55 protein-coding genes are annotated in these 51040 nt (G+C 68.3%); 23 read left to right on the forward strand and 32 right to left on the reverse strand.

Features of this window, described 5'->3' with window-relative positions:
- The 4 genes from B4E30_RS04825 to B4E30_RS04840 form a co-directional block, all read right to left on the reverse strand.
- A partial coding sequence (locus tag B4E30_RS04825) for an ABC transporter ATP-binding protein (protein ID WP_286793754.1) occupies window positions 1-692 on the reverse strand: 692 nt, incomplete at its 3' end.
- Between the two features lies 1 nt (window position 693).
- A complete protein-coding gene (locus tag B4E30_RS04830; protein WP_194383242.1) occupies window positions 694-1680 on the reverse strand; it encodes an iron chelate uptake ABC transporter family permease subunit in 987 nt (328 codons plus the stop codon).
- Complete coding sequence (locus B4E30_RS04835) at window positions 1677-2642, reverse strand: ABC transporter permease (protein WP_286793756.1); 966 nt, start codon at window positions 2640-2642, stop codon at window positions 1677-1679. The genes B4E30_RS04830 and B4E30_RS04835 overlap by 4 nt, the downstream gene beginning before the upstream one ends.
- 80 nt (window positions 2643-2722) lie before the next feature.
- Complete coding sequence (locus B4E30_RS04840; protein ID WP_286793758.1) at window positions 2723-3751, reverse strand: siderophore ABC transporter substrate-binding protein; 1029 nt, start codon at window positions 3749-3751, stop codon at window positions 2723-2725.
- 147 nt (window positions 3752-3898) lie between these two features.
- Here B4E30_RS04840 and msrB point away from each other — a divergent pair, with 147 nt between their 5' ends.
- Both msrB and msrA read left to right on the forward strand, forming a co-directional pair.
- A complete protein-coding gene (msrB, locus tag B4E30_RS04845) occupies window positions 3899-4375 on the forward strand; it encodes a peptide-methionine (R)-S-oxide reductase MsrB (protein ID WP_286793760.1) in 477 nt (158 codons plus the stop codon).
- A complete protein-coding gene (gene msrA, locus B4E30_RS04850) occupies window positions 4372-4917 on the forward strand; it encodes a peptide-methionine (S)-S-oxide reductase MsrA (RefSeq protein ID WP_286717617.1) in 546 nt (181 codons plus the stop codon). Before msrB ends, msrA begins: the two co-directional genes overlap by 4 nt.
- A gap of 58 nt (window positions 4918-4975) precedes the next feature.
- Here msrA and B4E30_RS04855 read toward each other — a convergent pair whose 3' ends face one another.
- On the reverse strand, window positions 4976-5140 hold the full coding sequence (locus tag B4E30_RS04855) for a hypothetical protein (protein ID WP_176759373.1): 165 nt from the start codon (window positions 5138-5140) through the stop codon (window positions 4976-4978).
- Window positions 5141-5261: 121 nt separating this feature from the next.
- On the opposite strand from B4E30_RS04855, the gene B4E30_RS04860 reads away from it, so the two are divergent.
- Entirely contained in the window at window positions 5262-6452 is a 1191-nt protein-coding gene (locus tag B4E30_RS04860) for a MalY/PatB family protein (RefSeq protein ID WP_286793761.1), read from the forward strand.
- Window positions 6453-6471: 19 nt separating this feature from the next.
- Here the strand turns inward: B4E30_RS04860 and B4E30_RS04865 are convergent, their stop codons facing one another.
- Genes B4E30_RS04865 through B4E30_RS04880 form a run of 4 tightly spaced genes read right to left on the reverse strand, consistent with a single transcriptional unit; the run spans window position 6472 to window position 9310 of the window.
- Complete coding sequence (locus B4E30_RS04865; RefSeq protein ID WP_286717613.1) at window positions 6472-6699, reverse strand: RNA-binding S4 domain-containing protein; 228 nt, start codon at window positions 6697-6699, stop codon at window positions 6472-6474.
- Between the two features lie 27 nt (window positions 6700-6726).
- Window positions 6727-8169, reverse strand: coding sequence for a cryptochrome/photolyase family protein (locus B4E30_RS04870; RefSeq protein WP_286717611.1), 1443 nt, complete (start codon window positions 8167-8169; stop codon window positions 6727-6729).
- Entirely contained in the window at window positions 8166-8786 is a 621-nt protein-coding gene (locus B4E30_RS04875; protein WP_286717609.1) for a GyrI-like domain-containing protein, read from the reverse strand. Before B4E30_RS04875 ends, B4E30_RS04870 begins: the two co-directional genes overlap by 4 nt.
- 26 nt (window positions 8787-8812) lie before the next feature.
- Entirely contained in the window at window positions 8813-9310 is a 498-nt protein-coding gene (locus tag B4E30_RS04880) for a DUF427 domain-containing protein (protein WP_286793763.1), read from the reverse strand.
- 67 nt (window positions 9311-9377) lie between these two features.
- Here B4E30_RS04880 and B4E30_RS04885 point away from each other — a divergent pair, with 67 nt between their 5' ends.
- Window positions 9378-10292, forward strand: coding sequence for an FAD-dependent oxidoreductase (locus B4E30_RS04885; RefSeq protein ID WP_286793765.1), 915 nt, complete (start codon window positions 9378-9380; stop codon window positions 10290-10292).
- On the opposite strand, the gene B4E30_RS04890 is transcribed toward B4E30_RS04885, so the two are convergent.
- Window positions 10289-11020 (reverse strand): sulfurtransferase, encoded by a 732-nt coding sequence (locus B4E30_RS04890; protein ID WP_286793767.1) that lies wholly within the window; start codon window positions 11018-11020, stop codon window positions 10289-10291. The genes B4E30_RS04885 and B4E30_RS04890 overlap by 4 nt on opposite strands.
- A gap of 89 nt (window positions 11021-11109) precedes the next feature.
- Between B4E30_RS04890 and B4E30_RS04895 the strand changes: the two genes are divergently transcribed.
- The 5 genes from B4E30_RS04895 to B4E30_RS04915 all read left to right on the forward strand — a co-directional run bounded on the left by B4E30_RS04895 (window position 11110) and on the right by B4E30_RS04915 (window position 14334).
- A complete protein-coding gene (locus B4E30_RS04895; RefSeq protein ID WP_228480750.1) occupies window positions 11110-11550 on the forward strand; it encodes a MarR family winged helix-turn-helix transcriptional regulator in 441 nt (146 codons plus the stop codon).
- A gap of 20 nt (window positions 11551-11570) precedes the next feature.
- Complete coding sequence (locus B4E30_RS04900; RefSeq protein WP_194383252.1) at window positions 11571-11993, forward strand: organic hydroperoxide resistance protein; 423 nt, start codon at window positions 11571-11573, stop codon at window positions 11991-11993.
- Window positions 11994-12119: 126 nt separating this feature from the next.
- Window positions 12120-12926 (forward strand): glycosyltransferase family A protein, encoded by an 807-nt coding sequence (locus B4E30_RS04905; protein ID WP_194383255.1) that lies wholly within the window; start codon window positions 12120-12122, stop codon window positions 12924-12926.
- Window positions 12926-13741 (forward strand): endonuclease/exonuclease/phosphatase family protein, encoded by an 816-nt coding sequence (locus B4E30_RS04910; protein WP_194383256.1) that lies wholly within the window; start codon window positions 12926-12928, stop codon window positions 13739-13741. The genes B4E30_RS04905 and B4E30_RS04910 overlap by 1 nt, the downstream gene beginning before the upstream one ends.
- Window positions 13738-14334, forward strand: coding sequence for a hypothetical protein (locus tag B4E30_RS04915; RefSeq protein WP_286793772.1), 597 nt, complete (start codon window positions 13738-13740; stop codon window positions 14332-14334). Before B4E30_RS04910 ends, B4E30_RS04915 begins: the two co-directional genes overlap by 4 nt.
- A gap of 9 nt (window positions 14335-14343) precedes the next feature.
- On the opposite strand, the gene B4E30_RS04920 is transcribed toward B4E30_RS04915, so the two are convergent.
- Window positions 14344-15579 carry an NAD(P)/FAD-dependent oxidoreductase gene (locus B4E30_RS04920; protein WP_194383257.1) on the reverse strand — a complete coding sequence of 412 codons (1236 nt, stop codon included), beginning with the start codon at window positions 15577-15579 and terminating at the stop codon, window positions 14344-14346.
- A gap of 228 nt (window positions 15580-15807) precedes the next feature.
- Here B4E30_RS04920 and B4E30_RS04925 point away from each other — a divergent pair, with 228 nt between their 5' ends.
- Entirely contained in the window at window positions 15808-16122 is a 315-nt protein-coding gene (locus B4E30_RS04925) for a hypothetical protein (protein WP_194383258.1), read from the forward strand.
- A gap of 24 nt (window positions 16123-16146) precedes the next feature.
- Here B4E30_RS04925 and B4E30_RS04930 read toward each other — a convergent pair whose 3' ends face one another.
- Window positions 16147-17697, reverse strand: coding sequence for an MFS transporter (locus B4E30_RS04930; RefSeq protein WP_194385510.1), 1551 nt, complete (start codon window positions 17695-17697; stop codon window positions 16147-16149).
- A gap of 65 nt (window positions 17698-17762) precedes the next feature.
- On the opposite strand from B4E30_RS04930, the gene B4E30_RS04935 reads away from it, so the two are divergent.
- Window positions 17763-18461 carry an LON peptidase substrate-binding domain-containing protein gene (locus B4E30_RS04935; protein WP_286793774.1) on the forward strand — a complete coding sequence of 233 codons (699 nt, stop codon included), beginning with the start codon at window positions 17763-17765 and terminating at the stop codon, window positions 18459-18461.
- Here B4E30_RS04935 and B4E30_RS04940 read toward each other — a convergent pair.
- The 4 genes from B4E30_RS04940 to B4E30_RS04955 are packed head-to-tail and all read right to left on the reverse strand — an operon-like array spanning window position 18458 to window position 22753.
- On the reverse strand, window positions 18458-19702 hold the full coding sequence (locus tag B4E30_RS04940) for a DUF6716 putative glycosyltransferase (protein WP_286793776.1): 1245 nt from the start codon (window positions 19700-19702) through the stop codon (window positions 18458-18460). The two genes, B4E30_RS04935 and B4E30_RS04940, sit on opposite strands and share 4 nt — an antisense overlap.
- Complete coding sequence (locus B4E30_RS04945; protein ID WP_286793778.1) at window positions 19699-20571, reverse strand: N-acetylneuraminate synthase family protein; 873 nt, start codon at window positions 20569-20571, stop codon at window positions 19699-19701. The genes B4E30_RS04940 and B4E30_RS04945 overlap by 4 nt, the downstream gene beginning before the upstream one ends.
- Window positions 20568-21836, reverse strand: a complete 1269-nt coding sequence (locus B4E30_RS04950) for an acylneuraminate cytidylyltransferase (protein ID WP_286793780.1) — start codon at window positions 21834-21836, stop codon at window positions 20568-20570. The genes B4E30_RS04945 and B4E30_RS04950 overlap by 4 nt, the downstream gene beginning before the upstream one ends.
- Window positions 21833-22753, reverse strand: coding sequence for a hypothetical protein (locus B4E30_RS04955; RefSeq protein ID WP_286793782.1), 921 nt, complete (start codon window positions 22751-22753; stop codon window positions 21833-21835). The genes B4E30_RS04950 and B4E30_RS04955 overlap by 4 nt, the downstream gene beginning before the upstream one ends.
- Before the next feature lie 180 nt (window positions 22754-22933).
- Here B4E30_RS04955 and B4E30_RS04960 point away from each other — a divergent pair, with 180 nt between their 5' ends.
- The 4 genes from B4E30_RS04960 (at window position 22934) to B4E30_RS04975 (ending at window position 26105) form a co-directional block, all read left to right on the forward strand.
- Entirely contained in the window at window positions 22934-23461 is a 528-nt protein-coding gene (locus tag B4E30_RS04960; protein ID WP_286793785.1) for a hypothetical protein, read from the forward strand.
- A gap of 254 nt (window positions 23462-23715) precedes the next feature.
- Window positions 23716-24243: a hypothetical protein gene (locus B4E30_RS04965; protein WP_286793787.1), complete on the forward strand. Its 528-nt coding sequence runs from the start codon at window positions 23716-23718 to the stop codon at window positions 24241-24243.
- Window positions 24244-24354: 111 nt separating this feature from the next.
- Window positions 24355-25941 carry a sodium-dependent transporter gene (locus tag B4E30_RS04970; RefSeq protein WP_286793789.1) on the forward strand — a complete coding sequence of 529 codons (1587 nt, stop codon included), beginning with the start codon at window positions 24355-24357 and terminating at the stop codon, window positions 25939-25941.
- Window positions 25938-26105 (forward strand): methionine/alanine import family NSS transporter small subunit, encoded by a 168-nt coding sequence (locus B4E30_RS04975; RefSeq protein ID WP_075807083.1) that lies wholly within the window; start codon window positions 25938-25940, stop codon window positions 26103-26105. Before B4E30_RS04970 ends, B4E30_RS04975 begins: the two co-directional genes overlap by 4 nt.
- 33 nt (window positions 26106-26138) lie before the next feature.
- Here the strand turns inward: B4E30_RS04975 and B4E30_RS04980 are convergent, their stop codons facing one another.
- Window positions 26139-26510, reverse strand: a complete 372-nt coding sequence (locus B4E30_RS04980) for a hypothetical protein (RefSeq protein ID WP_286793791.1) — start codon at window positions 26508-26510, stop codon at window positions 26139-26141.
- A gap of 60 nt (window positions 26511-26570) precedes the next feature.
- On the opposite strand from B4E30_RS04980, the gene B4E30_RS04985 reads away from it, so the two are divergent.
- The gene (locus tag B4E30_RS04985) at window positions 26571-27497 is read left to right on the forward strand and encodes a 5'-3' exonuclease (protein WP_194383265.1); all 927 of its coding nucleotides are present in this window, start codon (window positions 26571-26573) and stop codon (window positions 27495-27497) included.
- 8 nt (window positions 27498-27505) lie between these two features.
- Here B4E30_RS04985 and B4E30_RS04990 read toward each other — a convergent pair whose 3' ends face one another.
- Genes B4E30_RS04990 through trpD form a run of 3 tightly spaced genes read right to left on the reverse strand, consistent with a single transcriptional unit; the run spans window position 27506 to window position 30887 of the window.
- Window positions 27506-28777: a CynX/NimT family MFS transporter gene (locus tag B4E30_RS04990; protein ID WP_286793794.1), complete on the reverse strand. Its 1272-nt coding sequence runs from the start codon at window positions 28775-28777 to the stop codon at window positions 27506-27508.
- A gap of 50 nt (window positions 28778-28827) precedes the next feature.
- Window positions 28828-29817, reverse strand: a complete 990-nt coding sequence (locus B4E30_RS04995) for a PHP domain-containing protein (protein ID WP_194383267.1) — start codon at window positions 29815-29817, stop codon at window positions 28828-28830.
- Between the two features lie 8 nt (window positions 29818-29825).
- Complete coding sequence (gene trpD, locus B4E30_RS05000) at window positions 29826-30887, reverse strand: anthranilate phosphoribosyltransferase (RefSeq protein ID WP_286717321.1); 1062 nt, start codon at window positions 30885-30887, stop codon at window positions 29826-29828.
- A 178-nt stretch (window positions 30888-31065) separates the two neighbouring features.
- Here trpD and B4E30_RS05005 point away from each other — a divergent pair, with 178 nt between their 5' ends.
- The 5 genes from B4E30_RS05005 (at window position 31066) to B4E30_RS05025 (ending at window position 35944) form a co-directional block, all read left to right on the forward strand.
- Window positions 31066-31707, forward strand: a complete 642-nt coding sequence (locus tag B4E30_RS05005; protein WP_071043645.1) for a cytochrome c oxidase subunit 3 — start codon at window positions 31066-31068, stop codon at window positions 31705-31707.
- 19 nt (window positions 31708-31726) lie between these two features.
- The gene (locus B4E30_RS05010; RefSeq protein ID WP_071043646.1) at window positions 31727-32527 is read left to right on the forward strand and encodes a c-type cytochrome; all 801 of its coding nucleotides are present in this window, start codon (window positions 31727-31729) and stop codon (window positions 32525-32527) included.
- 37 nt (window positions 32528-32564) lie between these two features.
- The gene (locus B4E30_RS05015; protein WP_286793796.1) at window positions 32565-33644 is read left to right on the forward strand and encodes a ubiquinol-cytochrome c reductase iron-sulfur subunit; all 1080 of its coding nucleotides are present in this window, start codon (window positions 32565-32567) and stop codon (window positions 33642-33644) included.
- Window positions 33641-35461 (forward strand): cytochrome b, encoded by a 1821-nt coding sequence (locus B4E30_RS05020; RefSeq protein ID WP_414683065.1) that lies wholly within the window; start codon window positions 33641-33643, stop codon window positions 35459-35461. The genes B4E30_RS05015 and B4E30_RS05020 overlap by 4 nt, the downstream gene beginning before the upstream one ends.
- A gap of 72 nt (window positions 35462-35533) precedes the next feature.
- Window positions 35534-35944, forward strand: coding sequence for a rhodanese-like domain-containing protein (locus tag B4E30_RS05025; protein ID WP_194383271.1), 411 nt, complete (start codon window positions 35534-35536; stop codon window positions 35942-35944).
- A gap of 8 nt (window positions 35945-35952) precedes the next feature.
- Here the strand turns inward: B4E30_RS05025 and B4E30_RS05030 are convergent, their stop codons facing one another.
- The 6 genes from B4E30_RS05030 to B4E30_RS05055 all read right to left on the reverse strand — a co-directional run bounded on the left by B4E30_RS05030 (window position 35953) and on the right by B4E30_RS05055 (window position 41867).
- On the reverse strand, window positions 35953-36777 hold the full coding sequence (locus tag B4E30_RS05030; protein ID WP_194383272.1) for a PP2C family protein-serine/threonine phosphatase: 825 nt from the start codon (window positions 36775-36777) through the stop codon (window positions 35953-35955).
- Window positions 36778-36779: 2 nt separating this feature from the next.
- A complete protein-coding gene (locus B4E30_RS05035) occupies window positions 36780-37214 on the reverse strand; it encodes a cytochrome c oxidase subunit 4 (RefSeq protein WP_194383273.1) in 435 nt (144 codons plus the stop codon).
- Window positions 37215-38969, reverse strand: coding sequence for a cytochrome c oxidase subunit I (gene ctaD, locus B4E30_RS05040; protein WP_286793799.1), 1755 nt, complete (start codon window positions 38967-38969; stop codon window positions 37215-37217).
- A 2-nt stretch (window positions 38970-38971) separates the two neighbouring features.
- The gene (gene coxB / locus B4E30_RS05045) at window positions 38972-39865 is read right to left on the reverse strand and encodes a cytochrome c oxidase subunit II (RefSeq protein ID WP_286793801.1); all 894 of its coding nucleotides are present in this window, start codon (window positions 39863-39865) and stop codon (window positions 38972-38974) included.
- A gap of 160 nt (window positions 39866-40025) precedes the next feature.
- Window positions 40026-40391, reverse strand: coding sequence for an iron-sulfur cluster insertion protein ErpA (erpA, locus tag B4E30_RS05050; RefSeq protein WP_194383276.1), 366 nt, complete (start codon window positions 40389-40391; stop codon window positions 40026-40028).
- An 81-nt stretch (window positions 40392-40472) separates the two neighbouring features.
- Complete coding sequence (locus B4E30_RS05055; protein ID WP_194383277.1) at window positions 40473-41867, reverse strand: dipeptidase; 1395 nt, start codon at window positions 41865-41867, stop codon at window positions 40473-40475.
- 46 nt (window positions 41868-41913) lie between these two features.
- Here B4E30_RS05055 and B4E30_RS05060 point away from each other — a divergent pair, with 46 nt between their 5' ends.
- Complete coding sequence (locus tag B4E30_RS05060; RefSeq protein ID WP_228480754.1) at window positions 41914-42489, forward strand: DUF3043 domain-containing protein; 576 nt, start codon at window positions 41914-41916, stop codon at window positions 42487-42489.
- Here B4E30_RS05060 and B4E30_RS05065 read toward each other — a convergent pair.
- The 5 genes from B4E30_RS05065 to dnaE form a co-directional block, all read right to left on the reverse strand.
- On the reverse strand, window positions 42464-43510 hold the full coding sequence (locus B4E30_RS05065; RefSeq protein ID WP_194383279.1) for a quinone-dependent dihydroorotate dehydrogenase: 1047 nt from the start codon (window positions 43508-43510) through the stop codon (window positions 42464-42466). The two genes, B4E30_RS05060 and B4E30_RS05065, sit on opposite strands and share 26 nt — an antisense overlap.
- Window positions 43511-43552: 42 nt before the next feature.
- The gene (nrdR, locus tag B4E30_RS05070; protein ID WP_071043657.1) at window positions 43553-44050 is read right to left on the reverse strand and encodes a transcriptional regulator NrdR; all 498 of its coding nucleotides are present in this window, start codon (window positions 44048-44050) and stop codon (window positions 43553-43555) included.
- Between the two features lie 7 nt (window positions 44051-44057).
- A complete protein-coding gene (gene hisD / locus B4E30_RS05075; protein ID WP_194383280.1) occupies window positions 44058-45359 on the reverse strand; it encodes a histidinol dehydrogenase in 1302 nt (433 codons plus the stop codon).
- A 23-nt stretch (window positions 45360-45382) separates the two neighbouring features.
- Entirely contained in the window at window positions 45383-46354 is a 972-nt protein-coding gene (locus B4E30_RS05080; protein ID WP_194383281.1) for a hypothetical protein, read from the reverse strand.
- 94 nt (window positions 46355-46448) lie between these two features.
- Window positions 46449-49919: a DNA polymerase III subunit alpha gene (dnaE, locus tag B4E30_RS05085; RefSeq protein WP_237673331.1), complete on the reverse strand. Its 3471-nt coding sequence runs from the start codon at window positions 49917-49919 to the stop codon at window positions 46449-46451.
- A 116-nt stretch (window positions 49920-50035) separates the two neighbouring features.
- Here dnaE and B4E30_RS05090 point away from each other — a divergent pair, with 116 nt between their 5' ends.
- Entirely contained in the window at window positions 50036-50512 is a 477-nt protein-coding gene (locus B4E30_RS05090) for an NUDIX domain-containing protein (RefSeq protein ID WP_194383283.1), read from the forward strand.
- 24 nt (window positions 50513-50536) lie between these two features.
- Here the strand turns inward: B4E30_RS05090 and B4E30_RS05095 are convergent.
- Window positions 50537-51040 (reverse strand): RluA family pseudouridine synthase (locus tag B4E30_RS05095; protein ID WP_286793806.1); only part of this gene is annotated, 504 nt, incomplete at its 5' end.

A 51040-nucleotide genomic window follows, 5' to 3' on the forward strand; every position in this document is an offset into this window, starting at 1 on the left:
AGGGATTCCAGGTTCTCCGCGGTGACGACGTCGGTGACGGGTCCGTGATGCAGCACACGCCCGTCGCGCATCGCCACGACGTCGTCGGCGAACTGTCCCGCGACGTTGATGTCGTGCATCACGACGACGACGGTCATCTCGCGCTCCGCGACCAGCCGCCGCAGGAGCTTCATGAGACTGACGGCATGACGGGGGTCCAGGTTGTTCAGCGGCTCGTCGAGCAGCAGGTGGTCCGTGTTCTGCGCGAGCGCCATCGCGACGAACGCCCGCTGCCGCTGACCCCCGGAGAGCTCGTCCAGGAATCGCCGGCGCACCGGCTGAAGGTCGAGCAGGTCCAGTGCGCGCTCGACGTGCGCGCGGTCATCGGCCGTGCGACCCGATCCGCCGTGAGGGAAGCGGCCGTATCCGACGAGGTCCTCGACGCTCAGACGGATGGCGAGGTGATTGTCCTGGCGCAGGATCGCGAGCCGGCGGGCCAGCTCGCGCGAGCGGGTCGTGACGACGTCCAGTCCCCCGACGGTGATGGTGCCGGCGTCGGCTCCGACGAGGCGGCCGATGGTGGCCAGGAGCGTGGATTTCCCCGCTCCGTTCGGTCCGATGATCGCGGTGAACCCTTGTCGGATCTCCAGCGTCACGTGCTCGAGCGCGACGACGCTGCCGTGACGTTTTGCGACGGACTCGGTCTGGATCATGTCAGCGGGCCCTTCCAAAGATGACGAGGACGATGAAGAAGAGTCCACCCGCGAACTCGATGACGACCGGCAATTCGGTGGAGAAGCCGAGCAGTCGGTCGAGGATGAGCTGTCCGCCAACGAGGGCGATCACCCCGGTCGCGATGGCGGTCGGCACGCTCAGGGCGTGACGGTGACCCACGAGGCCGTAGGCGACGTTGGCCACCAGAAGACCGAAGAAGGTCACCGGGCCGACGAGAGCGGTGGACACCGCGACGAGCACGGCGATGACCAAAATCACGTGCATCGTGACGCGACGATGGGCGACGCCCAGGGACACCGCGGTGGACTCCCCGAGGGAGAGCACGTCGAGGGAACGGCGGATGGGCCAGAGCGACATCGCGGCCACCCCGACCAGGACGGCGCTGGGGAGCAGGAGCTCGCGGTCGATCGACGTGAAGCTGGCGAACAGCAGGTTCTGTACGACGGCGAAGGTGTCCGGATCGAGGAGACGCTGCAGGAACGAGGTCACGGAGCGGAACATCACTCCGAGGACGAGGCCGGCGAGCACGATGACGTGCAGGTCGTATCTGCGGCGCACGAACAGCCACCAGTAGAGCAGGGTGACCGTTCCCGCCATGAGGACCAGCTCGACCGTCCAGCTTGCGATCGCGGGGGCCGCGACGAGCACGGCAGGACCGATCGCGAAGGCGGTCACCACCTGGATGGCCATGAAGACGGCGTCGAAGCCCATGATCCCGGGCGTCAGGATGCGGTTGGCGGTGATGGTCTGGAACAGAACGGTGGCCGCACCCACCGCGCTCGCCGCGATCACCATCCCGGCGATCGTGCGCCACCTGAGTCCGAGCGCGTACTCCCACCGCCCCGGCAGATCGGTGAACAGGTAGATCGCGATCGCGATCGCAGCCAGCGCGACGACGATCGCCAGCCGGAGCTCGTGCGAAGCGAGCGCACTTCGCGCCCGGTGCGAGGTGCCGGAGTCGCTCATCCCGTCCCCTCCTTCCGCAGCGACCGTGCCTGTGGCCGCCCACGCCGGCGCGGAGCGACCCCGTCGACCGGCCGGGCCGTGCTCAGCAGAAGCCAGAGGAAGACGGCGCCACCGATCACGCCCATGACGATGGAGATCGGTATCTCGAAAGGGAACCGCACAACGCGGCCGACGATGTCGCAGAGCAGCACGAGCGCAGCGCCCAGCAGCGCGACCAGCGGTACCGCGCGGCGCATATTGTCACCGATGAGGCGACTGACGACGTTGGGCACGATGAGACCGAGGAAGGGAATGGCGCCGGTGACGACCATCATGGTGCCGGTGACGATCGCGATGATGATGACGCCGAGGGCGAAGATCACCCGCGTGTCGAGGCCGAGGCCGCGCGCGGTGTCCTGGCCGAGGCCCGCGACCGTGAACCGATCGGCCGCCACCCAGGCGATGAGCGCCGCGGCGGCCGCAAGGTAGAGCATCTCGTAGCGACCGCGGAGAATGCCGGAGAAGTCGCCCACGCCCCACGCCAGCAGCTCCTGGAGCATGTCGGAGCGATAGGCGATGAAGGTCGTGATCGCTCCGATCAGTCCGCCGTAGAGCAGGCCCACGATGGGCACCAGCACACTGGATCGGGCCGGGATCCGCCGCGAGAGGGCGAGGAATCCCAGGACACCCACCAGTGCGCCGAGCGACGCTGCGATCGCCTTTCCCCAGATCGGCATGCCGGGCGTGGTCATCAGCACGCCGAGGAGGGCGAGGCTTCCCGCGTCGGTCGCTCCGGTGGTCGAGGGCTCGACGAAGCGGTTGCGCACCAGCAACTGCATGATGAGCCCGGTGACGGCGAACGCGGCGCCGGCGAGGATCAGGGCAACCGTCCGCGGCACGCGACTGGCGAACAGCACGAAGGCGTCGAGCTCGGCGACGCCGATGAACAGCGATATCGTCGCGAGGATGGCGGTCAGTGCCATCCCCGCGACGATCAGCACCGACGGAGAGACCCGCGCGAGCGGGCCTCTCCGATCGGATCCGTGCGTGGTCAGAGCATCCGTCACGCGGCGAGTTCGTCGCCGACCGTCGTCAGCACGTTCTCGATCGCGGTGAGTCCGTTGATGACGATGTACAGCTCACTCGCGGGGAGCTCGATGATCTGGTCCTCGGCGCCCGCCGTCGTCTGCGCCACCAGCTCGTTGTCGAGGGTCTCGCTCGCGCTGCTGGAGTCGCCGATCGCGGCGCCGCGGTCGAAGACGATGATCCACTCCGGGTTCGCCGAGAGGAGGAACTCGTTGGTGACCGTGTCACCGTGCGGCGAGCCTTCCGCACCGGGGAGCTCCGCGGCCGCGACGGCCGGCGTGAAGCCGAGCTCGTCGAAGAAGTAACCGAAGCGGGAGCCCTCACCGAAGGCGCCGTACTCTCCGCCGGACACCGACAGCACGAGTGCCGTGCCGTCGACGGATTCCTCGATCTGCGTCTCGAGCGCCTCGATCTCCGCGACCTGCTCGGCCACGGCGTCTTCGGCGCCGAAGATCTCGCCCAGCTGCTCCGCACGCACCAGGCCCGCGGCCGGATCGAACGTTCCCCCGCTGGTGCCGGTCAGGTCGATCGTCGTGGCGATCTCCGACAGCTCGTCGTACTGACCGGTGCTGCGCGCGGCCACGACGATAAGGTCGGGTTCGAGTTCTGCCACGGCTTCGAAGTCGGGCTCGAACAGCGAACCGACCTTCGGGAGATCCGCGTAGTCCGAAAGGTACTCCGGCAGAGCGATGTCGGGGATGCCGACCACGGCGTCACCGGCTCCGATCGCATCCAGCGTGTCGAGAGTGGCGATGTCGAAGGTGACGACCGCTTCGGGCTGGTAGGGGACCTCGACGGAATCGCGCGCAGCGTCGGGGTCCTCCCGGTAGGAGGACTCGCCGTCCTCTTCGACGAGGACGAGCGTCGGCTTTGCGTCCGCCACGGTGACAGTTTCCGTGACGGTCTCCTGCGTCTCGGCGGCAGGCTCGGACGATGCGCAGGCGCTCGCGACCAGGGCGACGCCGGTCAGCGCGACAAGAACGAGGGGAAGGCGTGGATGTGACATGCGGGTAAGGCTAGCCTAACCAAAAGCTGAGCGCACATCCGGCGGACTCACAGCGCGCATCCAGGCCACCGGGACCAAATCACCGCCGCCGACGGTTACCACTGATGACGCCGCAGCCAGCCGCGTCGAGATGCGAGAGGAACCGACATGAGCGACTACCGCAAGACACGCGAGGCGATCGAGCGCCTCACCGAGACGCAGTACCGCGTCACCCAGCGCGAGGGAACGGAGCCCGCCTTCGCCAATGCCTACTGGAACAACCACGAGGAGGGCATCTACGTCGATGTCGTATCGGGGCAGCCGCTGTTCGCCTCGACGGACAAGTACGACAGCGGCACCGGGTGGCCGAGCTTCACGCGACCGATCGACGACGACGCCGTCCGGACGCGCACCGATTGGAAGCTCCTGATGCCGCGCACCGAAGTGCGCTCGTCATCGGCGGACAGCCACCTCGGTCACGTCTTCCGAGACGGCCCACGGAGCGAGGGCGGGCTGAGATACTGCATGAACTCGGCCGCGCTGCGCTTCGTGCCGCTCGCAGACCTCGACGAGCAGGGATATGGCGCCTCCCGCTCGCTGTTCGACGCCACCACAACCGACCACACCGAGGAGAACGTCGCATGACCACCGACAACGGATCCATCACCACCGTCCCCGGCCTCGAGACCGCCGTGCTCGCGGGCGGCTGCTTCTGGGGCATGCAGGATCTCATCCGCCGACAGCCGGGGGTCGTGCAGACACGCGTCGGATACACGGGGGGTGACAACGCGCACGCCACCTATCGCAACCACCCGGGGCACGCCGAGGCGGTAGAGATCGTCTTCGACCCCGCCAAGACCTCGTTCCGAGACATCCTGGCGTTCTTCTTCCAGATTCACGACCCGTCGACGCTGAATCGTCAGGGCAACGACATCGGCACGAGCTACCGTTCGGCGATCTTCCCCGTGAATCCGGAGCAGGAGCGCGTCGCACGAGACACGATCGCCGACGTCGACGCATCGGGTCTGTGGCCGGACAGGGCCGTCACGACCATCGAGGAGTCAGGCCCGTTCTGGGAGGCTGAACCCGAGCACCAGGACTACCTCCTGCGCATCCCGAACGGCTACACGTGCCACTTTCCGCGACGCGACTGGGTGCTGCCGAAGCGCTCGGAGGCCACAGCCTGATCGATACCGACGTGCGGGCCGGATGGCGCCGACGGGGCGCGTCCGGCCCGCACGTCGTTCAGTCCTCCTCGCGCTCGTCGTCGTCGGGCGCGGGCGTGTCAGGTGAGGGCAGGGGCGGTTGCGAGTCGCCGCCGGCTGCGGGCGGTGCGGGCGGAAGGGTGTCGCTCTCACCCGCGGCAAGACGCGTCTTGTCCTCGGCCGTGAGGTGTTCTCGTTCGCTCATGTCTTCACGCTACGAATCGCGCCACCGCGACGCACCCGCTTGACAATCTGTGCGACGGTGGAGTGTCCGCGACACGGACGCATGCTCCACGGCCGAAAATCCACCGAAGGGATCAGCAACGGTGAGCAGATACGACGAGATCACCGAAGCGGACCTGCGCGCCGCGGGCAGCATGAAGTGGACCGCGTACCCCGGAAAGACGGGAGCTTGGGTCGCCGAGATGGACTTCGGCGTCGCGCCGGCGATCCAGGAGGCGCTTGGCTCCGCCGCCGCTCGCGGACTCACCGGGTACCTGCCGCCGTGGCTCACCGCCGACCTCGCACGGGCGACCGCCGACTGGTACGCGAGTCGCTTCGGATGGGAGATCCCGGTGGGGCGGATCCACCCCGTGCCGGATGTGATCGCCGCTTTCGAGTCGACCATCGAGCACTTCACGCCCGCGGGATCCGCGGTGATCGTGCCCACGCCGGCCTACATGCCGTTCCTGTTCGTGCCGCAGATGCACGGCCGGGAGGTGATCCAGGTGCCGAGCGTCGAACGGGATGGGCGCATGACGATGGACCTGGACGCGATCGGTCGGGCCTTCGACGACGGCGCCGGGCTGCTGGTCCTATGCAACCCGCACAACCCGCTGGGGACCGTGTTCACGCGCGATGAGCTCGACGCGGTGGCGGCCGTCGTCGACGCGAAGGGCGGGCGGGTCTTCGCCGACGAGATCCACGCGCCTCTCGTGTTCGACGGCGCGCGGCACATCCCCTACGCGTCGGTCTCGGAGGCGGCGGCGTCGCACACGATCACCGCCGCGTCGGCGTCGAAGGCCTTCAATCTCGCCGGACTCAAGTGCGCGCAGCTGATCGTGTCCAACGACGCCGATGCGGCTCTCTGGGCGGAACACGCGATGTGGTCGGGGCACGGCACCTCCACGCTCGGCGTCGTGGCGAACGTGGCGGCGTACACCGACGGCGCGGCCTGGCTGGCGGAGACCGTCGACTACCTCGACGGCAACCGGCACGCGCTCGTCGATCTGCTCGCCGAACACGCGCCTCGGGCGCGGGTCACGGTGCCGGAAGGCACCTACATCGCCCTCATCGACTTCCGCGCGTACGACCTCGAAGGCGATCTCGGAGAATGGTTCCGCGTGCACGCCGACGTCGCCCTCACCGACGGCGCCGCCTGCGGAGAGGCGGCGATCGGACATGCCCGCATCATCTTCGCCCTGCCGCGGCCGATCCTCGAAGACGCGATTCGCCGGATCGGTGCCGCCTTGGCACGCCACGAGCAGGGCCGGGCGGAGCGCTCCCCCGCCGCATGACCGCGCGCCGAGGTCCCGCTCAGGGACAGACGCGCAGGGTGCGGTCTTCGAACGACACGATGTCTCCGACCTGCAGCTGGCGACCCCGACGGCGATCGACGTCGCCGTTGACGGTCACGAAACCGTCGATGATGGCTTCCTTCACATCGCCGCCCGAGTCCAGGAGCCCGGCGAACTTGACGAACTGACCGAGCCGGATGCCGTCGCCGCCGATCGGGACGTCTTCGATCCGTTCGGGCGTGTCCATGTCCGCATTCTAGCGATCGCTCCCGGACTACCCGGATGCGCGGCGCTTGCGCATCTGGGCGAGCGGCATGTTCAGCCGCGGATTGCCGGTCAGCTGATCCTCGTGCTCGTCGAGGAACGTCCAGTAGGCGTCGGTGAAGGCGGAATCGCGTGCGGCCTTGTCGCTGGACCACCACGAACCCATCCGCTGCAGATACGCCCCTCCCGAGATGTACGGCTTCGTGGCGACCCGGCCACCGTCGGCGTATTGACTCATTCCCTGCACGTTCGGCACCATGACCCATTCGTACGCGTCGACGAAGAGGCTCGAGAACCACTCGTACACCTCTCGCGGATCGTAGCCCTGGAGCAGGAACCAGTTGCCGAGCACCATCAGTCGCTCGATGTGGTGCGCGTACCCGTGACGGATGACACGCGCCAGCACGGTGCGGACCGGCACCGGCAGGTCTTCCGGCACCCCCTCGCCGGTGTACCACCAGTCCTCGAGAGAGCGCCGCAGCGCGAAGTGATTCGCGTGCATCAGCTCCGGCCAGGCTCGGTACGCGCCGCGCATGTACTCGCGCCAGCCGATCACCTGTCTCACGAAGCCCTCGAGGGAGGCCAGCGGCACCTCATCGCGACGCCCGACTGCAGCACGGACCACCTCATCGACGGTCAGGAGGCCGACGTTCAGCAGAGGGCTGAGCACGCCGTGGAAGAGGAACGCCTCGTCGGCGTCCATCGCGTCCTCGTATCGGCCGAAAGACGCGAGCCGCTCGGTGACGAAGGCGTTCAGCCATGAGCGCGATGTCTCTGGCGTGACCGGCAGCCAGAACTCGGTGGGGTCGCCCGGCGCATCCGGAAAGTGCCGCCCGACGTCTTCGATCGCGCCCGCGGTGGCCTCGTCGGCCGGCCCGATCGGAAGGGGCGGAATCTCGACGCCGCCCTTCGGGAGCGGTTCGCGATTCTCCGCGTCGAAGTTCCACCGCCTGCCGGCCGGCTTCCCACCGTCCATGAGGATTCCGGTTCGTCGACGCTGCCACCGGTAGAAGTCCTCCATGCGCGCGCCCTCGTGCTCGGCGAACCAGCGGTCGACCTCCTCCGCCGGAGTGAGGAAGAGAGCATCGTCGTAGACGCGCGTCGCGATGCCCTCGTCGTCGCAGATCCGACGGATGCGGCCGTCGACCCCACGGTCGGTCGCACTCATCCACGCGAGCCCGTCGACACCGAACTCGCGGATGAGGCGGCGCAGAGCGTCCGCGAATCCACTGCCCTCACCGAGGGGGACCCGCCGGACCGTGCGGCCGTCCGCCTCGAGACGAGACGACGCCTGCCGCATGCCCGCCAGGATCAGCACCCGCTTGTGCGCGTGATAGCGCCGTTTGACGAAGGACGACCGCGCCTCGATGAAGAAGAACACGTCGATGTCGTCTTCGGCATACGCCGGATGAGCCGCGAACAGCTGGGTGCCGAGGATCAGTGCAGCCTTCACGATGCCTCGGCCTCGGTCACCGGCTGACGCAGGATGGTGCGCAGTCTCTCCGGCGCCGTGCGACGCGGATCGCCGAGATAGATCTCGTGGTGATGTCCGCGCATCCGCAGTCCCCTGCCCGCAATCGCCTCGTCGTGCATCCGCGCGAGCACCGGGCCCTCGTCGTCGTACGGACCGACGTGCAGCGTCTGAACGCATCGCCCCTCATCCACCGACGCGATGCGCAGGCGCTCGATCGCCGGGGCGCCCTTGTCAGCCGCGCGCGCAAGCGCTCGATCGATCTGGTCCTCGGCGACCGCATCGGGCACGACGATCATCGCGGACCACTTCCACCGCTTCTTGTCTCGGGCCGCCGTGAAGAAAGCGAGATCGTCCGCCCACCACAGCGCCTCGAGGGGACCGACGACGTAGTCGACGCCGAGCTCCTGCTTGCTGAGGAACTTCAGGGGGAAAGAGAAGGTGTAGAGCGTCGCGACCGCGTCGCGGTACGCGACGGTGGTGTTCGGGTCACCTGCTCCGTCGATCATCGCGTACCGGCGGCGCGGAATGTCGACGTCGTCGAAAACGCCTCGCCGCGCCGCGTAGCCCGAGAGCTCCTTCTTGAGGTCGATCTTCACCTCGCCTCACCTCTCCTCTCCGCGGGTCACCACCCGAGGGACCCCGGCACGCCCTTGAACGGACCCACCACGTCGGGCGTGATCCATCCGCCGTAGAAGTTGCCGTGCTGCGGTCGCACGAGAACCCCGCCGATCTCGCACCGATCCATGCTCTCGGCGTACACCGCGACACGGTCGGCGAGCGTCTCGAACCCTGTCAGCGGCGACGGGTAGTTCCACGCCGCACGAGGGCGGGTCTGCCCGCCGCCGTGGACGTCGAAATAGCGGGCGCGCCCTTTGAACTCGCAGGCCGAGGCTCCTTCGCCCCGCGTGAGGGCGCCAGGAGCGAAAGCAGCGAGAGGCAGGTAGTACGTCGGCGGATGACTCGTCTCGAGCACGCGCACCACGTCGTCGGTGTCGACGATCACGTCGCCGCCGAGCGTGATCACCGCGCGGCTGTCGACGCGTTCGACGCGGGGTGGCCGGGGGTAGTCCCAAACAGACTCCTGTCCCGGACCGACCGGATCGGGCTGAGGGTGACGCATGATCCCAGGGTAGGACTCCGTGCGCCACCCGGCGCTGCCGTCGACTCCGTGCTCATAGGCTCGGGCCGTGGACACGACGGAGGTCATCGTCATCGGCGCAGGCATCGCCGGTCTGCGTTGTGCGCTCGCGCTCGCCGAGGCAGGACGCGACGTGGTCGTCGTCGAGGCCGGTTCACGAGTGGGCGGCCGTCAGCGCACGGATCGGGTCGACGGGTTCCTCCTGCTGGAGCCCTTCCTCGCCGGAGTGATCGCGGATGACACCGGCACCACTTCCGACGCCTTCGTGCGGCTCCTCGTGCGCATGTTCGTGCTTGGGCGCCCGGGACTTCCCGCGGACGGCATTCAGGCTCTCCCGCACCAGCTCGCCCGGCGCGTCACCGACGCCGGCGGACGCATCCGACTGTCCCATCGCGCTTCGCGCATCGATCGCGCGTCGGGTCGCATGCGCGTCGAGATCGACGGCGCAGGCCCGGTCATCGCGGAGACGGTCGTCGTCGCGGTGAGTCCAGACGCGGTCTCCAACCTGATCGATGTGAGCCGCCCTCGCACGCGTGGACTTCAGACCTGGTGGTTCGACGCGTCCGCTGCGCCGCCGTCGTCGGCCGCCGTCCACGTCGACGGGCGACGATCCGGCCCCGTCGTCAACACCGTGGCGATGTCGCACACCGTCGCGACATACGCCCCTCCCGGCAAGCATCTCGTCCAGGCGACGTGCCTGCTCTCGGAGACCCGCGCCCCCGACGAGCCACAGGTCCGCCGACACCTCGAGGAGATCTGGGGTTCCCGGGCGGGCGACTGGTCGGTCCTGCGCCGGGATGACATCCCCCACGCTCTTCCGGCACAGGCAGCGCCGCTTCGCGTCGCCTCGCCGACACGGATCGCAGAGGGCGTGTTCGTCGCGGGCGATCACCGGGACACCGCATCGATTCAGGGCGCCCTCGTGTCGGGAAAGCGAGCGGCGCGAGCAGTCCTGTCGCCTTAGCGACGCGGCGCGAGATCGGGGCCGACCGCCTCGCGCTCGTCGAAGACGAAGCAGTCTCCGTCCCAGTGGGCTCCCCCGACGTGCTCGAAGTAGCCCAGGACGCCGCCATCGAGCTGAAACGCCTCGACACCCTGCTCGCGAAGGTGGATCGCCGCCTTCTCGCATCGGATTCCGCCGGTGCAGTAACTGACGACGGTCTTGCCGACGAGACTCCCCCGAGCCGCGCCCGCCGCGTCGGGGAACTGCGTGAAGCGCTCGATGCGCCAGTCGATCGCCCCCGCGAAGCGGCCGTAGTCGACTTCGAAGCCGTTGCGCGTGTCGAGCATCACGACTTCTCGGCCGTGATCGTCCACCCCGTCATCCAGCCACCGCTTGAGGGTCTGCGGCGACACAGCGGGAGCTCGCCCGCCCTCCGGCCGGATGGCCGGTCGATCCATGCGGATGATCTCGCGCTTGATCTTGACGACCATCTTCCGGAAGGGCTGCTCGCGCGACCAGCTCTCCTTCGCCGTCAGGTTCGCGAACCGCTCCTCCGCCCGCAGATCGTCGAGGATGCCGCGCACCGCCGCGGCGTCGCCCGCGAGGAAGAGGTTGATGCCCTCTGGGGCGAGGATGATCGTGCCCCGAACCCCGGCGGCGACCGCACGCGCCCGAAGGCGCTCGCGCCGCTCCTCGAGACCGTCCAGCGCGGTGAAGAGGTAGGCGCTGACGTTCAGCACGGATGACACGCCCCAAGGCTACGCGGTCGGCAAGCTCGCGCAGCGCCGTATCCCACATTTGGTTGTGCTCAATTCAATTGTGCAAAATACTTATGGACATGCCCGGGATCGACGACATGGTGTGCTTCTCGCTCTACGCCGCGAGTCGGTCGACCACGCAGGCCTACCGACGCGTCCTCGAGCCCTGGCACATGACCTACCCGCAGTACCTCGTGCTCGTCGCCCTCTGGACCGAGGGTCCGCTCTCCGTGCGCGAGCTCGGCGACCGCCTCGCGCTCGACTCCGGCACCCTCTCTCCGCTGCTGAAGCGCCTCGAGAGCCGCGGGCTGCTGACCCGCACGCGCCGAAGCGACGACGAGCGCGTCGTGGATGTCGCGCTGACGGACGCGGGCTCGAGCCTGCGACACGACATGGCGGATGTGCCCCGGCAGATCGCGCAGTGCATGGGCATCGGCATGGAGGCCGCCCGCGCACTTCTGGACTCCCTGCACGAGCTGACCGCGCACGTGCAGGCGAGCAACGAGGCGACCGTCTCGTGACATCACACGGAAGGACCACCATGGACGCCATCTACACCGCCGAGGCCCTCGCCACGGGAGAAGGACGCGCGGGAGCCGTCAAGACGCGCGACGGTCACGTCGACATGGACCTGCGCATCCCCCGTGAGATGGGTGGCCCCGGCGGCGGGGCCAATCCCGAAGCGCTCTTCGCCGCCGGATACGCCGCATGCTTCCACAGCGCGCTCCAGGCGGCCGCCCGCGCACAGAAGGTGACTCTCGAGGACACGAGCGTCGGATCACGCGTGCATATCGGCAGCAACGGCGAGGGCGGCTTCGGCCTCGCCGTCGAACTCGAGGTCGTGATCCCCAACCTCCCCGCCGACCAGGCGCAGGCGCTCGCCGACGCCGCGCACCAGATCTGCCCGTATTCGAACGCCACCCGCGGGAACATCGACGTCACGGTCACCGTCTCCGACGACTGATCTCTGCGCGGCGGCTCGTTGCTTCGACGAGCCGCCCCGCTATCGGTGACGGGCAACCGTGTCAACCGCGATCGCGTGCCTCCGCCCGCTGGATAGCGTGGCGGCACACCTCGCCAAGGAGTCACCGTGTTCCAGCGTCGCCCGCACCACCGCATCACCGTCTCGGTCGTCATCCCGGTGAAGGACGATGCCGCTCACCTGGACCGGTGCCTGCGAAGCATCGCTCGGCAGAGCCTCGCCGTCGACGAGGTCGTCGTCGTCGACAACGGCTCGGTGGATGACTCCGCCGACGTCGCGCGACGTCACGGCGCTCGGGTCGTGTCCTGCGCGCACCCCGGGGTGGCCGCGGCCGCGTCCGCGGGCTACGACGCAGCTCTCGGCGACGTGATCCTCCGCCTCGACGCGGACTGCGCGCCAGGCCCCGGATGGGCGCGGACGATGACCGAGGCGCTGCACGAAGAGCAGAACGTCGGTGCCGTCTTCGGCGGTGCGAGCTTCCACGACGGGCCTCGGTGGCTTCGCCGCCCGCTCGCGGGCGCCTATCTGAGCGCATACGTGCTGGTGGTGGGCGCCGCGCTCGGCCACTGGCCCCTCTTCGGCTCGAACCTCGCCATGCGCTCCGAAGCGTGGCGGGCGGTGAGCGCATCGGTGCACCGAACCCGAGCGGACACGCATGACGACATCGACCTCGCCTTCCACATCGGCGAGCGGCATCGCATCGTGGCCGTCGGCGCGGAGCACATGACCATCTCGATGCGTCCGTTCGCCGATGCTCGGCTGTTCGCCGCGCGGGTCCGCAAGGGGTTCCGCACCGTCGTGATGCACTGGCCGCAGGACTTCCCCCCGATTCGGTGGGACCGTCGCCTGCTGCGGCGCCTGCGTCGCCGCAGCGTCGCGCGCCGCGCTCGACCCGACCATCACCTCGCTGCCTGATGCGCGCCGCCGCTCTCATCGGGGTCGCCACAGCCCCCGCGCTGCACGTGATGACGTTCAATGTGCGGCGCCGGCTGCCGCTGTCGATCCGACGGGCGGACCGGTGGACCGGTCGCCGCCGGGCCGTGGACGCGCTCCTCACCCTCGAACAGCCGACCGTGCTCGGCGTGCAGGAGGCGATGCCCGGTCAGGCCGACGCCGTCGCCGATGCGCTCGGTGCTCGGTATCGCCGGCTCGGCCATGGTCGCGACAGCCGCGGTCGCGGCGAGGGGTGCCCGCTGTTCTGGGATGCCGAGCGGCTCGAACTCCTCTCCGGCACACAGCTCGCACTGTCACCCACTCCGGCGGTGGCGGGGTCCCGGGGGTGGGGCAACCCGGTACCGCGCGTCGTCGTGGTCGCGCGGCTGCGGGATCGGCTCACCTCGCGGGAGCTCACGGTCGTGAACACGCACCTCGACGTGTTCTCGCGCCGCTCCCGCCTGCACGCCGCCCGCTGGTTGCGGGGGGTGCTCACGACCGGAACCACTGCCGGGATCATCCTCGGCGATATGAACGCCCGTCCGGATTCCGCCACCGCGCGTGAGCTCTGGGTCGGCGGTCTGCGGGATGCGTGGCCCGCTGCGGACGTGCGGCTCACCCCCGAATGGGCGACGTTCGCCGACTACCGCGCACCACGACGCGGCGCGCGCATCGATTGGATCGGTGTGACCCCCGGGGTGCAGGTGGATGCGATCGGCATCAACGCCTTCCGCACGGATGTCGGGTGGCCCTCCGATCACCTGCCGGTGCAGGCGCGGGTGCGCGTGTGCTCATGAGCACGCTGGCACGGAACTTTCTACGGCCACCCCGCGGGACCCTGGGCGTCGCGGCCGATGGAGTGCGGGCGCTCGGACTCGTCAGTGTCGTCGCCGCGGGGGTGCTGTACCAACCGACGGATGCCGGCATTCTGGCTTTCGCGCTGCCCGGCCTCATGATCCCGCGCTTCCTCGCACTCCGCCCGACAGCCGACCTCGTCTTCGGGCTCGTGCTCCTCACCGCCGCGTGGAGCAACGTGTACGACCTCTACACCACGCTCGCGGCGTGGGATCTGGTGGTCCACTTCCTGGCCACCGGTGTTCTGTCCGTCGCCGTCTACCTCTTGCTCGGCCATGCCGGGGTGCTCCCGCGACCTGTCGGACCCGGTCGGCCGCGGCGCGCGCCACTCGTGCTCACCCCTGTCCTCGGGCTCGCGATCAGTGCCTTGTGGGAGATGGTCGAGTGGGCGGGCCGGGAGTTCATCACGGACACGATCTTCGTGACCTATGCCGACACGATCGGCGACATGGCGATCGGCGCTGTCGGTGCAGCCGTGGCGGGAGTGGCGCTGGCCTTCCTGAGACTCGAGGATGATCCGCCCCCGGCCACGTGAGCGGAGCCGTCAGACACGGCCGCGCAGGATGAGGTTCCAGTACACCCACGGCAGAACATAGCGGTCCGCGATCCAGGCGAGGCGGTTCTCCCGGTACATCTGCGGCAGGAACGAGATCGTGGGGTCGGGACGACCATCGGGATCGAACTCCGCCCAGACGACACTCGATCGCGACACCGTCAGCGGGCAGACACCGTAACCGTCGTATCGGCGCGTGGGCTCCTGGCCGCGCAGCGCCGCCGCGAGGTTCTCCGCCACGACGAACGTCTGCTTGCGCAGCGCGCCGCCGGACTTGGAGTTCGTCGTGCCGGCCGCATCCCCGATCGCCCAGACGTCGTCGAACCGGCGATGCCGCAGCGTTTCGGGATCCACCTCGACGAAACCTCCGGGATCGCGCTCGGCCGCCAGACCGGCCGCCGAGATCCACGTCGGCGCCGACTGCGGCGGCACGACGTTCAGAACGTCGTACCGCACCTCCTCGGCGTCGGTCTCGCCGATGCGTCCGATAGCCACCTTCCGCTCCGCCCCGCTGACGGCCCGGATCTCGCTCGCGGTGCGCACCTCGATGCCGAACTCCGCGATGACACGTTCGAGCTCCGCGTCGATGTGGGCAAGACCGAAGACCGTCTCCTCGGGCACCACCAGCACGACCCGGATGTCATCGAGGCACCCGAGGGCACGCCAGTGGGCACACGCCTGGTACATCGGCTTCTGCGCGGCTCCGGAGCAGGAAGCCGGTCCGGGCGGCTGCGTGAACACGACCGTCCCCGATCGCATGTCGCGAAGCAGGGCCGAGAGCTTCACCGCCCCGTCGAGCTCGTAGTGCGAGGTGACCTCGGGCGTGTCGAGAGCTTCCGCGAGTCCCGCCACGGCGGTCCAGTCCTTCACCATCCCCGGGCTGAGGACGAGATGGTCGTATCCGAGCACATCACCGCCGGATGTGGTGACGGTGCGTGCTGCGGGATCGACGGCCTCGACCGCATCGCGCACCCAGCGCACCCCTTTCGGCATCACGTCGGCTTGTGGGCGCGACGTCTGCGACGCGCGCGCCGTGCCACCGGCGACGTGCGAGAACAAGGGCTGATACCGATGCACGGCCTGCGGTTCGATCACGGCGATGTCGGAGACGCCGGCACGTCGCAGTCGTGCGGCGGCGGACACTCCCCCGTTTCCGCCGCCGACGATGATGACGCGGTGATGGGCAGCCTCGGCCCGAGTCTCGTGCGATGCCTCCGGCGAATCCATACGGCCACGCTAGGGAACGTCCCGCCCGACCGGCACCGCTTGCGGACCGGGCGGCGAGCGGCTAGCCGACGCCGCACGGACGTCCTTCCCCAGTGAGCGCGCAGTGAACGCGCAAGATTCTCCTGAGAATCGTCTGTCAACCCCCTCCGCGACCCGGGTCGACGCGCGCAAGATGGATATCGCCCTCGCAAGGAGCAGAAAGCCACACCCCGAATGACCATCGCGATGATGCCATCGTCACACCAGTACGTCCTGGTCGAACTCGAAGACGAGATTCGACTCATCCACGACACCCGTTACGCCGAGAACGACTCGCGTCGCCTCGTCGCATTCGTGGAGCCGGCGCCGGATGACCGCGTAGCGGTCACCTGGCTGCGATCCCTGCCGCTCCGCACCAGCTTCCCCGACGCGGCGTCCGCGCTCGCGGAGATCGAAGCCTGGACCGCCCTGGAGCGGGCGGGCGGCGCCGCTCCGCCCATCCCGATCGCCCACTACGCGCCCCGGCGCATCCGCTCTTCCGCGCGGCGGATCACGCGCGCCTGAGCGGTGGCGACGGGGCCGTGCTCGTCACGCGTGCCCGACCCCGTACTCGACCTCATCGTCGTCATTCGCACCGTTCTCGCGCCGGCGCCGACGCCAGGTGAGGTCGACGAGCCCGACCAGCAAGGCGAGGGAGAGGAACACCGCCGCGGCGAGCATCCCGTAGGCGTAGGCATCGTGGAACACGACGATCTCGCTGGCCGTGCCCTCCTCGCGGAAGATCGTCGCGTAGAAGAACGACAGCGCGACCGCGGTGCCGATGGCCGTGCCGATGCGCTGGCCGAGCTGCCCGACCGAGCCGGCGAGACCGCCCTGCGTCACCGGGATGTCAGCGAGGGCGAGTGTCTGGTTGGGAGAGATGACGAGGCCCCCGCCCAGTCCGCCGACCACCATCGCCGCGGCCATGGCCCAGGGCGTGTACGGCAGCGGGACGAAGATCGCGACGACCACCAGGAGGGCGGTCGCCAGGAGCACGGCGCCCAGGCCCCACACGACGAGGGGTCTGCCGAACCGGTTGACGAGGTTGCCGCCCACCCAGGAACCGGCAGCGCTCGTGGCGGCGAACCCGATGGAGACCATGCCCGCGTAGACCGGCTCGAGACCGAGACCGTCCTGCAGGAAGAGGTTGGTGAGCAGGAACACCGACGGCAGAGCCGCGAAGTACGACGTCGCCAGCAGCGTGCCATTGCGATACGACCGCACCCGGAAGAGACGCAGCGGAACGAGCGGAGCCTTGCCGACGGACTCGTAGTGCCGCTCCCACAGCACGAACCCGCCGACGAAGAGCACGAAGGCGACGAGCAGCCACCATCGCAGGGGGTCGTCGTCGGGAGATCCCGTCGTGAACAGGAACGGGAACATGAGCGAGAGCACGGCGAGACCGAACAGCACCGTGCCGAACGGATCGAGCTCGAGCGGCCGGCGGGTTCGCCGGTGGAGGGGCGGCAGAAGCCAGATCGCGAGGGCGATGGCGATGAGACCCAGCGGCACGTTCATCCAGAAGATCCAGCGCCACCCGTCCTGCGCGCCGCCGAGAGCGATCGCCAGCCCGCCGATCGTCGGGCCGAGGGCCGTGGAGATGCCGATGATCGCTCCGAAGGCACCGAAGGCCTTGCCGCGCGCGGAGCCGCGGAACAGCTCCTGGATGATGCCGAGAACCTGGGGCATCTGAATGCCTGCGGCGACGCCCTGAATCAGGCGGGCGATCAGCAGCACGGTCATCGAGGGCGCAAGCGCACAGACGAGACTCATGACCGTGAACAGGCTCAGGCCGATGATGAACAGCGCGCGCCGCGATCGCTGATCACCCAGGCGTCCCGCCGGAACGAGCACGAGCCCGAAGGTCAGCACGTACCCCGACACGATCAGCCCGAGCTCCGTCGGCGCCGACCCGAACGCATCCTCGATCGAAGGCAGGGCGACGTTGACCTTCGTGAGGTCGAGGATCGTCAGAGCGGCGACCGATACGCATACCGCGAAGGCCCGCCACTGCGCTCGTGGTGAGGGGAGGGGGATGTCGGAGGTGGCCGGCGACGCTGTCTTCGACGTTTCGTTCCCGTTCGCCGTCTCATCACTCATCATCATCGCCAGGTTATCGCTACGCACCGCGCCACGGACCCGTCCGATGCTGATTGACTGGGGCCATGCGCGAGACGGCGATGTTCCCTCTCAGCAGCGTGCTGATGCCGTATATGCCGCTGCCGTTGCGCATCTTCGAGTCGAGATACCTCGTGATGCTCGGGCGCCTGCTCGACGACGACGATCCGCGGTTCGGGGTTGTCCTCATCGAGCGCGGACCGGAGGCCGGGGGCGGCGAGCAGCGGTTCTCGGTCGGCACGCTCGCGCGCGTCTCGCGCGTGGCGGCCCGGGAGGATGACCTGCAGCTCGTCGCCGTCGGGGGCGGCCGGTTCGAAGTCGAGCGGTGGCTCGACGACGACCCGTACCCGCGCGCGATCGTCCGGGAGCTGCCGATGCCGCCGTGGCGTGACGACCTCCTTCCGCTGCGCGAGCGCGCGGAGCAGACGGTGCGCCGGCTCCTGTCGATGTCGGCGGAGTTCGCAGAGCTGCCCTGGGATGCCGACATCGAGCTCGCCGACGATCCCGAGCACGCGTGCTGGCAGCTCGCGGGCATCGCCCCGCTCAGCACCCTCGACCACCTCGCCCTGCTTCAGGCCTCGTCGCTCGACCAGTTGCTCGCCGACCTCATCGCCCGCTGCGACGAGGCGGAACCCGTCTTGACGGCGGGAACGCCGGATGGGGCCTTCGGAGCCGAACTCGACCGGCTTCTCGATGACGTTGAGGGAGACGAGGAGTCCCCCGGACCCGCGGACGGCGACCGCTAGGACTCCGGCAGGCGCCGCATCCGTCGAACGCGCTGGACGATGCGCACGACAGCACGAGCCGGAACACCGATGATGCACGCGACCGTGCCCGACACCGACCGATCCAACGCCCCGAGCACGCTCTTCCGCTCCCACGCATCTCGGATGGCACCGCCCCGCGGGCGCGGCTGGGGGCGGTGCGCAAAGGCACCCGAACGGCGCGCCCCCGCGAGTTCCGCGAGCTGCCCCACCCAGGTGTCCTCTGCCGCCGGGTGGAAGTAGTTGTCTTCGAGCCAGCCGTCGACCGGCATCCGGAACGCGCGCGCGATGACCGCCGTCTCGCCTGCCAAGAGTCCGCTTCCCTCGAACACCGTATTGATGAGTTCGGGAGCGACGCCGAAGACATCGAGCGCGATCACCGGGGTGCCGTGGGCGACGGCCTCGATGGCGGCGGTCGAGCTGATCGTGACGAGCCCGGCGGCGGTAGCCAGCGCCGTGCTCATGGGCTCCGTCGAGACGACGAGGTTCGGCGGCGCGCCTCCCATCGACCGGATGAGGTCGGGATACTCATCGAACTCGCGGTGGGTCTGGCTCTCCCCCTTCGTCCCCCGGAGTTTGAGCACGACGCGCCGACTCGGGTCGGCTTGGGCTGCTCGGATCAGCAGAGCGGCGACGCGGCGACGCGCATCCCGCTCGCGGGGCACGATCGCCTGCGCCGCGAAGACGAGGTCCTGCCCGCCCGCCGTGGCCGTTCCCGGCTCGGCTGCGCGCGCGAAGGGCAGGCGGGCGAGAGCGAAGCGCTGGACAAACCCTTTCTCGGTCGCCAGAGCGGTGAATTCACGCACCTCACGATGGGAGTGCAGCACGAACACGTCACAGGATGCGCGGTAGACGAGAGCCTTCCGCGTGGCGGGCACCGAGATCCCCGGCAGACCGGTCGCGATGACGGACGACGGCACACATGTTCGCACGACACGCGCCAAGACCCGCACGAGCGGCCCGCGCGCGGCGAGCAGGACCACGTCGGGGTCCAGTTCGGCCAGCCGTGCCGGAAGGTCGTCGAACGCGACACGCCACACGTCGGTCAGTCCGCTCCCGGCGAGGGCCGAGCGCTGCTGCGCCTCACTGACCACGAGCGGCGTGTCGAGAACGAGCAGCCGACCGTCGACGGCGTCCGGTCGCGATCCCAGGAGCGCGGCCGCCCACTTCACGTACGAGTCGGTGTCGGCGACGGCGACGACGCGAAGCGGATCGGCTCTCACGCCGGAACGCGGCGCAGCTTCGCCATCGGCGCGCGCTCGCCGTCGAACACCCGCTTCACGCCGTCACCCAGGGCGGTCTCGATGATGCGGATGTCGCGGACGAGATGGTTCAGGCCGGTCGGCTCGAGCGATGCCGCGTGGTCGGAGCCCCACATGGTGCGGTCGAGCGTGATGTGGCGCTCGACCGCCGTCGCGCCGAGTGCGACGGCCGCGAGGGAGATCTGCAGCCCGCGCTCGTGACCCGAGTAGCCCACGGGAATTCCGGGATAACGCTCGCGCAGGGCGGGGATCACCCGGAGGTTGGCCTCCTCCGGCTCCATCGGGTAGGTGGAGGTCGCGTGCAGGAGAACGAGATCGCCCGTCCCGAGCACCTCGATCGCCTGGTCGATCTGCTCCGACGTCGACATGCCCGTCGACAGGATGATCGGCTTGCCCGTCTCACGCAGCGCGACGAGAAGCTCGGTGTCGGTCAGCGATGCCGACGCCACCTTGTGCGCCGGAACGTGCAGGTCTTCGAGGAACTCCACGCTCGGCACATCCCACGGGGATGCGAACCAATCGACGCCCCGGAGCAGTGCGTGGTCGGCGATCGCCACGTACTCGTCACGCCCGAACTCCATCCGCTTGCGGTACTCGAAGTACGTCATGGTGCCCCACGGCGTCTCCCGGCGCACATCCCGCATGTGCTCGGGCGTCGAGATCTCCGGGGTGCGCTTCTGGAACTTGACCGCATTCGCGCCGGCGTCGGCGGCCACGTCGATCAGCTGTTTGGCGATCTCGACGTCGCCGTTGTGGTTGAGGCCGATCTCCGCGATCACGTAGGTGGGCCGACCGCCCCCGATGACGTTCTTCCCGATCGTGACGGTCATGGCTTGCTCCTTGGTGGTTCTGCCTCGGACGAGGCGAGGATGGACTCCGACGAGGCGCCGCGCGCTGCGAGCACCCGTTCGGCGACTTCGCGCACGGCGCCCGCGCCGCCGGAGGACTGCAGCACGATGCGCGCGGCAGCGAGGACAAGCGGGTGCGAATCCGGTACGGCGATCGGCCACCCGACGAGTTCGAGGCAGACGAGATCGTTGACGTCGTTTCCGACATAGGCGACGCGGTGAAGCGGGATGCCGCGCTCGGCAGCCCACGCCACGAGAGCGCTCGCCTTGTCGTCGAGACCCTGTTCGACGTCGACGCCGAGCTTGCGCGCACGAGCCGTGACGACGGGGTTGCGTTCGGTCGACAGGATGACGACAGGCACGCCGGCTCTGCGCAGCAACGACACTCCCATCCCGTCGGAGCGGCTGACGCGAACCAGTTCGGTGCCCTGCGCGTCGACGTATGCGCTGTCGTCGGTGTGGACGCCGTCGAAATCGGTCACGACCGCATCCACGTCGATCGGACCGTCGAGCGTCGTGGGAACGGTCGAGGGCAGACCAGATGCCGCCATCGCCCTCGCGACCTGGAGCTCCTGTGCCGTGTCGATCTCGATCGCGGTGCTCTCCGGCACCTCGGCGGCGCGCGTGACACCGAAGAAGCGGTGCTCGGCGGCACGGAAACCGTCGACATCGAGCACGTAGAACGCGCCGGTCTCGAGGTAGTGGGGCTCGCGGTCCTGGCGACGCGGACGGACGGCGGCATCGTGGTTGATACCGGAAGCGGCACCCGACGCATCCCGCCGCCAGAGGAACCCGTAGGTCTCGACAGCCGAGAACACGCTGTCGGCGAGCCCGGCGACGACGTCGGACACAGCGGAGTCGAGAGCGGCGGAGTCGATGAAAGGAGAGGTCGCCTGCAGGAACGCGAGGGTCCCGACGGGCGATCCCTCCGCCGCGAGCACGTCGAGCGCGTGGAGCAGCGCGCTCTCACTCGTGGCGGTGTCGCCGGAGAGCTCGGCGGGCCGGTCGATGACCGCCGCGCCCCACTCGCGCGCGACCGCAGCGATGACGGGGTCATCGGTCGAGACGACGACCAGGTCGATGGCGGATGCCGCCTTCGCGGCCGCGACTGCGCGCGCCACGAGCGGCACTCCCCCGACGCGGCGCAGGTTCTTGCCCGGCACTCCCTTCGAACCCCCGCGTGCCGGGATGACGGCGACGACGAGCGGACGCACCTCCCCCGTCCGCGACGCGGCGATGCGGCTCACCGCACGGCCCGGCGACGATGACGTGCTCCGGGCTCGCGCGGACGCAGCACCGCCGCTGACCCCCGCAGCACGAGCGGAAGGGTCGTGGTGGTCGACGAGGCGAGCGTGAGCACGTCCAGTCGTTCGACCGCACCCGCGAGCACGAGCTCGATCGGAAGGTCGAGGCGTTCGACGAAGACGTCGGGAATTCCGGCGACGTCGGCGAGCTGCTCGGCTGACTCGCGGCGGTGCGGCAGGTAGGTCACCGGCGCGATCGACGCCTCGTGCGCAACCCAGTCGAGGTAGACGTCGCGATCGAGCAGACCGTCGTCGGGTCGCGCACTGCCGAGCACCACCCGCGACGTGCGGAAAAGGTGCGGGCGGGCGGTCTCGCGGGTGAACGCGAAGTCATGCCGGTGCACCGGCACGCCGATCTCGGCGAGGGCGTCGCGACGCTCGTAGCCGAGATCGAACGCCGTGAAGAAGTCGACGTCGCCGGCGAGCGCCCGCGAGACGACATGCGCATGCGCGAGCGGGCCGACACGCGTGGTCAGTCCTCGCTCGTCGTGACCCGGGCGGCGATAAGGACGACGCCCGGTGAGCGTATCGGCATAGGCGACGGTGTTGGCTCCGTCATCGAGGAACGTCACGCGGCGCGGCCGCAGCACCGTCGCCGCAAGCCGGAACTGGCCGGAGTATCCGTCGCCGACGAGCCAGTGCCGGTGACGTGCCAGCAGTCCCCACGGGATGCCGAGGTAGGGCTGGGGGTCGACGAAACGCGCCCCGCGCGCGAGCAGCTCGTCGGCCGTCTCGGGCATCTGGGCCGTCAGGCGGCCCGCGAGAGCGATCGACTCCCCCTCGGCGTGAGCCCATTCCGCCGCGCCGATCAGTTGCAGCGGGGATTCCACCCACGCCAACGGTGCCAGCTCGCGAGCCACCCGACCTCCGCGCATCAAGGGGACGCGGAGTGCCCCGCGCCTGTCTCAACACGGTGAGCCCCGAGGTTGAACGACGCGCATGAGCGCCGTGTCCTCCACATGGCGCGCCGGTGAACGATCGGCGACGCGGGCTGTGGACAACCGCGCGCGACGCCTCGGGACCGCCGTTACGTTTGTGCAGTGATGAGCCATCTCGCCCGGACCCTCGCATCGACGCTCGCCGCGTTCGCCGTCGTCGGTGCCCTCGTGGGCTGCGCTCCGTCTCCCGAGCCGACGCCCACACCGACGGGATTCGCCTCCGAAGCAGAGGCCTTCGAGGCCGCCGAGGCGACCTATCGCGCCTACGTCGATGCGACGAACGCTCAGCGTATGGATCCATTGCACTCGCCCGCCCCCGAGTCGTTCCTCCGGGGTGAGTTGCTTGAGTCCGAGCTTGAATTTGACCGCCAACTTAAGGCCGAGGTGCTCTCAATAGTTGGCGAGACAGTCATTACTGATGTGGAGTATGCCGCCATCGACGCGAACCTCACTAGCGCTGACGTGAATATTTGCTTGGACTCTTCGCAGACGACGATCGTCGATGAGTCAGGAAATGACGTAACCCCCTCAACTCGAGAGCCGATCACCCTCATATCAACGACGGTCGTCTGGACACCGAGCGGAACCGCAATCACCTCCAGCGAGACCCTGAAGACCGGGCAATGCTAGGTTCAACGGTCGCGGCAGGGATCTTGCTACTTTCAGCCGCCTCCTTTGCTGCAGTCGAGCTCCCGACATCAACAATCTGCACACCAGCGCGTGCTGCTGCTGGTCTCTGCTCCGCAACGAGCGACGGGTCGCAGGTTGATGTCGGTGCGTCGCTAGGTGGGTCGTCGGGTGGAGGCGCGTCCGATGGCGGTGGCGGGGGCGGCGGGTACGTTGCTCCGGCTCCCGAAGAGTCCACCGAGGAGATCCCGGAGTGCATGCCCGGCTTCTGCGGTCGGGAGAACTATGACGTGTTCGTGTATCCGACGGTGTCTGCCGAAGATCTCGTGTCCTTCCGCCCCGCGAGTCCCTCACTCGACAACGAGCCGTCGGGTTTCGCCGTCGTCGGGCTTCCCACGAACGTGTACGCCGCCGCTTCGGCGCAGACGCTGAACGGCGAGCTGCTCGGGTTCGACGTGGCCGTGCGCTTCGTTCCGGTCGGCTTCGAGTTCGACTACGGCGACGGATCGACGGCGACGTCGGCGACGGGCGGCGAGACGTGGAGCGCGCAGGGTGCGACGCAATTCGCCCCGACGGAGACGGGCCACACCTACCGCCAACGCGGATGGCACACCGTCACCGCGACCGTCGTCTACGAGGCATCCGTCGACTGGGGATACGGCTGGCGCCCGGTCACCGGCAACGTCCGCGCTGACAGCGGCTCGCATCCCATCGAGGTTCTCGAAGCCCGCACCGCGCTCGTGGAGCGCTCCTGCGCCGAATCGCCGGGTGGACCCGGCTGCTGATTCCTACACCGTGACGACGCATTCTGTCACCGGCCTTCTGCGGCGAGGCGGGCGCTGATAGCGTCGGCGTCCTCAGATCGCCGCCATGAGGATCACGAAGGGAGCTCGTCTGTGAGCGCCACCACCCCCGCCGCCGGGCCCGCGAGACCACGAGAGCAGTGGACCGGCCAGGTCGGTTTCATCCTTTCGGCCATCGGCTCCGCCGTCGGTCTCGGCAACATCTGGCGCTTCCCCGGTGTGGCCTACGAGAACGGCGGAGGCGCGTTCCTCATCCCGTATCTCGTCGCCCTCATCACCGCGGGCATCCCCATCCTGTTCCTCGACTACGCGATCGGCCACCGCTTCCGAGGCGCCGCGCCGACGGCGTTCCGTCGACTCGGCGGGCGCGCCGGGCGCTGGATCGAGTCTCTCGGGTGGTTTCAAGTCACGATCGCCTTCGTGATCGGCTTGTACTACACCGCCGTCATCGCCTGGGCGCTCAGCTTCTTCGTCTTCTCCTTCGACCTGCGATGGGGAGACGACCCGGCCGGGTTCCTGTTCGGCGAGTACCTGCGGGTCGGTGACCCCGGCATCAGCTTCGACTTCGTTCCCGGCGTTCTCATCCCGCTCGCCATCGTCTGGATCGCCGCGATCGTGGTGCTCGCAGCCGGCGTCGCGAAGGGCCTGCAGCGGGTGAACGTCGTCTTCCTGCCGCTGCTGGTGGTCGCGTTCCTCGTGCTCGTGGTGCGCGCTCTCTTCCTCGAGGGCGCGGCCGATGGCCTGAATGCCCTCTTCACGCCGAACTGGCAGGCGCTCGCCGATCCCGACGTCTGGATCGCCGCCTACAGTCAGATCTTCTTCTCCCTGTCGATCGCGTTCGGCATCATGATCACCTACGCCTCCTACCGCAAGCGTCGGTCGAACCTCACCAGCCCGGGTCTCGTGGTCGCGTTCGCCAACTCGTCCTTCGAGATCCTCGCCGGCATCGGCGTGTTCGCCACGCTGGGGTTCCTCGCCTTCCGACAGGGCGTCGATGTCTCGGAACTCGACGGCATCGCCGGCGTCGGACTGTCCTTCGTGACCTTCCCGGCCATCGTCTCCGAGATGCCCGGCGGCCCGATCTTCGGTGCCCTGTTCTTCGGTTCACTCGCGATGGCCGGCTTCACCTCCCTCGTCTCGGTGCTGCAGGTGGTGATCGCCGCCGTGCAAGAGAAGCTGTCGATCTCGCGACGCGCGGCGGCTGTGGGCATCGGGGTCGTCTCGGCAGTGCTCTCGGTGCTGTTCTTCTCCACCACGACGGGTCTGCTCGCCCTCGATGTGACGGACATGTGGGCCAACAACGTCGGAATCGTCGCGTCGGCCGTGCTCATGACCATCCTCGTCATCTGGGTGCTGCGCCGCGGACCCGAACTGCGCTACCACCTCAACGCGGTGTCGACCTTCCCGGTCGGACGCATCTGGATCGGCCTCGTCGGGGTGCTGGCCCCTCTCGTGCTCGGCTACATGCTCGTCGCCCGCATCATCACGCTCCTGACCGAGGGGTACGACACGTATCCGTTCTGGTACCTGGGGATCTTCGGATGGGGCACGGTGGCCGTGCTCGTTCTCGGCGCCGTGATCGGCACACTCGTGCCCTGGCGGCACTCCCCCGATGACTACCGCGCGTGGCCGCCGTATCCGCCGGCGTCCGTCGACAATCGCAAGGAGGCACGCCGATGACTCCGCTCGCCATCACCTTCCTCGTCCTCGCGATCGTGATCGTGTGGGGAGGACTCCTCGGCAGTTCGCTGTTCCTGCGCGCCCGCCCGGAACGGACGACCTACCCCGAGGGCGGGATCGACGATCATCGCGAGGATCTCGGGATCATCGAACACGACACGTGAGTCGTCGCCGACGGGCGGCGGGTCGAGCAGCGATCAGCCGTCGCCGACGACGACCGTGAACGTGATTGCCTCGTCACCGTTGTCGACGTTCGACATCAGGACCTCGGTGCTCCCCGCGGAGAGTCCGGTGACCCCTGGGTTGAAGGTCGCGTCGTCCTCCACTCGGCCCGGCGTGAACTCAGCGATCGAGGTGTCGGCGATGTCTCCGGCGTAACTGTCGACCGGCACGTCCCCGGTGTCGATGTTCAGCACCTGGCCGACGACGAGGTCGACGGTGGCGTTCTGCAGATCGTCGACCTCCATCGTGACGGGCGCGATCACATCGCCGTCCGAAGACGAGCATCCGCTGATCGCGACAGCGGCGGCGACGATGGCGAGCGCGGGAACCCACGTGTTCATTCGCATGATCCCACCCTGGCAGAAGACCGCCCGGTGCACGGACAGGCGCCGTGACAGGATGAGTGCGTGACCGAACGCCTCATGCTTCTGGATTCCGCGTCGCTCTACTTCCGCGCGTTCTACGGCGTTCCGGACACCGTGAAGGCGCCGGACGGGCGCGCGGTGAACGCCGCACACGGGTTCCTCGACATGATCGCGCGTCTGGTGTCGGCATACGAGCCCTCCCACCTCGTCGCCTGTTGGGACGACGACTGGCGTCCGCAGTGGCGCGTGGATCTCATCCCCTCGTACAAAGCGCACCGCGTCGTCGAGATCGTCGCGGACGGCCCCGATGTCGAAGAGGTCCCCGATCCGCTCGAGCAGCAGATTCCGGTGATCCGCGAGGCGCTGGACGCCCTCGGCATCCCGATCGTGGGCGCGCCCGCGCACGAAGCCGACGATGTCATCGGCACCCTCGCCACGCGTGCGACGATGCCGGTGGACATCGTCACCGGCGACCGCGACCTGTTCCAGCTCGTCGACGACGAGCGCGGGATCCGGGTGATCTACACCGCGCGAGGAATGAGCAATCTGGATCTCGTCGACGACGCGTTCATCGTCGGCAAGTACGGCGTACGTGCGTCGCACTACGCCGACTACGCGACGCTGCGGGGCGATTCGTCCGACGGCCTCCCCGGCGTCGCCGGCGTGGGAGAGAAGACGGCCGCGACACTGCTCGCGGCGCACGGTGACATCGCCGGCATCACCGCGGCGGCCCAAGCGAGCACGGGCATGACCCCGGCCCAGCGCACCAAGGTTCTCGCCGCATCCGACTACCTGGCGGTCGCACCCCGCGTCGTCGAGGTCGTGCGCACGCTCGATCTCCCCGATGTCGACGGCGCACTGCTGCCGCTTCCCGACGATCTCCTCTCCCGCACCGCCGCCGTCGCGGAGCGGTGGTCGCTCGGTTCGTCGATGGCGCGTGCAGCCGAAGCGCTGACCGCGCGAGCCTGAGTCGCGAGTCAGCGCGAGCGCTGTGCGGTGATCACGGCGCTCATGAGCAGCACCGCGTAGGCGACCGACAGCGCCAGCGTCACCCAGAGGGTGGCGCTCCACGATCCCGTCGCATCGTGCACGCCGCCGAGGATCGGCGCCGCCGTCGCACCGAGGGCATACCCGCCACCCTGCACGAGAGCGGAGATCCCCGTCGCCTCGGCGTCGGTGCGTGCCACCGCGACGAGCGTGCTGAAGACGACGACGAAGCCTCCCGCGTGTCCCATCGCCCCGATGCTCAGCCACACCCAGAGCAGCTCCGGCGCGAGAAGCACTCCGACGGCGAGGATGATCCACGACGCGCAGACCACCGCGGCGGGCACGAGGCGCGGCGTGAACCGCGTCAGAACCGGGATCAGCAGCGCACCGGCGATACCCACACCTTGGAACACCGAGGCCATCGCACCGGCGGACGAAGCGCCGACCCCGAGCAGGTCGGCGGTCATGGCAGGCAGCCACGTGCTGTAGCCGTAGTACAAGAAGGCCTGCGAGGCGAATGCGGCGACGAGAAGCCACACCACCGGACGCGCGAGGTAGGAGCGTCCGCGCCGCGAGGTGACGACCGGCGTGGGTCCGGTCAGGCCGGCGGGATCCCATCCGCGCGACGACGGCCCGTCCGGGCGTGTCCGAGCAGGGTGCGCAACCAAGCCGCCGGCGCGGCGTTCCCGGGCGAGATGCACGCTCCAGACAGCGATGCCCGCGACCGTGAGAACCGACCAGCCGAACAGCGCCAGCGGCCATCCGATCGCTTCGGCGACGGGCGCGGTCAGCAGCGTCGTCAGGAGGGATCCGACGTTCAGCGTTGCCGTGTAGGCCGCCGTGACCACACCGACCCTCTCGCCCGGAACGTCGCGACGGATGACGACAGGGGTCACGACGTTCCCGATCGTCACCGACGCGCCGATGACCACCATTCCCGCCAAGAGCCACCCGAACCCCGGAAGCGTGCGGATGACCGTCCCCACCAGCACTCCCACGAGCGAGAGCAGAAGGGCGAGCTCCGCCCCCGCGCGACGGATGACGATGGCCGCCAGCGGCGTGAGGAGCGCGAACATCAGCACCGGCGCCGTCGTCAGGAGCCCTGCCTGCGCGGAGGGGATGCCGAGGTCCACCTCGATGTCGCGGAGCACGGGCGTCGGCGCGACGATGTGTCCGCGAAAGCTGAGAGCGGCCACGAGGATACCCGCGACGACCAGCCAGGGGAACGCGCCGCGAACGACGGGTTCCGAACGGCTTCTCACCTGTCGAGTCTACGGATGCGCCCGGAGGCCTCCGACCATGCGCGCGCCGTTCACGCCGCCGTCCAGTCACGCAGGCGATCGAGGGACCAGGTGGTGATGATGCGCTCGGGCGGCACCCCCAGCCGCTCAGCGCGTGCCGCGCCGTGGTCCAAGAGGGAGAGCTGTCCGGGAGCGTGCGCATCCGAATCGATGGCGAAGAGGCAGCCGACCTCCAGCGCGAGCGTGATGAGTTCGTCGGGAGGATCCTGACGCTCCGGGCGGCTGTTGATCTCGACGGCCGTTCCGTGCTCCGCGCAGGCCTCGAACACTGCACGGGGGTCGAACTGCGACGGCGGACGGGTCCCGCGGCTCCCTTCGACGAGCCTTCCCGTCACGTGCCCGAGCACATCCACCCGAGCATCCGACACCGCCGCCACCAGACGGCGCGTCATCGGCCCGCGATCCATGCGCAGTTTCGAGTGCGCCGACGCGACGACGACGTCGAGCTCATCCAGGAGCTCGGAATCCTGATCCAGCGCCCCGTCTTCGAGGATGTCCACCTCGATCCCCGTCAGCAGGGTGAATCCGTCGCCATGGAAGCCCCGTACGAGCACCATCTGTTCCCGCAGGCGATCCGCCGTCAGCCCGTTCGCCACGCGAAGCCGCGGCGAATGATCGGTCAGGGCGAGGTACTCGTGGCCCAGAGAGCGTGCGGCGTCGACCATGAGGTCGATCGGGGTGAGTCCGTCCGACCAGTCGCTGTGACTGTGCAGGTCTCCCCGCAGCAGCCGTCGCATCTCAGACGACTGCTCGACCCCGGCACTCGCGCGGAGCGCCGCGAGCCGCTCGGGGATCTCTCCCGCCAGCGCCTGAGCGATGACGGTGAGGGAGGATTCGCCAATCCCCTTGCGGCGACGGAGCGCCGCCGTATCCGCAAGCTCCGCATCACTCAGCCCCGCGATCGCATCCGCCGCCGTGCGAAACGCCTTGGATCGGTAGCGCGACGAACGCTCCCGCTCGAGCAGCGTCGCGATCTCCGTCAACGCGTCGTGCGGGTTCATCCCGACCCTCAGCCCGCGAGATCCCGCGTGGCGGCGACCCACGCGTCGAGCGTCCGCGAGGCTGCCCCGCTGTCGATCGCCTCTCGTGCGGTGTCGATCGCCTCGCCGAGGCGGTCGAGGATCGGCCGCTGCACCTGCGCGGCATCGCGGTAAAGGCGATAGGCGACGATTCCCGCGGCGGCATTGAGCAGAACGATGTCGCGGACCGGTCCCGCCTCGCCCGCCAGCACCCGGCGCACCACCTCGGCGTTGTGCGTCGGGTCGCCGCCGATGAGATCCGCCATCTCGGCCAGCGGAACGCCGAGGTCCCGCGGATCGACGTCGTGCTCGTGGACGTCTCCGCGGCTCACTTCCCACAGGCGGGAATGGCCGGTGGTGGTCAGTTCGTCGAGTCCGTCGTCGCCACGGAAGACGAGGGCCGTGGCGCCGCGATTTCGGAAGACGCCGGTGATCAGCGGCACACGCTCCAAGCTGGCGACGCCCACTGCGTTGGCTTCGGCCCTCGCGGGGTTGGACAGCGGCCCGAGGAAATTGAACACCGTCGGCACGCCGAGTTCCTTGCGCACGGCACCGGCGTGACGGAATCCGGGGTGGAAGGCAGACGCGAAGACGAACGTGATGCCGGCCCGCTCCAGCGTCTCGGTGACCGCGGCAGGATCCAGGGTCAGCTCCACGCCGAGCGCCCCCAGCACATCCGAGGATCCGGAGGCCGAACTCGCGGCGCGGTTGCCGTGCTTGACGACGGGGATGCCGGTGGCGGCGGCCACGACGGATGCCATCGTCGACACGTTCACGGTTCCGAAGCGGTCGCCGCCGGTGCCGACGATGTCGAGCACCTCGGCACTCACCGGCAGCGGCACCGCAGCCTCGAGGATGGCGTCACGGAATCCGACGACCTCGTCGATCGTCTCCCCCTTCGCGCGGAGCGCGATGAGGAAAGCGCCGATCTGACCCGGCGTCGCCTCCCCCGCCATGATGCGTCGCATCGCCCACGTCGATTCCGACACGCTGAGGTCGCGCCCATGCAGGAGTGAGGTGAGGATTCCGGGCCACGAAGACGACTCCGACATGCCACCGAGCCTACCGTCGGCCGACTTGTGCGGATTCACGGCCCGCGCCCGGCCCGCTGTCAGCCCGCCCACAGCGTCCTGATCGGTGATTTACCGTCACTTCTTAGGGCGCCCTTACTTCTCATCGCGCGCGACAAGGGTGTCCAGATGGGGAAAACCCGCTCCGGAATCGGCAATAATGGTGGACGTGACGACCACGCCAGCGACCTATGCCCAGGCGATGCGTTCTGTCAAGCGCCCGGACCCGGTCGCCGTCGGAACCATCGTGTGGCTCGGCAGCGAGGTGATGTTCTTCGCGGGACTGTTCGCGATCTACTTCACCCTGCGGAGCACCTCCCCCGATCTGTGGGCTGAGGAGACCCAGCTGCTGAACGTGCCCTACGCGTTCGCCAACACCGTCATCCTCGTGCTCTCCTCGGTCACCTGCCAGATGGGCGTGTTCGCCGCCGAGCGCTTCCAGCCGTACACCTCCACGGGCGGCGGCCGCCGCCGGTGGGGCATGGTGCCGTGGTTCTGGCTGACCTTCGCTCTCGGCGCGATCTTCGTCTCGGGACAGGTGTGGGAGTATGCGCAGCTCGTGTATGAAGGCATGCCGATCACGGCCAATGCATACGCCTCGGCCTTCTATCTGACGACCGGATTCCACGCGCTTCACGTCACCGGCGGACTCGTCGCCTTCCTCCTCGTGATCGGTCGCGCCTACGCGGTCAAGAACTTCGGCCGCAAGGAGATGACCTCGGCGATCGTGGTCTCGTACTACTGGCACTTCGTCGACGTCGTCTGGATCGCCCTGTTCGCCGTCATCTACTTCCTGAAATAGAGCGGAGCTGATCCCCCACATGGCACGCACGAAACCGCGCCGCTCCCAGGGCCGCCGCAGTCCGTGGGCGGCCGCCGCCCTCATCGGCGTCGGACTGCTGCTCACCGGCGGTGCCTATGCCGGCGCCTCCGCCGCTATGGCTTCCACGACCGACGAGACGTCGGCCTCGGCCCTGACGGTCGAAGACGGCAAGAAGCTGTTCCAGGCGAACTGCGCAACCTGTCACGGACTCGACCTGCAGGGCACCGAGAGCGGCCCGTCGCTCTACGGCGTCGGCGAGCTCTCCGTGGAATTCCAGGTCGCGACCGGGCGCATGCCGCTGCAGATGCAGGGCCCGCAGGCGCCGCAGAAGCCGGTGCAGTTCACCGAGGAGCAGATCCAGGCGATGGCGGCATACGTGCAGAGCACGTCGCCCGGCCCCGAGTTCCCCTCTCCCGAGATCCTCGACGGAGAAGGCGACATCGCGCGCGGCGCCGAGCTCTTCCGGATCAACTGCGCGATGTGCCACAACGTGGCGGCTGCCGGAGGCGCGCTCACCGAGGGCAAGTACGCGCCCGAGCTCACCGAGACCAGCGCCCTCCACATGTACGCGGCGATGGTCACCGGCCCGCAGAACATGCCGGTGTTCAACGACATGACCCTCAGTCTCGAGGACAAGCGCGACATCATCTCGTCGCTGCTGTTCATCCAGGAGAACGAGTCCCCGGGCGGCTTCAAGCTCGGATCGCTCGGACCGGTCTCCGAAGGCCTGTTCATCTGGATCTTCGGCATCGGGTCATTGATCGCCATCACCGTCTGGATCACGGCGAAATCCAACTGACCCACCCCTGACACTGCAAGCACCTACGAGGAGCACCATGGCAAACGAGCACGACGCGCTCGAGCACGAGAGGGCTTCGTGGAAGCCCTCCCCCGGGCTCGCCGTCGCGGTGAGCGACCCGGTGCGCACACCCGATCTTCCGCCGCACCGCGAGCGGATGACCGACAAGGACCCGGCCGCGATGAAGCGCGCCGTCCGCACGGTCTACACGCTCTTCTACCTCTCGGTGGCCGGCAGCATTTGGGCCGTCGCGGCCTACATGCTGTTCCCGATCGAGAGCGGATCGATCGTCGACATCCGCAACAACAACCTGTTCGTGGGTCTCGGCATCGCGCTCGCGCTGCTCGCGATCGGAATCGGCGCGATCCACTGGTCCAAGGCCGTGATGCCCGACAAGGAATTCATCGAGCCGCGGCACGCCACGCGCGGCCGGGACGCCACCCGCGAGGGTGCGGTGGCGGTCTTCGAAGCCGCCAACGAAGAGTCCGGTTTCGGTCGTCGCGCCATGATCCGCAACTCGCTGATCGCCGCCCTGGCCGCTTCGGTCGTTCCTGGCATCACCCTGTTCCGAGGTCTCGCCCCGGAGAGCTCTCCCGAGAACCCTTACGCGGGTGACCCGGTCTACCTCCTCAGCCACACCATGTGGAAGGAAGGGTCGCGTCTGGCTCACGACCCCGAGGGAACGCCGATCCGCGCCGCAGACGTCACGCTCGGCTCGGCCGTGCACGTGATCCCGGCCGAGCTGGCCGAACTCAGCCACGAGGAGGGCTACCTCGAGGAGAAGGCGAAGGCGATCGTCCTCCTCATGCGCATGCCTCCGGAAGACCTCATCGAGACCCCTGAGCGTGCCGACTGGTCCTACGACGGCATCATCGCCTACTCGAAGGTCTGCACCCACGTGGGCTGCCCGGTCGCCTTGTACGAGCAGCAGACGCATCACCTGCTCTGCCCCTGCCATCAGTCTCAGTTCGACGTCGCGGACGGCGCCAAGGTGATCTTCGGTCCGGCCGCCCGCCCGCTCCCCCAGCTGCCGATCACGGTGGACGACGAGGGATACCTCATCGCGCGGAGTGACTTCGAAGAACCCGTCGGCCCGAGCTTCTGGGAGCGCCATTGAGTACCTCGCACCCCACGGAGAACGTCACTCAGGAGCCCGCGCTCCCGAAGTCGGCGTCCACCCGTGACAAGCCTCTCGGCGGTCGATTCGTCGGCGCCGCGTCGAACTATCTGGACGAGCGCACGAGCATCTCCGGGATCACCAAGGAGCTCGGTCGCAAGATCTTCCCCGACCACTGGTCGTTCATGCTCGGCGAGATCGCGCTCTGGAGCTTCGTCGTCGTCCTGCTCTCGGGTGTCTTCCTGACGTTCTTCTTCCAGGCGTCGATGGTCGAGACCCGCTACACCGGCGCCTACATCCCGATGCGCGGCGTCGAGATGTCTGCCGCCATGGACTCCGCGCTCCGGATCTCCTTCGACATCCGCGGCGGCCTGCTCGTTCGTCAGATCCACCACTGGGCAGCCCTCGTCTTCGTCGCCGGCATCGGCGTGCACATGCTGCGCGTGTTCTTCACGGGAGCGTTCCGCAAGCCGCGCGAGCTGAACTGGGTGATCGGCTTCATCCTCTTCATCCTCGCCATGGCGGAAGGCTTCACCGGCTACTCCCTCCCCGACGACCTGCTCTCGGGCAACGGCCTTCGCATCATCGACGGCATGATCAAGGGCATTCCGCTGATCGGAACCTGGACCTCGTTCCTGCTCTTCGGGGGCGAGTTCCCGGGCACCCAGATCGTGGGTCGCCTCTACACCCTGCACATCCTGTTGCTCCCGGCGATCCTGGTCGCACTGCTGGCCCTCCACCTCATGTTGATGATCATCAACAAGCACACGCAGTTCGCCGGCCCCGGCCGCACGAACAGCAACGTCGTGGGATTCCCGATGGTGCCGGTCTACATGTCCAAGATGGGCGGCTTCTTCTTCATCGTGTTCGGCGTGATCGTTCTGATCGCCTCGCTGTTCACGATCAACCCGATCTGGAACTACGGTCCCTACGATCCCTCACCGGTCTCGGCCGGCACCCAGCCCGACTGGTACATCGGCTTCGCCGACGGCGCCCTGCGTCTTGTGCCGCCGCACTGGGAGTTCGTCTTCCTCGACCGCACGTGGTCGTTCAACATCCTCGTGCCGCTCGCGGTGCTGGGACTGTTCATCGTGCTCGTGCTCATCTACCCCTTCATCGAGGCGTGGATCACCGGTGACAAGCGCGAGCACCACATCGCTCAGCGTCCGCGCAACGCGGCGACCCGCACGGCGATCGGCGCCGCCGGCGTCGTGTTCTACGCCGCTCTCTGGGCCGCGGCTTCATCGGACATCATCGCGACGCACTTCAAGGTCACGATGGAGGGTGTCATCCACAGCCTCCAGGCCATGCTCATCTTCGGGCCGATCATCGCCTACTTCGTCACCAAGCGCATCTGCATCGCGCTGCAGAAGAAGGACCGCGAGATCGTGCTGCACGGCTACGAGTCCGGTCGAATCGTCCGCCTCCCGGGTGGCGAGTACATCGAGGTCCACCAGCCCGTCGACGAGTTCGAGCGGTGGCGCCTGATCGATGCCGAGACCTACGAGCCCCTTGTGGTGCGGCCCAACGACAAGGGCAGCATCCCTTGGCACGCGAACCTGCGCGCCGCCCTGTCGCGGTGGTTCTTCGAGGACCGACTCGCGCCCCTCACCCAGACCGAACTCGACGCGGCGACCGCGCACCAGCACCACGCTCTGGAGCACATCGCCACCGAGGAGGATGCCGAGATCCAGGGCGCTCACGAGCGCGCGGGCGTCCCCGACGCACCTCACGTGCCGATCGACGACGGCCATCACCCCGAAACGGCGAACCGTCCGTCGAACGTGATCATCCCGGACGAGGACGACAAGAAGTAGTCGGCAGGATATCGACGTTCGGTGGCCGTCTCCCCGCTGGGGAGGCGGCCATCGCGTCGTTAGCGTTGATCCATGACCTCCGACGCCCTGACCTATTTCGAGAACAAGCTCGCACATGAGACGGATGCGAGCGACGTCTATGCCGCACAGCACGCCGGCGATGAGTTCGTGCTCGTCGACGTGCGGAGCGACGAGGCGTGGCGACAAGGTCGCATCCGCGGCGCCATCCATCTCCCCCACCAGCGCATCGCGACGGCGGCGACCGACCTCATCGCCGCGGGGACACCCGTCGTCGTCTACTGCTGGTCACCGGGCTGCAATGGCGGCGCGAAGGGCGCTGCCGCGTTCGCGCGGCTCGGCTACGACGTCAAGGAGATGATCGGCGGATACGAATACTGGGTGCGCGAAGGACAACCCACCGTGAACGACGACGGTGAGCTCCCGCGGGTGTTCGATCCCCAGGTCATGGTCGTGCGCGCCTGACCCCGTCCTCACCCGGTCTGCTCGATCTCCCACATCTCGTCGTCTTCGAGCCCCTCGGCGAATCTGCCTGCCGCTGCGCCGGCGAACTGCACGCGCTCCAGGTCTTCACTCTCGTCGGAGATCAGCACATCGCAGACCACCGCCGTGACGTTGTCCAGCGTGCCCGCCTCGAGCGCGAGCCTCACGAGCTCGTCGGCGGCCTCCCGCGGTGTGGCTGCGCGGTCCACCATGACGCGGGCCACATCGTCTTCGGGAACGTAGTCCGTCAGACCGTCGCTGCACAGCAGCCATCGATCCCCTTCGCCCAGCTCCGTCTCCGCCACCGAGACCACGTCGGCCTCACCGCCGCCCAGGGAGGCCGTGATGATGTTGCGGCGGGGGTGCGTCGCGGCGTCCTCGGGGGCGATGATGCCTCGGTCGACGAGCACCTGCACGTACGAGTCGTCGCGGGTCTGGCGTTCGAATCGCCCGTCGCGCACCCGATACGCTCGCGAGTCGCCGGAGTGCGCGATCAGCAGGTGCTCGGCACCGGCGAGGAAGACGCCCGTGAAGGTCGTCGCCATGCCGCGCAGCGATGGATCGCGCTCGGTGTGGGCGCGAAGGTCCCAGTTCGCCTCGAGGATGCGTTCACGCAACGCCTGGGCCGTCCAGGTCGTGACACGACCTGCGACCAACCGGTGCACCAGCGCGGCGGAGGCGAGATCGCCGGACGGCCCGCCGCCAACTCCGTCGGCTACGGCCGCACCCCAGCTCGACGCGAAAGCCGCATCCTGATTGACGTCCCGGTAGGAGCCGACGTCGGATGCGGCAGCCGCGAGAAGGCGATGAGCCACGCTCAGCGTGCGAAGTATCCGCGGTAGTACTCGTAGACCCAGCCGACGATCGCAACGAGGAAGATCGCGAAACCGATCGGCACCATCCACGAGCCGACGGCGAGACCGATGAACGCGATCGACGCCGAGAAGGCGAGAACGATGGGCCACCAGGACCACGGGCTGAACTCGCCGAGCTCGGGATCACCGTCGTCGATGTCGGCGGTCAGCACATCTTCGGGCAGTTCGCCACCCTGTGCCTTGTGAAGGCGATCCACGTAGAACGCGATCATCACGCCCATGAGACCGGCGAAGAAGAGCGCCACCGTGCCGACCCATTCGATGGCCGTGTACCACGGCACATCGGGGTGGCCGATGATGTTCCACGCCGTGTAGACGACGCCGATCAGGAAGGAGAAGGCGGTGAGGATCCACCAGAGACCGACATTGGTACGCACTTACTTGACCTCTCCCTGGGCGACGTCGACGACGGGCGTCTGCGGGGCATCCTTCGCCGGGCCGACACCGACCGGGAGGCCGGCCTCGGGGTGGTTCAGGTCGAACGCCGGACGCTCGCTGCGAATGCGCGGGATCGACGTGAAGTTGTGGCGCGGCGGCGGGCACGACGTCGCCCACTCCAGCGAGCCACCGTAGCCCCAGGGGTCGTTCACCGTCACCTTCGGGGCCTTACGCGAGGTGAGCCACACGTTGAACAGGAACGGGATCATCGACGCGCCGAGAACGATGGAGCCGACCGTCGACACCTGGTTCTGCCATGTCCAGCCGTCGGCCGCCGAGTAGTCCGCGTAACGGCGGACCATGCCGTCGACACCGAGCCAGTGCTGGATGAGGAAGGTCATGTGGAAGCCGATGAACAGCAGCCAGAAGTGGACGTAGCCGAGTCGCTCGTTGAGCATGCGCCCGGTCCACTTCGGCCACCAGAAGTAGAAGCCCGCGAACATCGCGAACACCACGGTGCCGAAGACGACGTAGTGGAAGTGCGCCACCACGAAGTAGGAGTCGGAGAGCTGGAAGTCCAGGGGCGGCGAGGCGAGGATGACACCGGTCAGGCCGCCGAAGACGAACGAGATCAAGAAGCCGAGCGCGAAGACCATCGGTGTCTCGAACGTCACCGAGCCGCGCCAGAGCGTGCCGATCCAGTTGAAGATCTTCACACCCGTGGGAACGGCGATGAGCATGGTCATCAACGCGAAGAACGGGAGGAGAACGCTGCCGGTGACGTACATGTGGTGTGCCCAGACGGCCACGGAGAGCGCCGCGATGGCGATCGTCGCGTAGACCAGCGTCTTGTATCCGAAGATCGGCTTGCGGCTGAACACCGGGAAGATCTCCGACACGATGCCGAAGAACGGCAGCGCGATGATGTACACCTCGGGGTGACCGAAGAACCAGAACAGGTGCTGCCACAGCAGCACACCGCCGTTCTGCGGATCGTAGATGTGGGCGCCGAGCACACGGTCCGCGGCGGCGGCGAGGATCGCCGCGGCCAGCACGGGGAAGGCCATCAGCACGAGGATGCTGGTGATGAGCGTGTTCCACGTGAAGATCGGCATGCGCCACATGGTCATACCCGGAGCACGCATCGTCAGGATGGTCGTGATGAAGTTCACGGCGCCGAGGATCGTGCCGAAACCGCTCATGCCGAGGCCCAGCATCCAGAGGTTCCCGCCGACGCCGGGCGAGAAGCTGGCGTTGGCGAGCGGCTGGTACGCGAACCATCCGAATGCCGCCGCGCCCTGCGGCGTGAGGAAGCCGGCGACGGCGATGGTCGAGCCGAAGAGGAACAGCCAGAACGCGAAGGCGTTCAGTCGCGGGAATGCGACGTCGGGGGCACCCAGCTGCAACGGCAGGATCGCGTTCGCGAAGCCCGCGAACAGCGGCGTCGCGAACATGAGGAGCATGATCGTGCCGTGCATGGTGAACAGCTGGTTGTACTGCTCCTTCGTGGGCACGATCTGCATGCCGGGCTCGAACAGCTCAGCGCGGATGATGAGCGCCATGACGCCACCGAGCATGAAGAACAGCACGGAGGCGATCAGGTACATGTAGCCGATCGTCTTGTGGTCGGTGGAGGTGATCCACTTGACGACGATGTTGCCCTTCTGCTCGACGCGGGTCGAGCTCATGAGGGCGGCCTGACGCGGCGGCACGGTCTTCGGTCGCGTCGTCTCCTGCGGCAGAGTCGTGGCCATGATCACTCGTCTCCCTCGGAGCTGTTGCCCGTGCCGGGCAAATTCTGGAGGCGGTCGTACGCCTCGTTGATGTTGCCGGTGTTGCCAGCAGCCTCGAGAGAGGCGAGATAGCTGTCGTACTCGGCTTCGCTGACGACCTTGACGTTGAACAGCATCATCGAGTGGTACTCACCGCAGAGCTCGGCGCACTTTCCGGCGTACTCGCCCTCGCGCGTCGGCGTGAAGGACCAGTAGTTGTCCTTGCCGATGTACATGTCCTTCTTGTAGAGGAAGTCGATGATCCAGAAGGAGTGGATGACGTCGCGCGAGTTGAGCTTGATCTCGACCGTCTGGTTGACCGGGAGATAGAGCGTCGGCAGCTGGCTCTCGTCGATGTTCCCCTGCTCGTCGGGCTGGGCCTGGATGCCCATGCTCCAGACGGCATCGGAGCCGTCTTCCTCTTCGCCGTTGTACTGGAAGTCCCACGCCCACTGCTTGCCGATCGCGGTGATCGAGACGTCGGGATCTTCGTAACGGGTCTCGAGGATGGCCTGGTCACGCGCCGTGAAGGCGAAGAAGCCGACCACGAGGATCAGCGGCACGACCGTGTAGAAGATCTCGATCGGCATGTTGTAGCGCAGCTGGACAGGCAGACCCGTCTGGCCCTTGCGACGACGGTAGGCGATCATCGCCCACAGCATCAGGCCCCAGGTGACCACGCCGACCGCGAGCAGCACGATCCAGGAGTTGACCCACAGACCCGAGACCATCTCGGTCTTGTCCGTCGTCGGAACGCCGTCCTCCGTGAAGCCGGGGAGGAACCCGTTCAGCTCCGTCGGTGTGCATCCGGCGAGGACTGCGGCCGTTGCGATCCCGATGGGAAGAACGGCCCAGCGGAGACGGCGTTTCGAGTGCACGGTGCACCTTTCCGGGTCGCGGGTGTTGCTCCAGCCAGTCTAGAGCAAGCTCCCACGCTCTTCAGGCCAACCACACAGGTGAGCCCCCGCGGCGTGGGGAACGCGGATCGGGCCCGGGGGGTTCTGTCGAACCGCCGGGCCTGTCGGATTTCCGGAGTGATCAGTGGAAGCTGTCACCGCATGCGCAGCTGCCCGCGGCGTTGGGGTTGTCGATCGTGAACCCCTGCTCCGAGATCGTGTCCTTGAAGTCGATCGTGGCGCCGTCGAGGTAGGGCACGCTCATGTCATCGACGATGACCTCGACGCCGGCGAAGTCGATGGCCTTGTCGCCGTCGAGGAACCGTTCGTCGAAGTAGAGCTGGTAGATCAGGCCGCTGCACCCGCCGGGCTGCACAGCCACACGCAGGCGGAGGTCGTCGCGACCCTCCTGCTCCAGGAGGTTCTTCACCTTCTGTGCGGCGGCGTCCGTCAACGAGACGCCGTGCTCACGGGCGATCTGATCGGTCGTCAGGGCGGTGTCGGTCATGACGCTCCTTCGGGATGGGCCGCGCGCGGCGCGGGGACGATGGGTCGATTCTACGCGCCGTCCGCCGCAGCGAGGGCGGGCTCACGCGCCGCGTCGGTCCAGTCGCGCCAGCAGGAGCGCCTCCGCGGTCAGCGCGTGGCGGAAGGTGTCCAGGTGGAGCGACTCGTTGGGGCTGTGGGCACGGGCATGGGGGTCTTCCACCCCCGTGACGAGGATCTGCGCCTCCGGGAACGCTCGGACGAGGTCGGAGATGAACGGGATGGAGCCGCCCACGCCGAGATCCACCGGCGCGACACCGTACCCGGCCGCGAGAGCCTCGCGTGCCTCGGCGACCGCCCACCCGTCGGTGTCGACGAGAAACCCGTCCCCGAGGTCGACGTCGGAGAATTCGAGGTGTGCACCCCAGGGCGCATGTGCGCGAAGGTGGCTTTCGATCGCCGCGTATGCCTCGGCCGCCGGCTGCCCGGGGGCGATCCGGGCGCTCACGACCACGGCGACCTCGGGGCTGAGGGTGTTGGAGGCGTTGCGCACCGACGGGGCGTCGATCCCGGTGACCGTCAGGGACGGCTTGTTCCACAACCGGCTCAGGATCGATCCGGTTCCGATCGGCTGCACGCCGTCGGGCAGTCCGGCTTCCGCGCGCAGGGTGTCTTCGGGATAGTCGGGAGTCTCGCCGTCACGGGTGAGGAGCCCATCGACGGCGACGGCGCCGTCGGCATCCCACAAGGACGACAGGAGCGTCACGGCGGCCATCATCGCGTCGGGCACCGCCCCGCCGTACATCCCCGAGTGCGACGCGTGCTCGAGGGTGCGCACGGTCAGCGTGAAGCGTGCGTTGCCGCGCAGCGTCACGGTCAGGGCGGGCGTCGTCGCGTCCCAGTTCGTGGAGTCGGCGACGACGATCACGTCGGCTCGCAGATCATCGGCGTTGTCGGAGAGGAACTGCGCGAACGAGCGCGACCCCGCTTCCTCCTCGCCCTCGATGAACAGCGACAGCCCGAGATCGAAGTCCGGACCCACAGCGTCGACGAGGGCGCGGATCGCGCCGATGTGAGCCATGATGCCGGCCTTGTCGTCGGCAGCGCCGCGGCCGTAGAGACGCCCGTCCCGCACGGTCGGCTCGAAAGGCGGCGTGTCCCAGAGCGACTCGTCGCCGACCGGCTGCACGTCGTGATGCGCGTACAGCAGGATCGTGGGTCGGCCGTTGCGAGGGTGCCGGCGCGCCAGCACCGCGGGCTTGCCGACCTCATCCGTCCCGGGTATCGCCGCCCTCCGGATCGAGACCTCGTCGAACACCCCGGTCTTCTCGGCGAGTTCGGCCACCGCCGCGGCGGTTCGCCCAACTTGTGCCTCGTCGAACCCGGGGAAGGCGATGGACGGAATGCGCACCAGGGCGCCCAGATCGGCCAGCGCGGAGGGGATGCCGGCCGCGGCCGCGGCGGTGACCGCATCGTCGAGAGTCTGCTCAGAAGCCATGCGGGTAATCTTAAGTGCAGCAGTCACCGCGATCCGAGGATTCATCGTGCCCAACACCCCCGCCGCCCCGGCGCCCAAGGACGAGTCGACCGAGACAGAGACGTCGGTCGCCGGCAAGGGTCGTCCCACCCCCTCTCGTGCAGAGCGGGAGGCCGCCCGGAAGCGCCCCCTCGTGCCCGACACCAAAGAGGCCAAGGCGCGCCAGCGCGCCGAGCTGGCCGCCAAGCGCGAGAAGGCCCGGCAGGGAATGGCCGCCGGCGAGGAGAAGTACCTGCCGCAGCGCGACAAGGGTCCGCAGCGCAGGTTCGTCCGCGACTTCGTCGACGCGGGCTGGCACCTCGCTGAGTTCGTCATGCCGGCGATGATCCTCGTGATCGTCGCCACGCTCATGCCGGTCGTCGAGGTGCAGTACTACGCTCTCCTGGCGCTGTGGGGATTCATCATCTTCGTCGTCGGCGACATGATCTACACCTCGATCCGCGTGAAGGGCGCCGCCCGGGCCAAGTTCGGCGAGGACCGCCTCGAGAAGGGCCTCGGCTGGTACGGCGCCATGCGCATCGTGCAGATGCGCTTCCTGCGCCTGCCCAAGCCGCAGGTCACCCGCGGGCAGTACCCCGCCTGAGTTCGACCAGGCGCCGATTGATCTGGCGCGCCCACAGCGGCCCTCGGTACAGGAACGCCGTGTAGCCCTGCACGAGCGTGGCGCCGGCATCCAGCCGCTCCTGCACGTCGTCGCCCGTCTCCACTCCCCCGACGGAGATCACGCAGAAGTCGCTGTCGGGCACGGCAGCGCGCACCCGTCGCAGCACCTCGAGCGAGCGGCGGCGCAGCGGAGCGCCGGACAGCCCGCCGTCCCCCGCCGCGGCGACGACCGCCGGTTCGGTGCGGAGGTCGTCTCGGGAGATGGTGGTGTTCGTGGCGATGATGCCGGCCAGACCGAGATCCCGCGCGAGCAGGGCGATGGCCGTCACCTCCTCGTCGGGGAGGTCTGGCGCGATCTTGACCAGCAGCGGCGTTTCGCCGCTCGCGTCGCGGACCGACGTCAGCAGCGGGCGCAGGGTCTCGACGGCCTGAAGGCCGCGAAGTCCGGGCGTGTTCGGCGATGACACGTTGACCACGAGGTAGTCGGCGATCGGCGCGAGGAGCCGCGCGCTTCGCAGATAGTCGTCCGCGGCCGCCGCGACATCGACGACGCGGCTCTTGCCGATGTTGGCGCCGAGCACCGGGCGCGAACGCCGACGACGCAGTCGCAGCAGCCGCAGAGCCGCCACCTCGGCACCCTGGTTGTTGAACCCCATGCGGTTCACGACGGCGCGGTCGGGAACCAGTCGGAACAGTCGAGGGCGGGGATTGCCCGGCTGCGGGATGGCGGTGACGGTTCCCACCTCGACGTGACCGAAGCCGAGGGAGTGAAGGCCCGCCGCACCCGTGACGTTCTTGTCGAAGCCTGCCGCCACGCCGAAGGGCGACTCGAAGTCGAGGCCGAGAGCCCGCGTGCGCAGAACCGGCGACGGCGCGGCGAAGCGGCGCGTGAGCTCGCGCACGCCCGGCAGGCCGAGCGCGCGGATGACGATCATCGCGGCGTGATGGGCCGTCTCGGGGTCCGTGCGCGTGAGGACGGTCCGGAAGAGGAAGGGGTACATCCCCTTCAGGCTATCGGTCGCGCCCGCGCACCGATGACGCGTTCAGACCGACGTCTCCGCGGTCTCATCGAGCGAGGACCGCCCGTGACGATCGGCGTGGTCGACGCGAAGCTGCTCGATGGCCGCTTCGAAGTCCTCGAGGGAATCGAACGCCTGGTACACGCTCGCGAATCGCAGGAAGGCCACTTCGTCGAGGTCCCGGAGAGGGCGCAGAATCGCCAGTCCGATCTCGTTGGTGTCGATCTGCGAGGATCCGGTCTGGCGGATGGCCTCCTCGACCGTCTGCGCCAGAACCGCGAGGTCGCTCTCGGTGACGGGCCTGCCCTGGCACGCCTTCCGCACGCCGCTCATGACCTTCTCGCGGCTGAAGGGCTCGATCACGCCGGACCGCTTGATGACGTTGAGACTCGCGGTCTCGATCGTCGAGAACCGACCTCCGCACTGCGGGCACTGTCTGCGGCGACGGATGCTCAGACCGTCGTCACTCGTGCGCGAATCGATGACGCGCGAGTCGGGATTGCGGCAGAACGGACAGTGCATCGCTCCCCTATCCCTCGAACCGCGCGGTGACCGCCTCGCCGTGCGCGGGAAGCGCCTCGGCTTTCGCGAGGGCGAGGATCCCCTCGGCAACCGCGTGCAGCGCGTCTCGGTCGTATCGGATGACCTGCTGAGGGCGAAGGAACGTCGACGCGGACAATCCCGACGTGTACCGAGACTGGCCGCCGGTGGGAAGCACGTGATTGCTGCCGGCGAGGTAATCGCCGAGGCTGACCGGCGACGAGTCGCCGACGAAGACGGCGCCGGCGTTCACGAAGCGCTCCACCTGGGCGTCCTCGAGCAGCACCTCGAGATGCTCGGGCGCATAGGCGTTGCTGAAGGCGATGGCGGTGTCGAGGTCATCCACGAGGATGATGGCGGACTGGACGCCGCGCAGGGCCTCGATGGCTCGCGCGGCGTTGCGGGTGCCGGAGACGCGGGCCTCGACCTCGCGCGTCACGGCTTCGGCGAGTTCCGCGGACGGCGTGACGAGCACCGCGGAGGCCTGCTCGTCGTGCTCGGCCTGGCTGATGAGGTCGACCGCCACGAATCGCGGATCCGCCGAAGCGTCGGCGACGATGAGGATCTCCGTCGCTCCGGCCTCGGAGTCGACGCCGACGACTCCCGCGACGACACGCTTGGCGGAGGCCACGAAGTTGTTGCCCGGCCCGGTGACGACGTCGACGGGCTCGAGGCCGATCTCGGACACGCCGTAGGCGAAGGCGCCGATCGCTCCCGCCCCGCCGACCGCGTAGACCTCGTCGATTCCGAGCAGGCGTGCGGCCGCCAGGATGTCGGGGTGCACGCGCCCGCCATGCTCCGCCTGCGGCGGCGAAGCGAGGGCGATGCGCGCCACACCGGCAACCTGTGCCGGCACGACGTTCATGACGACCGAGGAGGGGTAGACCGCCTTGCCGCCGGGAACGTAGACCCCGGCGCGGGCGACGGGACGCCAGCGCTGCTCGATGACAGCCCCGCGGGCGATCTCCGTCGTCACCGCGGGCGGGACCTGTGCTCGCGACGCGTGACGCACACGAGCGATCGCCTCTTCGAGAGCACGCCGCACTCCGGGGTCGAGACGATCGAGCGCCTCGACGAAGTGTTCCTCCGGCACACGGAGCGCATGCCCCTCGACCCGATCGAAGCGCGCCGCCTGCTCGCGGAGCGCCGTCTCGCCGCGCTCGGCCACGTCGGAGACGATGGCAGCGGCGGCGGACAGCGCATCCGCCCTGGCCACGCCCGCGCGCGGCACGGCGGCGAGCAGCTCGGCGGGCGTGAGCGCACGACCGCGCAGATCGATGGTGCGGAGCATCCCTCTAGGCTAACCGCCCGCGGTCAGCCGCGTGTGACGCCGTCGACCTCGTGGAGGTAGCCAACGCGCCCGTCTTCGTCGCGCACCACGAAGACCTCCCCGCGATCCTCGATCACGAGTGCCCAGGCGGTCGGGCCGATGCGGAACAGCGGTGCCCCCGTCTCATCGAGAACGTCGCGTTCCTCGGGGACGAGCGCCCAGAAGGCCTGCTGGCGAACCGAGCGTTCGCTTTCGACGGTCTCTCCCGGCTCGACCGCCTCGAAGGTGTCGCGCGTCTGGCGAGGAGTGAAGACGTCGAGGTCGTCATCGTCGCGATCGGACGGCGCGTCATCCTCTGCCGCACCGGTCCACCCCGCCCCCGGCGCGGTGTCGTCCGCCGCAGGAGCCGCAGCCGGAGCGGGAGCGGACGGACGGGCGGGACGCGGCACCACCGCGCGGACAGGACGGGCGTTCCGGTGAGCGGGAACTTCGGGGCGGTCGTGGAAGTCCGCGGCGAAGACGGGGATGAGGGGGGCGAAGACGGTCAGGACGACACCGGCGAGCATGAGCACCAGTTCGACCCAGACCACCCACGAGCGCAGCCACAGACCGCTGTCGATCGCCACGGCGACGGTCTCCCACACCATCTGCAGCCACAGAAGAGCGGCGAAGGAGAACACGACCGACGCGAACTGATCGATTCCGAGCGAACCGACGCGGCGGATGCCCTGCGGCGAGAGCCGGCGGAGCGCCAGGAGGAACACCGCGGCCGTCGGGAGGCCGATCGTGATGATCCACAGCAGACCCGACGTCCAGACCGAGTCGAATCGCGCGACGGTCACCGAGAAGAACGAGACGACGAAGGCGACCAGCCACACGCCTCCGAGCGCGACTTCGCGGATGCTGAAGGGACCGACGCCATACGGTCCCGCGGCCTCCTCGCCGACGGTGCTCTCCCCCGCGGGGGTCGTCCGCTCGGGGACCTCGGTCGTGTCGTCGTACTGCTCGTCGGTCACAATCGTCCTTCCTTGCGCGGAGTGCTCGCGCGCCGTCCGATCCTACCCGCGTCGAATGAGACGCACATGAGATCGACGCCGCCGCCGAGCCGATTCAGCCCAGGCAGTTGGGTCCGAGCAGCCCCTTCAGATCTCCGTAGAGATCCGCAGACACCGACACCGGCATCGGAACCTCGAACACCTTCGCGGTGCCGCCCTTGTGCAGGCGCAGTGTCACCTCCGTGTCGCCCGAGTGCCGACGAAGCACATCGGCCAGGTCCGCCACCAGGCGCTCGGTCGCCCGCTGCTCTGGGACGGCCAGCACCAGCGGCCCGGACGCGTCGAACGAGCCGAGATCGGGTGCGAAGGCCGCCTGCGCGTGAAGGTTGAGTCCGTCGTCGCGGCGAGACACGCGCCCGCGCACGACGAGGATCGAGTCGGCCTGGAGCATCGTCTGGAACTCCGTGTAGGTCTTGCCCATGAACATGACCGTCACCTCACCGTTGAAGTCTTCGACGGTGACCATTCCATAGGGATTGCCGCTGGACTTCGCGACGCGATGCTGCACGCTCGTGAGAAGCCCCGCCACCGTCACCTGGTCGCCGTCCTGCAGCTCCTCCGACGCGAGCAGGTCGTGGATGGAGATCGACGCATGCTTGGCGAGAGGGATCTCGAGCCCGGCGAGAGGATGGTCGGACACGTACAGGCCGAGCATGTCGCGTTCGAAGGCCAGCTTGTCCTTCTTCGTCCACTCGGGACGCTCGGGGACCTTCGCGACCTGCTGCGGCTCGTCGTCGCCCCACAGGCTGTCGAAATCGAACCCCACTTCGCCGTGTGCCTCGCGGCGCTTGTCGAGCACGGCCTGCTCCACGGCATCCTCGTGGATCTCCACGAGCGCCCGGCGGGTGTGTCCCAGCTCGTCGAAGGCGCCGGCCTTGATGAGCGATTCCACCGTGCGCTTGTTCGCCACCTGTGCCGGAACGCGGTTCAGGAAGTCGTGGAAGGAGAGGAACGGTCCGCTCTGGCGCGTCTGCACGATCGCCTCGACGACGTTCGCACCGACGTTCCTGACCGCCTCGAGCCCGAAACGGATGTCTTCGCCGACGGCGGCGAAGAAGCGGATCGACTCGCCCACGTCTGGTGGGAGCACCTTGATGCCCATGCGGCGGCACTCGTTGAGGTACATCGCGAGCTTGTCTCGCGAATCGCCGACGCTCGTGAGGAGCGCCGCCATGTATTCAGCCGGGTAGTGGGCTTTGAGATAGGCGGTCCAGTACGACACGAGCCCGTATGCGGCGGTGTGAGCCTTATTGAACGCGTAGTCCGCGAAGGATTCCAGAACCCGCCACAGCGTTCCCTGCGCTTCGTCGGAGAACCCGCGCTCGGTCATGCCGCCGAAGAAGATCTCCTTCTGCTTGTCGAGTTCCGACTTCTTCTTCTTGCCCATCGCGCGTCGCAGCAGGTCGGCCTGCCCGAGCGTGTATCCGGCGACCCGTTGGGCGACGGCCATCACCTGCTCCTGGTAGACGATCAGGCCGTAGGTCGTGTCGAGGATGTCGGCGAGCGGCTCGGCGAGCTCGGGATGGATCGGCTCGATCTCCTGCTGCCCGTTCTTGCGCAGCGCGTAATTGATATGCGAGTTCACGCCCATGGGACCCGGGCGGTAGAGCGCGAGCACGGCCGAGATGTCTTCGAAGTTGTCGGGCTTCATCAGACGCAGCAAGGAGCGCATCGGTCCGCCATCGAGCTGGAAGACCCCGAGCGTGTCACCGCGGGTCAGCAGTTCGTACGACGCCTGGTCTTCGAGATCGAGATCCTCGAGAACGAGCGGCGTGCCCCGGTTCATCTCGATGTTGTCGAGCGCGTCGTTGATGATGGTGAGGTTGCGCAGCCCCAGGAAGTCCATCTTGATGAGGCCGAGGGATTCGCACGCGGGGTAGTCGAACTGCGTGACGATCTGACCGTCCTGCTCCCGGCGCATGATCGGGATGATGTCCAGCAGCGGCTCGCTCGACATGATCACGCCCGCGGCGTGCACACCCCACTGGCGCTTCAGGTTCTCCAGCCCGACCGCGGTGTCGAAGACGGTCTTCGCCTCGGGGTCGGTCTCGATGAGGGTGCGGAACTCCCCCGCCTCCTTGAAGCGCGGATGCTCCTTGTCGAACATGCCGTTCAGGGGCATGTCCTTGCCCATGACCGCCGGCGGCATGGCCTTGGTGAGCCGGTCCCCCATGCTGAACGGGAACCCCAGCACACGGCCGGCGTCCTTGAGCGCCTGCTTGGCCTTGATGGTGCCGTACGTGACGATCTGCGCCACGCGCTCGTCGCCGTACTTCTCCGTCACGTACTGGATGACCTCGCCCCGGCGACGGTCGTCGAAATCGACGTCGAAGTCGGGCATCGAGACACGATCGGGATTGAGGAAGCGCTCGAAGATCAGACCGTGCTTGAGGGGGTCGAGATCGGTGATCTTCATGGCGTACGCGACCATCGACCCGGCACCCGAACCGCGACCGGGACCGACGCGGATGCCGTTGTCCTTCGCCCAGTTGATGAAGTCGGCGACGACCAGGAAGTAGCCGGGGAAGCCCATCTGGGTGATGACCCCGGTCTCGTACTCCGCCTGCTTGCGCACCTCGTCGGGAACACCGCCGGGATAGCGCTCGTGCAGCCCCTTCTCGATCTCCTTGACGAACCACGAATCCTCGGTCTCCCCGTCGGGAACGGGGAAGCGCGGCATGTAGTTCGCACTCGTGTTGAACTCGACGTCGCAGCGCTCCGCGATCAGCAGCGTGTTGTCGCAGGCCGATGGATTGTCGCGGAAGATCTGCCGCATCTCGGCGGGCGACTTGATGTAGTAGCCGTCGCCGTCGAACTTGAACCGCTTCGGGTCGTCGAGGGTGGAACCGGACTGCACGCACAGCAGCGCCGCATGGCTCGTGGCGTCGTGCTGATGCGTGTAGTGGGAATCGTTCGTGGCCAGGAGCGGGATGTCGAGGTCTCGAGCGATCTTCGTGAGATCCTCCAGGACCCGGCGCTCGATCGACAGGCCGTGATCCATGATCTCGGCGAAGTAGTTCTCCTTGCCGAAGATGTCCTGGAACTCGGCGGCCGCAGCGCGGGCGGCGTCGTACTGTCCGAGCCGCAGCCGCGTCTGGATCTCCCCCGACGGGCACCCCGTCGTCGCGATGAGGCCCTTGGCGTACTTCTGCAGGATCTCGCGGTCCATGCGGGGCTTGAAGTAGTAGCCCTCCATGCTCGCGAGCGAGGACAGCCGGAAGAGATTGTGCATCCCCTCCGTGGACTCCGACAGCAGCGTCATGTGCGTATAGGCACCGGCACCCGACACATCGTCGCTCGACTGCTCGGGCGATCCCCACCGCACGCGCGCCTTGTCGGAGCGGTGCGTTCCGGGGGTGACATACGCCTCGATGCCGACGATCGGCTTGATGCCGACGTTCTTGGCCGCCTTGTAGAACTCGAACGCCGCGAAGGTGTTGCCGTGGTCGGTCACGGCGATCGCGGGCATCTCGAGGCGGGCCGCCTCCTGCACCATCGCGTCGATGCGGGCGGCGCCGTCGAGCATCGAGTATTCGCTGTGTACGTGCAGGTGAACGAAGGAGTCGGATGCCACCCGACGAGTCTAGGTCGGGCTCCGGACACCGCGCAGAGCACCTCCGGAGCGTCGGCTAGCGTGGAGCGGTGCCCACACCCGACTTCATCCTCGACCTGCGTCGTTTCATCGGCACCCGTCCGCTCTTCCTGTCCGGAGTGACCGCCGTCATCGTGCGCGACGACCACGTGCTGCTCGGCCGCCGCTCCGACAACGGCGCACTCACGCCCATCACGGGCATCGTCGATCCCGGGGAGGAGCCGGCCGATGCCGCTGTCCGCGAGGCCGCCGAGGAGGCCGCCGTGCGCATCCGGGTGGACCGTCTGTCGTGGGTGCACCAGATCCCGCGCATCACCTACGCGAACGGCGACCAGACCGACTACCTCGATCTGACCTTCCGCTGCTCGTGGATTTCCGGCGAGCCCTATCCGGCCGACGGCGAGATGACCGAGGTCGACTGGTATCCGCTCGCGGACCTCGACGCATCGGACATCGACGACGACATGCGCGCGCGGATCGCCGCGGCGCTCGCAGACGGCCCCACCGTCTTCGAAGGCGGTCGCTGACGCGTCGGCATCCTTCGCCTCGGGTCAGTCCGCCCGAAGCACCTCGAGGGCGTGCGAGAGATCGTCGGGGTAGGCGGATGTGAAGGTCACCCGGCTCCCCGAGACCGGGTGATCGAAGCCGAGCCGGCGGGCGTGCAGCCACTGGCGGATGAGACCGAGCCGCTCCGACATGCTGGGGTCAGCGCCGTAGAGGGGATCGCCGACGCACGGATGCCGATGAGCGGCCATGTGCACCCGGATCTGGTGGGTGCGGCCGGTCTCGAGTCGGATCTCGAGCAGCGAAGCGCCGCGGAACGCCTCCACCGTCTCGTAGTGGGTCACCGAGTCCTTGCCGGCGGGGGTCACGGCGAACTTCCACGAATGGGACGGATGCCGCCCGATCGGGGCGTCGATCGTGCCGGTGAGGGGATCGGGATGCCCCTGGACGACCGCGTGATAGATCTTCTCGACCTCACGCTCCTTGAAGGCCCGCTTCAGGGCCGAGTACGCGGTCTCCGTCTTCGCCACGACCATGAGGCCGCTCGTGCC

It is taken from the genome of Microbacterium sp. UBA3394 (genome assembly GCF_002358725.1).
In the GTDB taxonomy this organism is placed as follows: domain Bacteria; phylum Actinomycetota; class Actinomycetes; order Actinomycetales; family Microbacteriaceae; genus Microbacterium; species Microbacterium luteum.

What these genes read in the sequence shown, in the direction of transcription:
- B4E30_RS04830 (WP_194383242.1), bottom strand. Translation starts at nt 1,680, where the DNA reads ATGAGCGACTCCGGCACCTCGCACCGGGCGCGAAGTGCGCTCGCTTCG.
- B4E30_RS04835 (WP_286793756.1), bottom strand. Translation starts at nt 2,642, where the DNA reads ATGGCACTGACCGCCATCCTCGCGACGATATCGCTGTTCATCGGCGTC.
- B4E30_RS04840 (WP_286793758.1), bottom strand. Translation starts at nt 3,751, where the DNA reads ATGTCACATCCACGCCTTCCCCTCGTTCTTGTCGCGCTGACCGGCGTC.
- msrB (WP_286793760.1), top strand. Translation starts at nt 3,899, where the DNA reads ATGAGCGACTACCGCAAGACACGCGAGGCGATCGAGCGCCTCACCGAG.
- msrA (WP_286717617.1), top strand. Translation starts at nt 4,372, where the DNA reads ATGACCACCGACAACGGATCCATCACCACCGTCCCCGGCCTCGAGACC.
- B4E30_RS04855 (WP_176759373.1), bottom strand. Translation starts at nt 5,140, where the DNA reads ATGAGCGAACGAGAACACCTCACGGCCGAGGACAAGACGCGTCTTGCC.
- B4E30_RS04865 (WP_286717613.1), bottom strand. Translation starts at nt 6,699, where the DNA reads ATGGACACGCCCGAACGGATCGAAGACGTCCCGATCGGCGGCGACGGC.
- B4E30_RS04880 (WP_286793763.1), bottom strand. Translation starts at nt 9,310, where the DNA reads ATGCGTCACCCTCAGCCCGATCCGGTCGGTCCGGGACAGGAGTCTGTT.
- B4E30_RS04895 (WP_228480750.1), top strand. Translation starts at nt 11,110, where the DNA reads ATGCCCGGGATCGACGACATGGTGTGCTTCTCGCTCTACGCCGCGAGT.
- B4E30_RS04900 (WP_194383252.1), top strand. Translation starts at nt 11,571, where the DNA reads ATGGACGCCATCTACACCGCCGAGGCCCTCGCCACGGGAGAAGGACGC.
- B4E30_RS04910 (WP_194383256.1), top strand. Translation starts at nt 12,926, where the DNA reads ATGCGCGCCGCCGCTCTCATCGGGGTCGCCACAGCCCCCGCGCTGCAC.
- B4E30_RS04915 (WP_286793772.1), top strand. Translation starts at nt 13,738, where the DNA reads ATGAGCACGCTGGCACGGAACTTTCTACGGCCACCCCGCGGGACCCTG.
- B4E30_RS04920 (WP_194383257.1), bottom strand. Translation starts at nt 15,579, where the DNA reads ATGGATTCGCCGGAGGCATCGCACGAGACTCGGGCCGAGGCTGCCCAT.
- B4E30_RS04925 (WP_194383258.1), top strand. Translation starts at nt 15,808, where the DNA reads ATGCCATCGTCACACCAGTACGTCCTGGTCGAACTCGAAGACGAGATT.
- B4E30_RS04930 (WP_194385510.1), bottom strand. Translation starts at nt 17,697, where the DNA reads ATGAGTGATGAGACGGCGAACGGGAACGAAACGTCGAAGACAGCGTCG.
- B4E30_RS04935 (WP_286793774.1), top strand. Translation starts at nt 17,763, where the DNA reads ATGCGCGAGACGGCGATGTTCCCTCTCAGCAGCGTGCTGATGCCGTAT.
- B4E30_RS04945 (WP_286793778.1), bottom strand. Translation starts at nt 20,571, where the DNA reads ATGACCGTCACGATCGGGAAGAACGTCATCGGGGGCGGTCGGCCCACC.
- B4E30_RS04965 (WP_286793787.1), top strand. Translation starts at nt 23,716, where the DNA reads ATGCCCGGCTTCTGCGGTCGGGAGAACTATGACGTGTTCGTGTATCCG.
- B4E30_RS04975 (WP_075807083.1), top strand. Translation starts at nt 25,938, where the DNA reads ATGACTCCGCTCGCCATCACCTTCCTCGTCCTCGCGATCGTGATCGTG.
- B4E30_RS04980 (WP_286793791.1), bottom strand. Translation starts at nt 26,510, where the DNA reads ATGCGAATGAACACGTGGGTTCCCGCGCTCGCCATCGTCGCCGCCGCT.
- B4E30_RS04995 (WP_194383267.1), bottom strand. Translation starts at nt 29,817, where the DNA reads ATGAACCCGCACGACGCGTTGACGGAGATCGCGACGCTGCTCGAGCGG.
- trpD (WP_286717321.1), bottom strand. Translation starts at nt 30,887, where the DNA reads ATGTCGGAGTCGTCTTCGTGGCCCGGAATCCTCACCTCACTCCTGCAT.
- B4E30_RS05005 (WP_071043645.1), top strand. Translation starts at nt 31,066, where the DNA reads ATGGTGGACGTGACGACCACGCCAGCGACCTATGCCCAGGCGATGCGT.
- B4E30_RS05010 (WP_071043646.1), top strand. Translation starts at nt 31,727, where the DNA reads ATGGCACGCACGAAACCGCGCCGCTCCCAGGGCCGCCGCAGTCCGTGG.
- B4E30_RS05015 (WP_286793796.1), top strand. Translation starts at nt 32,565, where the DNA reads ATGGCAAACGAGCACGACGCGCTCGAGCACGAGAGGGCTTCGTGGAAG.
- B4E30_RS05025 (WP_194383271.1), top strand. Translation starts at nt 35,534, where the DNA reads ATGACCTCCGACGCCCTGACCTATTTCGAGAACAAGCTCGCACATGAG.
- ctaD (WP_286793799.1), bottom strand. Translation starts at nt 38,969, where the DNA reads ATGGCCACGACTCTGCCGCAGGAGACGACGCGACCGAAGACCGTGCCG.
- erpA (WP_194383276.1), bottom strand. Translation starts at nt 40,391, where the DNA reads ATGACCGACACCGCCCTGACGACCGATCAGATCGCCCGTGAGCACGGC.
- B4E30_RS05055 (WP_194383277.1), bottom strand. Translation starts at nt 41,867, where the DNA reads ATGGCTTCTGAGCAGACTCTCGACGATGCGGTCACCGCCGCGGCCGCG.
- B4E30_RS05065 (WP_194383279.1), bottom strand. Translation starts at nt 43,510, where the DNA reads ATGTACCCCTTCCTCTTCCGGACCGTCCTCACGCGCACGGACCCCGAG.
- nrdR (WP_071043657.1), bottom strand. Translation starts at nt 44,050, where the DNA reads ATGCACTGTCCGTTCTGCCGCAATCCCGACTCGCGCGTCATCGATTCG.
- hisD (WP_194383280.1), bottom strand. Translation starts at nt 45,359, where the DNA reads ATGCTCCGCACCATCGATCTGCGCGGTCGTGCGCTCACGCCCGCCGAG.
- dnaE (WP_237673331.1), bottom strand. Translation starts at nt 49,919, where the DNA reads ATGCTCGACGGCGCCGCCCGCATCGACGCGATGGTGCAGGAGGCGGCC.